Here is a 53,118-nt window from a genome sequence, read left to right as displayed (position 1 = left end):
GTATCATGTCAACAACTTTTTAGAGTGAATATTTATTCAATCCATTTCAATTGCGACTTCATCATACGAGTCGTTTATTTCATCCGTCAAGAATCGACGTCTTTGTTTTGACAACAACAAGTATCATACCAGCACTTCAACAATCTAGTCAACAAAAAATTAGCAGAAATTCAAAGAATTACCAATTCCGATAAATGGCGAACGTTTTAATCCGATTTGTATAAATATTCGCATTTATCGCGAACAATATGCAGTAAAATGCGTTTAAAGTTCATTTAACTCATGACGCTTACAGTCGGATATGTAGCTGTTTGCGCTGACTACTGTGGAAAACGGCCACTGAAAGTATTTTGCCACGTCAATTTCCAAATACCTAACATAATAAACGCCACTTCATTTAGCCGCCAAATCTCGGTAATCACCCTACTTAGCTAAGCGATCTAAGTTGTCGATATCAGGTCATCATTAAAATGTGCGGTACCTGCGTTTATATCAACTTTACAAATCATCAGTCAAACATTCTCGCACCATGACTCGTCATTGACATCCGACTAACTTCCTACAAAGCAACCGCACAAGTCAGTTTGCTTTCAACGGCCCTGCCCTTCCTCTCACTTACCGCGCCTTCACGCTTTTACAATTGCTTACCGCCTCAACGAAAGAAAGAGGCCACTCATTTTTGAGTGGCCTCTTCGTTTAAATGTTCAAGTGCTTCAGCGACCCACCCATCTAAGTGGGCGGCAATCGGTGCAAAGCCGGTGTGAAATTTACGACTTGTCCAATAGTGCTTACGGCGACGCTTCTTACTTAATTTAGGCGGCGCCTGTAAAGCACGCAAAGATAAACTGATTTTATGGGTATATTCGTCGATGTCCAAAATCACAACTTCAACTCGCTGGCCGACGGTAAAAATATCGCTGGTGTCCTTGACGTAACCATGCTGGCATTCTGAGATGTGCACTAATCCTTGCGTGTGCTCATCCAGCATCACAAACGCCCCGTATGGTTGGACGCCGGTGACTTTGCCAGTCAAGATATCTCCTATGCGATATTCCATTCTGACACTTCATTTCATTGGATTTCTCTTTAAGTATACCCTAAAAATCACTTGCAACCAATATCAGTCTTGAATCGTCAGTGCATCAATCGTCACAGGCTCAACTGGCTTGTCGTTGGCACCCGTTTTGACTTTGCTGATCTTCTCGACCACTGACATTCCTGACAATACCTGTCCGAAAACGGTATGGCGATGATCAAGCCATGGCGTCCCGCCTTGTTGGTAAGCGTCAATAATCGGTTCCGGGAACCCGGCTTCGCTTAATTGAACCTTCATGCTTGGGTCCAAATGCGTATTGGTCACGATGAAAAATTGACTGCCGTTCGTATTGGGACCAGCGTTGGCCATTGACAGGGCACCTTTCAGGTTGAAAAGCTGATTCGAAAATTCATCCGCAAACGGCTTCCCCCAGAGGCTTTCTCCGCCCATGCCGGTACCAGTCGGATCACCGCCTTGAATCATGAAGTCTTCAATGACCCGGTGAAAAATGACGCCATCATAATAGTTCTTTTTAGCCAAGCCGACGAAGTTTTCAACGGTTTTGGGGGCTTGTTCTGGAAATAGTGCAATTTCAAATTGCCCTTCGCTGGTTTTAAAGATTGCTTTTGGGCCTTTGAAATCGGCCAGTTCTAATTGTGGATAGTCCATGTTCGTTCTCCTTCTTTAGTCAAATAACGTGCATCGTTCTAGGCGTAGTATACCAGCATCGGCAACTCGCGCCAATTAAATGAATAGACGGAACCCTTCTACAACCTTAACGTTGGCATTAAAAATCAGTTGCTACGCTTTCTACACTTTTCCCCCAATTATCGCAACGCACGCGCTTTATGGCACTTTAATCTCCCTAAATTGCCGGCACTCTCCGCCTTCGTCAACTTGGTAACTATTCGCAAAATATGGTAGGGTATGAACGTCATACTATATAGAAACGGAGCATTGCAAATGTCAGTGCAGCATGTATATGAAATCACTGTGATTGGTGGCGGGCCTGTTGGTATGTTCGCCGCCTTTTATGCTGGCTTGCGTCAGGCAGACGTCTTATTGCTTGAGAGTCTGGACGAACTTGGTGGCCAAACCGGTAATTTATACCCAGCCAAAATTCTTTACGATATTGGCGGCTTTCCCCACGTCAGCGGAAAAGATCTGGTTTCACAGCTGAAAAAGCAACTGATGCATTTTCACCCAGATGTCAAAACCGCTACGGAAGTGCAAACGATTGATGAAGCAGAAGACGGGACGTTTATTCTGCATACGAGTCAAGGCGACTTCCGCAGCAAAACCGTCATCGTTGCGACAGGTGGCGGGCCCTTTACGCCGCGTAAATTGGCCGTTGATTACGATCCGGCATTAGAAGGCAGGCAATTGTTTTACTTTGTTCAGGATCTGGAGACCTTTCGCGATCAGGACGTGGCGATTGCCGGCGGTGGCGATTCAGCCATTGACTGGGCTTTGGCGCTGGAGCCGGTGGCCAAGCATGTCAGTCTGATTCACCGGCGCGCTAAATTCAGGGGCCTCGAGGCAAGTGTGGCAGCACTTGAAAAAAGCAGCGTTGCCATTCATACGCCTTATTTGATTGAGGCGGTTAAACAGGAAAATGACAAGCTCGCCTTGCAGTTAAAGGAAGTTCGCGGTGACAATGAGCCGGTTTTAACAGTCGATAAGTTGCTGGTTAATTATGGTTTTGTCACCGACAAGCGCCATCTCCAGGCTTGGCAGTTTAAGACCGATCGTAACGGCATTCTGGTTGATTCCCAGATGCAAACCAGTCGCCCAGGAATTTTTGCTATTGGCGATGCCGTCAGTTATGCGGGAAAACTACCGCTGATTGCCAGTGGCTTCGGTGAGGCACCAACGGCCATTAACGAAGCACTTAGCCGGCTTTATCCGGAACGGCGGCAAGCGTTGCACAGTACCCAGCTTTATCGATAAAAATCAGCCTTACCCCCACCCAGCCTAAAGGAAAGCGTGAGATTATGACCAATGAAGAAAAGCTTTATGAACGGACGATCCAATTGTTGCATGAGCGCGGCGTTAACTTAAGCGACATCGGCGAACTTGTCATGTTTTTGCAGGAACGTTTCATCCCTAACTTAACCATTGAAGAAGCAACGCAAAACGTTCGAATCGTTTTGCGCAAACGCGAAGTGCAAAATGCGGTTATGACCGGTATTGCACTGGATAAGGCAGCCGAGGCCAACCAGCTTGAAGAGCCTTTGCAGAAAATTATTGCCGAAGACGAAGGACTTTACGGCGTCGATGAAGTCTTGGCCTTTTCTATTGTCAATGTTTATGGATCAATTGGTTTTACCAATTACGGCTACATCGATCGGATTAAGCCAGGCATACTGGCCAAGCTTAATGCCCACGAACCGGGGATTATCCACACCTTTCTTGATGACATCGTGGGGGCCATGGCGGCGGCCGCTGCAAGTCGACTGGCGCATTCGCATCCGGAAATCGAAGACGACATTTATTGACGTTTTTCTAAAATTTGCCTTTGTTTCATGAAATTTTCATATTATCCCGTATAATGAAATGTAAATTCATTAAAGGAGCTTACCCAATGACCCAACTGTTTGATTTCATCCTGCATATCGATGAGCATTTGATCACCATCGTTAATAGCTTCGGCCCTTGGACCTATGTCATCCTCTTTGCGATGGTCTTCATCGAAACAGGGGTCGTTGTTTTTCCCTTCTTACCAGGAGATTCACTGCTGTTTGCCGCCAGTGCTTTGGCCGCCAACGCTGCTTATAACTTAAACGTCTGGATCCTTTTCGCAGTCTTTTTGGCTGCCGCGGTTTTAGGCGATACGGTGAATTATGAAATTGGTAAACGCGTAGGGTCGGCCGCTTCTACCGGTAAAGGCTGGTTTGGCCGCCTGATCAACCGCGACAAGCTGCTGCAGGCCGAAGCGTTTTTTGACAAGCACGGCGGCAAAACCATTGCGATTGCCCGCTTCATGCCACTCATTCGGACATTTGCACCGTTTGTGTCAGGCGGTTCGCGGATGCATTATGGTAAGTTCATCCACTATAATTTATTAGGCGGCTTCCTCTGGGTTACCTTATGTGTACTCGGCGGCTTTTACTTCGGCAACGTAACGTTCGTCAAAGAGCATTTTTCGTTAGTAGCGCTTGGCATCGTTTTGATTTCACTCTTGCCAATGGTCATCGCTGCCGTTAAAACCCGCACTGCTAAAGTTGTGGATCGTTAAACCAATCATCAAATTTTCTAGGTATGCAAAAACGCATGCTCCCAATGTCACAACGATATTGGGAGCATGCGTTTTTGATTTTTAAAATGGTGACTGACGCTGGGCATCTTGACGACCGCGCCAGATGCCCCATACCATGATCGCCTCGAATAAGGCAAATGCCGTGAGAAAGCAAAGCATGAAGAAGCCTTCAGGTAAAACATTGATGATCGGATCTGTCCCCGGATCAAACAGCCAGTCACGATTGCGAAATAGAACCTCATGGAAAATGATGAAGAAACGATCAAAGTTAATGCTTAGCAATCCGGTTAAAATGATCGGCACCACCGCCCCGATCATAAACGGCCGGACCAGCAAATACCGCTTCTTGGCTGCTTTAAGCTGACGCACCCACTGAATGGCAAAAGGAATCGTCACAAGGGCAATCACAAGATCCAAAATAAACAAATGGCGCACATCGGCAAAATGAAGCGCGCCATGCAGGCTTGTGGGGAAATCCTGCATATGCAACGTACCAATCCACGGCAAGTCTAAGTATGCCATGAGTTGCAAATAATTATGGTACAACCGTCCCAGCGACATGGCAGCGATTTGCGGCAGGTTATCCATATGGGCATAAATCGGGAACGTCAGCAGCGTGCTCAAAATCGTCACGAAAATGACCCCACTAACAATCGCTAGCCAAAGCGTCAGCCAATGAACGATGCGTTTCATTTAGACCTCCCAGTCCGTCAAGGCATCAATCTGATGCGTGGGTTGTTGGACCTGCTTGGAAACATAATCACGGGTAGAAACGCCGGTATAGACTAAAATCGTATCGATCCCGGCATTCAACCCTGCCTTAATGTCGGTGTTGTAATTATCACCAACCATGGCGACAGCGTCTTTTGGCAACCCCATCTTCTTCAGCGCTTTTTCCATAATCGTCGGTTCGGGTTTGCCAATATAAAACGCCCGTTGCTGCGTACTGCGTTCCACTAAAGCAATCAGTGACCCTGCTCCAGGCACCAAGCCGCGTTCATTGGGCAGATTGGTATCCGCATTAGTCCCGATAAATTTAGCGCCGCGTTTGATTGCTAATGTGGCTAACTCAAATTTATGGTAAGTCACGTCATAATCCAGCCCGACTACCACATAATCCGGATCAACTTCATTCAACCGCAATCCCGTATCCAAAAGCGCCTGCTTCAGCCCCAGCTCACCGATGATATACACTGACTTTCCGGAAACATCGCCATGATTGAGATCAGTCAAATAAGCCGCGGTCGCAAGCGAAGGCGTGTAAATCTGCTCCGGTGCCACATGAATATCGTGATTCTGCGCCAGATTTTTGACCACATCTTCAGGACTTTTCGTCGTATTGTTCGTCAAAAATAAAAAAGGAAGCCGCGCCGCCTGTAGCCGTTCGACAAAGTCTTTAGCTGCCGGAATGCGTTCTTTGCCACGATAAATCGTCCCGTCAAGATCGATCATATAACCTTTATACTTCAAATCTGTCCCTACTTCTTGTTAGTCTCACGTTGACGGATCGTAAAATGCCGCTTGCGTGGTTGTGTTTGATTGACTGTTTTGGCCTGTTCGCCACGAAAATGCGTCGAACGGGTCGTTTTTTCCGTGTATGGCTTGTTTGCCTTGGCATAAGGCTTACGTTTGCCATGATGTTGTCGCTGTGTCGGCTTTGATTGTTGCCGGTGTGCGGTTTTGCCTGTCGCCGATTTTCGCTCCCGGTCGTGCCGCCGATCAGCTACCTTAGTTGCCGGTTTATCCAGACAGGCAAGCACAAAATAAGCACAGCCAAAATTACAATATTCATAGAGGTAATCCTCTAATGTACTAATCTGTTGATCCTTGCTGGCACCGCGGCGATCATCTTTATAAAAACCGCGCAACCGTAACTGGTCGTAACCCCAGTCGCCAACAATATAATCGTACTTATCGAGAATATCGTTGTATCGCTCATTCAACCGTTCAACGTCAAAAGCATCGCGGTGGTCTTTGACGATGCGATAACGGCGGCCATCAATCGTTACCAAGTCGTGGCCGACCTTAACGACGCGTAAATCTTTGGTTGTAGCCTGAGTCAAGGCAACATCAATTTGTTCAGACAATGCTTCGCGTTCAGCCAAGTCGCGTCCTCCTTTTTTCGTACTGGTAAACCAGATAATCCATAGTTCTAAAAGTATAGCATGAATTTATAAAGGAAAAACTTTTGCCATATAATCGCCAACAACCTGCCGGATTAGTTTCGGAAAAAGAAATTCATTGCTGCCCATAATTTCGATAGTTGGGAAGAACGGAATAAACAGAAAGTTATCGACGGTAGCGAAAGTATATTGCCGTTCCGGAACCAATGGATCGCCATGCCACAAAACTGTCCGCTTTTCTCGATCAACCGAAATGCCGCGATAACCGATGTCACCAAAAATTTTGCCGCGGAAGCTCATGCCGATCATGTGAAAGTGGCGGAGAAACATGCGGTTCTTTTCCATTTCCATGATCAGACGCCATAGCTCTTTGCCACTTAAAGTTACTTTTAACAGGTGCATGGGGTGGGGCAAACATGTCAGGAGATCAGCCTGGGTGACAATCCCGGGGCCGAGTGGGATCAGGAAAAGACCGGCATTCAGGATCGCCGCATCGGTTTTGGCAGCATCAGCGACGGCTGCCAGGCCAAAATCAAGTAATGGTGATGGTTGATCATACTGAATCGCCAGGTGTTTAGGCAAGCGGGCAACTTTTTGCTGTTTTAACAAGGCAATGCCTTTACTTTCATAACCTTGAATTTCCCGCGGATCTGCTGCGGCTGCTTGCAATAAAGCGGTTTGAAAGGTTTCGGCACGACGCGTCTGAATTTTGTGGTCATCATCCAGCGTTAACGTAATCTTGCCAACATAATGGCCATACTTTTCGGCGGCAGTTAACAACGTTGTCCCGTGTAATTCGCCTTCTGCAAGCAAGTGATGCGTATGCCCGCCAATCACAACATCAATCTGCGGATATTGCTGGGCTAAATGACGATCAGCCTCAATGCCTAAATGTGATAGCACAATCAAAACATCATAGGTGCCCTCAAGCTGTTTGAGAATCGCCGGAAAAACGTCTGCCACTGTCTTAACCTGCCACCCATTTGGCTGATATGTCAGGAAAAATGGTGCCGTAAAGCCGACAATGGCAATTCGCGTCCCTGCCGGTGTCTGCTTCATGACAATGGGCTTGGCCCAATGCGGACGCGTGCCATCCGGTTCAAACAAGTTGGCCAGTGCAACGGGAAAATTAGCGTGATCGTACAAATGCTCCAACACCTGATGCGGATTGCCGACGCCTTCATTGTTGCCAATGGTCACCGCATCATAGCCGATTTCATTCAACAGCTGAATATTAATCTGCCCGTCCGTTGCTTCGGTTAACGGTACCGAACGATCCATTGCGTCGCCATCGTCAAACGCTAAAACGCTCGCCCCTTCTGCCTGTTCTGCAGCGCGGGTTCCCAACATAAACCGGCGAATTTTCGGCCAGTTTTCAAAGTGGGAATGCAGATCATTCGTGTGCAGAATCACTAACTTTTCCACAAGGCACCTCCCTAATCGGTCTTTCAGGTGACATTTCTAAACTAGTACCCTAGTTTTATCCTATGCCCTGCAAGACAACGGGTCAAACATCACAATGCGCTCAGCGTTCCTTAGCCAACACTGCAGCTTTAAGCCGATAAATCTTGTGTACTTCAGCCGCCGTCAGTGGGGTGCCAAAAGGCAAATGCGGCACTAACAAATCCCGTTCCGGAGCGTCCACGCCTACATTGATATTCTCCGCAATATTGACGCTATTGTGGTGAATGTGGCCGTGTAAATTCAGCGTCTGCTTCACAATACCCATCATCAACGGATAATGCGTCATGATAAACTGCGTATGGTCATCCTTGATAATCGTGCCAACCGAATGGAAGGTGAACTTAGGCAAGCCGTTCACGCCCGGATCATGGCGATGAAGAAATTTAAACAGTGATTCGTAGTCGTGATTTCCTTTTATAAAAACAATCCGGCCGTGCAGCTGCAATAGGATCGCCAACACTTCCGGTGGTTGGGGAAAATGCTCCGGATTCATGGCAATGTCACCTAAATGATAAACGATATCGCGATCATCAACGCGCGCATTCCATGCCTGAATCATCGCCGCGTCCATTGCCTCAACGGTTGGAAACAGGCGCGGAGCAAAATCGTTGTTTCCTAAAAGATCCGCGTGGAAAAAATGCGTATCTGCAATAAAATATTGCATATTACTCCTTTCGGCGATGTGCATGTCTGGTCGTGACCACCCAAGTCGTCATCGGCACAGTCAAAATGACGGCAATAACCGAAATCAAGACCTGCAAGAGTTCGCCAACAAAAATCTTGTTATTAATCACTTGTGAAAATGGATAGCGCAGTGACGCAAACCAGATAAACAGCGAAGAAAAACCGCCAAAAAAACCAAAGAACAGCGTATTTAAAGCAGTCCCGATAATCTCGTGACCCATTTGTTTAATCCCGGTAGCGCTTGCCTGATCCTTAATCTCATCCATTCCGGCTGCAACAGCAATCGCTGCTTCGGCGATCGCTCCAAGCGTGCCTAGCAAGGTGGTCGCAATCAAAATGTGCGGGAAACTGACGCCGATATACACGGAAAAGCCTTCCAACGCCTCGGAATCTTCCGGTCCAAACCCAGCTGTCTGGCTTAACGTCATCGTCAAAAGAATCAGTCCGACTAACAATGTCATAATTAATAAAGACGAGACAAACGCCGGGCCGGCCACAGAAAGCTGACTGGTGCTTAAGAAAATGGTGCTGGCCAATATAATCAGCCCAAAAATAATGGCTACAATAATCGGATTAAACCCGCTGGCCATTAAAATGACGACCAGGATCATTAACAAGGCGTTGACGGCTAAAGCAAAGAAATTTGACAGGCCTTGCTTGCCGCCGACAATAAACATCATGACAAGCAGAACCAAGGCTAATGCAAGAATGGCGTTCATGCTGTCACCTTCTTAATTTTAGCCATCATCGCTGCTATTCCGCTCGTCACCGGCACCGCCAGTACAATGCCAAACGCGCTGATGAGGCTCTGGGCAAATCCCAGCCCCATCACCCAGATAACCGTTTGCGCAATCGAGTTATTATTGCGAATCCACAAAACCGATTCCATAAACGTATCGGCGATGAAAATCATAAACAGAACCGAAATCAGCGGTCCCATGACATTGCGGCCAATAGCCATCCCTGCCCGAAACCGCTCCTTGGCCGTGTCATGAAGCTGAAAGATCGCAACTGAAATATCACTCGCCTCGTCTAGCACAGCGCCCAAAGAGCCGATCACAATTTGACCGAAGAATAAAAGTTGCGGCGTCTGGGTGGCGTATTTGACCTCTTCAAAGTGAATACCGTTGTAATTGGTCAGGGCCATTATGCCATAGCCAAGTGCCACTGCAGCCGCGGTGGCTAACAACGTCCCCAGTGAAATAGTTGCCGCAATCGGCTTGAACCCGACAATGAACACTGCCGTCAAAACAGTGAAAATCACCGCCAAAATAACAAATAGCCACCACGCCTGCCACTGTTTACTACCGATCTCCCATTCAACTGCGACAAAGAAGATTACCGTGTTAAGTAAAATGCTAATGCTCGTTAACCACGCTCGCCGGCCCATGACCAAAAAGATCAAACCAAAAGTCAAGACCAGCAGTGCCGCCAGAATCGCATCCCGTTTCACATTGTTCAAGGTATAGGCGCCTTTATCAACATCCAGGAAAACCTGCTCGCCCACGCGAAGTTCATTATCCAGCGCACCGCTAAACGAGTATGTATTATGCATGGTAATGCGTTTGCCGCGTTTGGCGGTATTCAGGAGACGCACACGAACCTGCTGTTTGATCAGCCGGTCATGGTTTTGATCTTCGTCTTGGTGGTTGGTGGTTTTGACCACTTTAACTGCTTCAACCTGACCCACTGGCTTGGTATAAAAACCGCTGTCAAATTGCATGCCAATAAAAACCGCGATCGCCGCGACGAACGGGATAAGCCATTTACCTAAATACTTCACGCGGATCCCTCGCTTTCATATGCCTTACATTATATAAGTAGCGTCAATGTGACGCAAAGCGCGTGTCCGACCTATCCGCGAAAATTGTCACGCTGACAAGCCCGGTTATGCGATAATCACGGAAATTATTCAAAAAATTGAGGTTTTTATTAAAATCTATCTCTCGAGTGCCGAGCCGGCAGAAACCCTCATCGTCCTATTTTACCCGACATGATTTTGCCGGAGAATCTCATGGTAAGCATCGCGAATCGGGCCTTCCGGTTTGTCCCATTCTTCCCAACTGGTTAAATCAGCCGGCGGAAATTCATAATGCTCGTTGATATACTTTTCATAAGTTGCCACAGCGGTTGAGTGGGCAATGTTCAGCTGAACAATCCGCACCCGCTTAATAAAGCCCTTCATAGAAGCCTTTTCGGCACGGCCATTCAGCATGACGTTCCCCAGTTCAAAATAGCGACTCCCGTCCAGCCGGGTAATTTCCTGAATCAAATCAAAAACCTGATATTTTTCTGCCATCTTTGACGCTCCTTATTTGTTTGCTGATTTCGGTTTGAGTTTATCGTCACGCGGTTGGTGTCTGTCGCTCTGTCGGCAGCGAATGGTTTGTGGTTTGGCATTTCCTTCTATAACGCGCTCCCCGGCGCAGAAGCCTGCGTGTAAGGACCTTGGTCGCAATGACAAAGCCCGCCATTACGCCCAAGGCCACTTACACTCCGACTTCTGAACGCGCCGGTTCGCGCTCACTGTGCTATGTTTGTGGTATGATGTTTTTTTCTGGAAAGGAGCCGCCTGTATGGGCAAACGATTCACTGTGGCAGTTTTGCTGCTGCCATTATTTCTTCTGCTTTCAGGGTTTACGCTGGTTGGCCACCGTGGCGATCCGCTGAACTATCCGGAAGAAACTTTTCAAAGTTTCGATAGTGCTTTTAACAAGGGCGCTGATTATGTTGAACTCGATGTACATGAAAGTGCTGACGGCGTGGTCGTGATCCAGCACGATTCAACGATTCAACGCATGACCGGCGCCAATCTGACCATTGCCAAGAGCACTTTTGCGCAACTTCAGCAATATCATACCAAAAATGGCGAACCGGTTCACAGCCTCGAAGAGCTTTTCGCTCACGAGCAACAGACAAACCACAAATTCTTGATTGAAACCAAAATCGTTAAAGGCGAACCGCATCCCCACCTTGAAGACAAAATTACAGCTTTGATTAAACAGTATCACATGGAAAACCGCGTCATGTTCCATTCATTTTCGGCTGCCAGTCTCAAGCGCTTGCAGGCGGATTTGCCTTCTGTGCCGCGGATTTTAATTGTTGGTTCGCTTAAACGGATCAATTTTGATGTATTGACTTATGTAGACGGCATTAATTTAAGTTCGGATCTGGTGACGCCGCAGCTGGTCAATCAGCTGCATGACCTTGGCAAAAAAGTGTACGTCTGGGATGAGATGAACGAGGATCGTGATCGGTGGACTTGGCTGGTTAACCTCAACATTGATGGTGTCGTGACCAACTATACGAGTCTTGGACATGAATTTCAGGCGCTGAAAGCCGCTTCCGTTACCACCAGTATCAACGATCTTGGCGCTAACTCCAGTGTCTCGGCGCTTCCGGTTTACGAAAACCCTTATCAACCGCTGTTACGTCCTGAACAGTTAGCACCGCAAACCCCAATTGCGATTTCTGCAATGGTCACCATTGCCGGCAACACGTATTATCAAATCGGCGATAACGCGTTCGTGCCAGCTACAACGATCAACCTCGCACCCCAAGCTGGCTGGGCCAGCCTGTTTCTCCACCAAAAAATCGTCGTCACTAGTCGCGGCTTCCATGCCCCGATTTATGCCAACCCGCTGCATCAGCAAAATGTTACTGGGCATGTTGCTGACAACACGCGCGCCCGGGTTCTGGCCGCACGCTACGAAAATAGCCGGCTCTACTTAAAAACCAAAGCAGGCTGGTTAAAAGCCAAAGATGTGCAAGTGTTGCCATCTGCCGAAAACATGGCAACCTGGCTCATGCTCTATCGCAGCATTCCCTTAAAAGAAAAGCCGCTCATCCACTGGGCATTAGGCAATTCGGCATTTGACACCCCCTTGCTTAATGCTCGGGTCACTGAAATCGGTTGAGAAGGGTTACGACATGGGTGTGCTTACAATCGCGTCATGACAAGCTTTTCACCGGATCTTGACCACTTTTCCATTTTCTCCGAATGATTCAGTCGTTTCCGTGGAACAAACATGCTATTCTAAAGACAACGATAGAAAGAAAGTAGGTTAACCTCATGGCAATTAATTGGCAGCAGGAAGCAGAAAAATTAGAACCCCAGCTTCTTTCTGATCTCACGACACTGTTGAAGATCAACTCCGAGCGCGATACCGCGCACAAAACCGCAGAATATCCCCTTGGACCCGGTCCGGCAAAAGCGTTGGATGCCTTCTTGGCAATTGCCGAGCGGGATGGTTTTAAGACGCTCAATGTGGACCATGTTGCCGGTCGGATCGAGTTAGGCAGCGGTCCTGAAACTTTAGGACTATTTGGGCATGTCGATGTTGTTCCCGCCGGACCCGGTTGGCAAACCGATCCATTTGACCCGGTGATTCGCGATGGTAAGATTTACGGTCGTGGCACCAGCGATGACAAAGGACCGAGCATTGCTGCTTACTATGCATTGAAACTCGTCCGCGATCTGGGCCTGCCGATCAATAAAAAGATTCACTTTATCCTTGGAACCGATGAAGAATCCGATTGGGTTGGCATGCATCGGTATCTCGAAAGCGAACCGGCACCGGATTTTGGCTTTTCTCCTGATGCCGAATTTCCAATTATCAACGGTGAAAAAGGCATTGCCAGCTTCAAAATCGTGCAAAAACCGGTTGCTGCAGCAGAAGCCCAACTGACTTTGAATGAATTTTCGGCGGGTATTCGACCAAATATGGTTCCGCAAGAAGCAAAAGCAACCATTACCGGCGACTTGCCTGAAAGCTTTGCGACTCAAGTCAACGACTGGGCCGATCAGCAAGGTGTCAAACTCACCTTGACGTTGGGTAATCCTACAACGATTGAAATCGTAGGTAAAGGTGCACATGCCCAGGAACCAAAGGATGGCAAGAATGCCGCCACTTATCTGGCAAGCTTGCTAGCTGATCTGCCTTTTGATCCGGCGGGCAAAGCGTATCTGACCATGGTCGCCAAATACCTGCATTTAGATTCACGCGGCCACCACTTAGGTATCAACTACACGGACAAACTAATGGGCGAGCTAACTGCTAGCCCGGATATCTTCACGTTTACCCAGGATGGCGAACAAAGTGTGTTGGTTAATGTCCGTTATCCGCAAGGCACCGATGCTGATAAAATCCGTGATCAAATTGAAAGCGCGGTCGGTGCTGAACAATTCGACGTGACGCTGAGTGGTCATGCACAGGAGCCGCACTATGTTCCTGGTGACGATCCGCTGGTTAAAACCCTATTGCAAACTTTCACTGACCACACTGGTATTGCCGGTCACGAACAAGTCATCGGTGGCGGTACCTATGGCCGAATCATCAAACGGGGTGTCGCTTTCGGAGCCCAGATGCCGGGACAGGAAAATGTCATGCATCAGGCGAATGAGTACATGCCAATTAAAGATATCATCACAGCGGCTGATTACGCCGACGCAATCAGCCGCTTAGTCAAATAAGCTAAGTCTCTGTATTTTTAAAATGTAATCAGTGTTCACATTACTGATAACTGTTCTTGGCAAGTTTTAAAATTCATACTCATGCCTGTGCGCCAGAAGTCTGCCACCTGACTTCTGGCGCACTTGCGATTAATCCCAGAAAGGAAGCTTTCTTATGTTAACGCCTGATAGCTTAGATCCATGGTTAGATGATCCGCACCTGCGCGCAGCAGTGGCCACGCAAGCAACGGTAACCTCGACCAATACGGTTTTAAAACAAACGGTTCAAAACGGAGCAACGTTGCCGCAAATTCTAATTGCCGGTGAACAAACTGCCGGTGTCGGACGCCATGGCAAACCCTTTGCCAGTCCTGCCGATGCCGGTCTCTATCTGAGTTACGCCTTCCACCCGCAAATCAGCCGTGCCTTAATCACGCCGGCTGCAGGTGTCGCTTTGCAGCAAGCCATTGAAACCCAATTTGGTATTGCCACCGCCATTAAATGGGTCAACGACTTGCAAAAAAACGGCCAAAAGGTTGCCGGTATTTTGGCAGAAGCATTGCTCGAACAAAATGCTGTGGTGCTTGGCGTCGGCGTTGACATCTTCCCAACCCCGACAGCGCCTTTACCAACCGATCAGCCGATTACCACCCTTCTTGATGAAAAGCCTAGCACCGATCCGCGTCCGGAGCTTGCCGGCCGTTTCTTGACGAATCTCATGCGGTTGTTTGCAAATCCTGACACCATTATGCCGATTTATCGCACGAAGGCTGCCTGGATCGGTCGGCAAATCACGGTTAGCAGCACACAAAACCCGCTGACCGGAATCATCAGCGGGTTCGATGACAATGGTGCCTTGCTGTTAAAAACGGCCCAAGGAACAATGGTCGTCACAACTGGCACCATTCGCTTGGTCGATTAAGCCACACATCGTCTAGTTTGCCAGCAGTAATTTCGTCAAATCACTGAATTCATTCAGCTGATAAGTCGGCGTTATCTGCTCGCGATTAGGTTGAAAATGCGGATTGAACCAGATTGAATCAATCTTGCCGTTGATGCCGCCTTGAATGTCCGACGTCAACGAATCGCCCATAATCAATGTTTCATGTCGATTGAACCGGGGAATTCGCTTGGCAACATAATCAAAAAACGCCACGGTCGGCTTCGGACTCCCGACACTATCGGAAACAAAGATGTCCTCAAAATAATCAATTAAGCCGCTGGTTGCCAGACGCTCACGCTGGACCGGCTCAATGCCATTGCTGACGATAAACAGCCGATAGTCTTTTAAAGCATCCAGAGTTTCCGTCACGCGTGGCAGTAAAATCGCTTCCTGATCCAGAAAATGGTGATATGTCCGTTCAGCCAAATGGGGATCGGCGTTCAAATGATGATGGCGAAACAGCTTGGCAAATCGCACGTCAAACAATTCCGGTCGCGTAATCCGGCCTGCTTCGTAATCACGCCACAGATCAGCATTGATTTTCAAATAACTCGCCTCAATCCGCGGCGTATATGGTAATTTAAGCCTGGCAAACATCTTAGCCAGGCTTTTTAGTTCCCCTGCTTTAAAATCCAACAAGGTATCGTCTACATCAAACAAAATAACTCGGTACATAACTGACTCCTGTTCTCGCTCGCTTATTTTATATAGTTATCAGTCTTGCACAACACAACGCGGGTCGCAAGTGAAGCCGCTTGAACTTATGAATGGTGAGGACAAACAGACAAGTTGGTTTTGAAGTGCGTTCTCGCAAACAGAAACTGGCGCTTTCCACAAACGCATTCTCTGGCGCAGAAGTCTGCGTATAAGAATCTTGGTCGCAATGGTCAAAGACCGGCCCGTTTACCGATGCTCTCCGAAACACGTTCACCGGCGCAGAAGTCTGCGTATAAGGACCTTGGTCGCAATGGCCAAAGACCGGCCATCACGCCCAAGGCCACTTATGCTCCGCTTTCTAACCGGCCACGCTCACGCTCTTGCCAACAGTATTAGAATCCGCTTTATTTTTACGGTATACTAAGGAGTATTAGACCAAAATTTAAGGTGGGACAAGCACTTGAAAAAGTTCGTCGATCGGGTCAAGACGCTTGGGACTCGATTTCGCCGCTGGTTCACGGCATTCGTGACGCGGCGTCCTGATTCCAAAGCTGATTCCAAACATTTAACGGGTAAGACTGCCATTGTTTTTTACGGTAATGTCACGCTTCAAAGTATCAAAAGTATTGTCTATTACTTATTAGGCGTTTTAGGCATTGCGGCTGTTTTCGGGCTCGGCTTATTTGGCGGCTATTTTGTGTCGATTATCGATGCAACGCCGATTCCGACCGAAGCAGCAATGAAGGCAACGCTATCCAACACCAGCCGTACTTCAAGTATGTATTTTGCACATAACGTTAAGCTCAGTGACGTCAAAAGCGACTTGTATTCCACAAAAGTCAGCCTTAACGACATGTCGCCGTGGCTAACCAAGGCGATCATTGCCACTGAAGACGAGGACTTTTACCGTCATGACGGGGTTGTGCCCAAGGCGGTGATTCGGGCTTTCTTTTCCGATTTAACCGGCATGGGTAACCAAACTGGCGGCTCGACTTTAACGCAGCAGGTTGTCAAAATGATGTTTTTGAACTCAGAGACAACCTTCAAACGTAAAGCCGCGGAGATCATGTTGGCGCGGCGCCTAAAGAATCATTTCAGCAAGAACGAAATCCTGGAAACTTATCTGAATGTCGCCACGCTGGGTCGGAACAACAAGGGGCAAAACATTGCCGGCGTCGAAGCAGCTGCGCAAGGACTTTTTGGCGTCTCTGCCAGTCAAGTGAACCTGCCGTAAGCCGCCTTTATTGCTGGCTTGCCGCAGAGTCCGTTTGTTTACACGCCGTATACTGCCAACGGTCAACTAAAAGCCAGCCTTAAATCCGGCATTAATCGGCAACAGACCGTGCTGTTTCGGATGTATCGAGCTGGCGTCATCAGTCACAAGCAGTATGTTGCAGCCAAGTCATTCGATCTAAAAGGCGCGTTCCTCAAGCCGGAAAATGCCGAACAGGATGACAATGAGTATGGGTATGTCTACAACATGGTGCTCAGTGAAGCTAAATCATTATTAGCTGAGAAATTAGCCCAAAATGATGGTCACTCTGCTGCCGACCTTGCCAAAGACAATGCCTTAAACAACGACTATTTGAGGCAAGCAGGCGATCTTTTCGCTTCCAAAAATTACCAAATCAAAAGTACCATCAACAAGAACGTGTACGATCGGATGCAATTTGTGATGCGCGCCACGCGAAATACATTCGGTCAAACCTACACCAGCACTCAGATCAATCCTAAAACCGGCGAAACCGAAACCGTTAAGCATCCGGTTCAAAACGGCTCTGTCGTGTTGGACAACCAAACCGGCGCTGTTCTCGGTTTCGTTGGCGGGGTCTCAGGTGAACTCAATCACATTTACACCTTACGTTCTCCCGGCTCCACCATCAAACCGCTTTTGGTGTATGCACCGGCGATCGATCAAAAAGTCATCGGTTCCCAAACCGCTTTGGCTGACTCCAAGACCAACCTCGGCAACAATTACAGCGTTACCGATTACGGCGACCAGATTCAAAATCGGTTCATCCCTGCCACCGAAGCGCTTGCCCAATCCTACAACATTCCGGCAGTTAATCTGTATAAACACATCAAGCCGAACGTCAATGTCAAAAGCTACATGGAAAAAATGGGCATCGATACCCTCACGGATAACGATTACAGCCAGCTCGGTCTAGCCTTGGGCGGTACCGATTATGGCGTCGACGTCAAGGAACAAGCCAGCGCTTTTTCCACTTTTGCCAATCAAGGCGAACACGTACCAGCTTATGTCATCTCTGAAATCGTCGATCCTTCAGGCCATGCCATCTACCGCCATCAGGTTAAAAAGACCAAGGTTTTCTCCAAAGGTACGAACTACATCATGAATCAAATGTTGAAAAACGTGGTTGAATCAGGGACTGCCGAGAGCCTGAACTATCAGCTGCGCTTCAATACGGACAACCTGATCGGGAAAACCGGTACCAGCAACGATTTCCGCGATATTTGGTTTATCGGTTCAACGCCGGGTGTCACCATTGCCAGTTGGATGGGTCATGACAACAGCAACGGTACCAACTACACGCTTGATGAAAATAGCTCCATGACCAACGAAGCTTACTGGTCGAAGTTAGCCAATGCGGTTTATCACACCATCCCTAAGCAATTTAAAGTTGACAAAAAGCTAGCCCGACCAAGTACCGTCAAGTCCGTCATTGTCGATAAACAAACCGGACAACCGGCTGGCACCTTAACTTTTAACGGGCGGACTTACCATACAGGCGGATCAACCGTTACCAGCCTCTACAATGATTGGGAGCCAACTGCGAAAGCCGAATTTGGCATCGGTGGCAGCAAAGACAATTATCAATTGTTCTATGACCATCTCAACGGTAAAAGTAATGGCTATGGCCAGGTTTCTGACGCTAATGGTCGCTCGACCGAAGCCAAAAAAGAGCATCAGGAAACACCGATCACGCCTGAAACTACGACACCGGCCACAACTGAAAGCAGCCAAACGCCTAGCGTCACGGTGCCTTCCAGCCAGAAAAACCAGCAAGGAACCTCCGAAAACCAGCCAAGTGAACCGCAAACCACGGGTACTGGCGGGACGAACGGCGCAACTGGCACTGGCGGTGAAACAACCGGTACCGGCACGACAACGACTGGCGGTAACACGACTGGTGGCACAACGACCAATAATCAGCAAACCACACCTGCTACAACTGGCAGCGGTCAGTAGGTTCATGCGTTATCTTGCAGGCCAATCAATCTAGTAACGCAAAAATCGGTTCTAAAGACACACATCATCTGTCTTTAGAACCGATTTTTTTATTGCTCATGAGGTGCCAAAGCTGATTTCGCTCAACACCTTTATTTGGTTGAGCCGCGTTTCAAAATATCGAAACCTAACATCACGGTTTTTTCTTCGATCTCTTCTTTGTTCATCATCTTTGTCAGCAACCGCATTGCCACAGCACCAATATCATAAAGCGGCTGATCAATTGATGTCAGTTGTGGCCGGGTCATTTCGGTTAACTTAGTGTTGTTGCTGGTAATGATTTCAAAATCATCCGGCACCTTCACGCCCTTGTCCAGTGCGCCATCCAAAATGCCGACTGCCAGTTCATCATCGCCGGCAATGACAGCCGTTGCGCCGACTTTCTGCAGCTTACCAAACAATGCCAACCCTGCCTGATAACTTGGCTCATTTTCAAAAATCAGGCTTTCGTCATAGGCAACACCGGCTTTCTCAAGTGCCTGTTTATAGCCCTTGAGGCGGAACTGGCCGTTAATCGGGTGGGTGAGCGAGCCGGTCGCCAATGCCACCCGCTTATTACCGCTCTCCAGTAATTGGTGCGTCGCTTCTTCAACCGCGGCCACGTAGTCAATATTGACACTGCCAACCTGTTCATCTGGATCAATCGAACCTGCCAGTACAACCGGCGTTTTGCTCCGGGAAAATTCAGCGCGAATCGAATCGGTCAGTTCATGACCCATGAAAATCAACCCGTCAACCTGCTTGGCTAACAAGGTGTTAAGTACGGAAACTTCCTTTTGGTTATTTTCATCCGAGTTCGCCAAAATAATGTTGTATTTGTACATGGTTGCAACATCATCAATCCCGCGGGCCAGGCTTGAGAAGAACATGTTCGTGACGTCGGGAATAATCACGCCGACAGTTGTCGTTTTCTTGCTGGCCAAGCCGCGCGCCACCGCATTCGGCCGGTAGTCGAGGCGTTCGATAACCTCTAGAACTTTCTTGCGGGTAGCCGGCTTCACATTCGGGTTACCATTAACCACTCGGGACACCGTCGCCATCGATACATTTGCCTCGCGGGCAACATCATAAATTGTTATTGTTTGTTTTTCCACTTTATTTTCTCCTTAGTCGTGAGTATGAAAATCACGAAACATCTATTTACATTCCAAAATAGCAGAATGAGAAAGGCAATGCAAGCGTTTTACTGAATTTTCCATGAAATTTTCACAAACGGGCTTTTCAGAAAGTGTCCCTCAAGGCTCGTGATATACTGGTAAGGAAAGTTGCATCAGGCATTGAGATTGGTCCCTTATTGTGCGGGTCATTTTCAGTGCCTGAGCAATTGGCGCGTTAATATCACGGTGCATCACAAAATGCGGTAAAAGATTCGCTTTGCATGATATTTTGTGCTGTGCCCTTTTGAGGAGGACCACGATGAACGAGCATTTAGCAGCATTACAAACCTGGGTCGGCGAAGAAGGCCTTGACCTTGCCTATATCAGTGACCCAGTCAATATCAATTATTACACGGGCTTCTTCCAAGATCCCGAAGAACGGATCACCGCCTTAATCGTCACCCCGGACAAGGATCCTTTCCTGTTTACCCCGCAATTAACCATTGAGGAAGTTAAAAAAGCCGGCTGGCCTTATCAGGTGTTTGGCTATCTTGATCACGAGGATCCGTTTGCCGTTATGGCGACCCATATTAAGGCCGTGAACCCTAATCCAACCAAGTGGGCGATCGAAAAGGATAACCTCGCTGTCTTCAAATTTGAAGCCATCATGAAGCAGTTTCCTGATGCGACTTTTCCGATTGATGCTTCCCGTTTCATTGAAAAGCAACGGTTAATCAAAACACCAGCTGAAATTAAACAAATGGAAATCGCCGGTGCTCAAGCTGACCGCGCGTTCCAAGCCGGGTTTAAGGCGATTAAGGCAGGTGCCACTGAACAGGAAGTCGCTGCCGAGATTGACTATACCATGATGAAGGAAGGCGTCATGCACATGAGTTTCGGCACCATCGTCCAAGCTGGCGTAGATGCGGCCAATCCGCATGGCGAACCGATGGGGACGAAACTTGCGCTAAATGAACTGGTTTTGTTTGATCTTGGTACTGACAACCATGGGTACATGTCCGACGCCACCCGTACCGTCGCTTTTGGCCAGGTTACCGGTAAGCCGCGTGAAATTTTTGATATCTGTTTAGAAGCGAACCTGACTGCCATGGATGCCGTTAAGCCGGGATTAAAAGCATCCGAACTGGACAAAATTGCCCGCGACATTATTACCAAAGCGGGCTACGGCGAGTATTTTAATCACCGTTTGGGTCATGGTATCGGCATGTCCACCCATGAATTCCCATCCATCATGGAAGGCAACGATATGATTCTACAGCCAGGCATGTGCTTCTCGATTGAACCCGGTATTTACGTTCCTGGTGTCGCTGGTGTTCGGATCGAAGACTGTGTCCACGTCACGGAAACCGGCTGCGAACCTTTTACCCACACATCAAAAGAATTCACCGTCATCAATGGTTAACGACGCCGAGTTGCTCGTCGGTAAAAGATGACCAGTGCGCTAATATCGAAAATGGTCCCAAAGAGGTAGACGCTGCCTCCTCGGGACCATTTTTATGTTGTTGACTGCTGCTGTTTTTGTCTCTACCACCGAAATTGTCTAGTCTGCTTCCGACTGTTCATATAAAATACCGGCCTTGCGCAGTGCTTCTTTAATTTTGGCGATATTCCGTTCATTTTTAACGCTAATCGTGTGCAAATGAATGCCACCGGTTAACTCGGACAAGAGGCGGCCTTGATAACGCGCTAAACGACTCAAAAACAGCTTCATATCGGCAACGGTGCGAATATTCAGCTGACCGCGTAACTGACCATATAACGGATGCTCGACCAAAACATCTTCAATCCAGCCACCGTTGTCGAGGATCAGCTGCAGCTCCTGTTCCGTTTGCTCCGGCGTATGTTTGCAAGGAATCAAAAACTCATGGGCCGCTGGATGCGACAACGTATAACCACGCGGCGTCGCAATGATCGGTTCGCCTTGGGCCCGCAAAAGCGCAATATCGCCGACAATGGTCTGACGACTGACGGTAAACCGCCGTGCAAAACTCGACGCACTGAGTGGCTCAGCCGCAGTACTTAAAGTAGCTTTGATGTGTGCCTGACGTTCGCTATTTAGCATAGTATTCTCCCTCATTCATGATCAAAATGCTTCAAACAAATTCAGCTACGATGCTAAAAGCGACAAACGAAAGGCGCTCACGTCGGGGTGTCTTTCGTTTGTCGCCATTTTTAATATTCAAAATCTTGTGGTTACTAGTGCTGATTAGTCGGTGGCTTCAGATTCAGAACTTGCCGGTTTGGCCTCAGATGCGGCGGCCCCACTAACTGGCTTTGGTTCGGTCGGTTCCGGCACTTCATCGGTGCGGGTTTCACTGCCTTCATCGTCATCCTTGGCTTGGGCAAACGCACTCTTACCGTCCAGCACAATGTCATCAAAATCAGCTGAAGTATCCGTATCCGCTGCAGTATTCAATTGGTCGCGCAATTGCTCGGTCGCAGCATCGTAATTAGCCAACGCTTCTGACCCATCGGCATCATTACCACGCGCCTTCAAGTCATCGACAAAATCCGTCGCGCTTTGCTTCCAGTCAGCACTAGCCTCTTTGGCGTAATCATAGTAATCAACCGCACGATCGGCTAAATTCGCGGAAGCATGCTTAACCCGTCGCTTTAACTCGTCACTGGTTTGCGGAGTCAATAAATAAGTCGTTGCTAAGGCACTGGCAGCTCCGAATACAAATCCAAGCAAAAAATGTCCTTTTTTAGCCATGATGATTCCTCCTGCTATTCATTATGATGTTTCTTTTTGGTCAACATTGAAAATGCTTTGGCACCCATACGTGTCGCAACCGTCGCCTTGGCCCCGTTCTTGGCACCATGAGCAACGCGTTCGGTCAGATTGCGCGTTGACTGGTTCAGATCGGAAACACTTTCACCAAGTTCGCCAATTGCAGTAAAGACCGGATCAACTGCCGCCACCTTGCCATTTACATCTTCAAGAAGGGTATTGCTCTTCGCAAGAAGGCCTTCGACTTCCTTCGTCAAAATGCCAAGCTCCCCGTTGACCGTGTTCAACGTCTTATTCGTCTCGGCAACCGTTTCCTTAACTTCCTTGGTCACACCCGAAACCCGAATCGCAATGACGGCAATCGCCAAAGCAATAATCAAAAAAGCAACCGCAGCAATGATCCAAGCAATCTCTCCACCTGACATGCAACACCCTCCATTTCAAACCAGTTGGTTACATCAATCATAACATCGAGGGGAGAGCGGTGCAAAAGATTTAAAGAGCGTGAGCAGGCCCGGTTAGAAACCGGAACATAAGTGGCCTCGAACCTAAATGGCTGGGCTTGGGCCATTTAGGTTCGAGGTCCTTATGTGTAGGTTTCTGGGCCTGCGAGCGCGTTTCGGAGCCGGATTGCCTTCCAATCCTTATCCCCGCAATACCTAGGTTTTGGCCATTTAGGCTTGAGGTCCTTACACGTAGATTTCTGCGACTGCAAACGCGTTTCGGAACCGAATTGCCTTCCAATTCTTATCCTCTTTGGCCATCACGCCCAAGGTCCTTACACGCAGGCTTCTGCGCCGGGGATCGCGTTTCGGAACCGGATTGCCCTGCAAAATTTATTCCCCCAATACCTAGGCTTTGGCCATTTAGGTTCGAGATCCTTATGTGTAGGTTTCTGGGCCTGCGAGCGCGTTTCGGGCCGGATTGCCCCGCAAATCTTATTCCCCCAATGGCCCGGCTCTGCCCATTGCGATCAATGCCCTCACACGCCGCCCCCTGCGCTATTGAACACATCCGAAACCGAATTACCTTACCACACTTACTCCCTACCACCCTCACCCACCCCTTCTCCCACCAAAAGTAAAAACTTATCCGCATCATGACAAATCTCCAGCAGATCCGCCCCGGTTCTGGTAAAATAAAGCCAACACCAAGAGGAGGTCGTCACGTGACAGGCATGATGTTCACGGCAACGACCGTAACTGAACAACCCAATGTGTGGTTACGGTATTTTAAAACCATCAACTGGGATAAAATTGCCGGAACCCTGATTGATAAGGTTCTGTCGTTGCTATTCTTTTCGATTTTATTTCTTGCACTTTATCGTTTAGGCCAGTTCGCCATCAATCGGGCTTTTAAAAGCTATCAACGGCGCGCCCATTTATCAGGTACCCGCGTCAAAACCATCCATACCCTTTCGCGCAATCTCTTTTTCTATTTTGTGCTCTTCTTCTATTTTTACGCGATCCTATCAACGCTGGGAGTTCCGGTGGGGACATTACTTGCCGGTGCGGGCGTGGCCGGCTTGGCAATCGGCTTTGGTGCCCAAGGTTTCGTCAATGACGTTGTGACTGGTTTCTTTATTCTATTGGAAGCGCAGTTTGACGTTGGCGATATTGTCAAATTAGGCAAAATCTCCGGAACAGTCACAAGCCTTGGCCTACGCACCACGGTGGTCAAGAGTTATGACGGTACGGTTAACTTCATCCCTAATCGCAACATTACAATCGTCAGCAACCTTTCCCGCAGTAACATGCAGGTACTCATCAAGTTACCGCTTGAACCGACTGTCGATCTTAATTTGGTCCGCAAAACCATTGAACAGGTCAATACCGACCTGGTTCCAAAATTCTCGACCATCACCGAAGGCCCGGATATTCTGGGTCTGACGGAGGACCAAAATGGCACGTTTACTTACCAAGTCCTCTTCTACGCGGAAAATGGTGAACAACTCAGTTTACAACGGACCTTTCTCGCTGCTTACATTGCGGCGCTAAACTCTGCGGGCATTCATGTGACCACGCCGCCGATAAATTTACAGGCTGGCTCATAAACAGTACGCCTTTTTACCCATATTCATGCCAAAATCCATTTATAAGGAGATGTTATGCTAAATTTCATCAAAGGTGCCATTATCGGCATCGCGCTTGTCATTCCAGGTCTTTCCGGCAGTATTTTTGCCGTCGTGGTCGGGTTGTATGACCGCCTCTTACAAGCAGTGAATCACTTTCGCGCCAATCCCAAGAAGAATTTGCGTTTCTTGGCGCCAATTGGCTTAGGAGCCGTCGTTGGTATCCTGATTTCCACTAAGGCCGTCCTAGTCGTTACCACGCATTGGCCGCTGCCAAGTTATGGTTTCTTTATCGGGTTAGTGCTAGGCATCGGCCCGTTTATTTATCGCAAATTGGTGCTCAAGCCCTTCACTTGGTGGTATCTCTTACTGGTGGCTGGAGGATTTGCCGGTATTTATGGACTCGCCAAGCTTGGCGGGACCCAGCCGGAGAACCTCATTGCCATTCAGCGCCTGAGCAGTGTTAGCGATGCCGGTGTGATGGCCTTTGCTGGCATCTTCGCGGTATCGTTAATGGCCATCCCTGGTATTTCCGGCTCCGTCATGCTGATGGTTATTGATCAGTACGGAACCGTCTACAATGCCGTCAGTCAGCTAGGCGATGCAGCCCGGGCATTTGTTTCTGGTAACTGGTCGGCTTTTAAGGCGGCGATGGGCTCAGTGGCGCTGCTGCTGCCTTTCATGCTTGGCGCCATTGCCGGTCTGATTGCGGTTGCCAAATTGATGGCGTATTTGCTCGAACATTTTGAAACCCAGGTTTATTATGCTGTATGCGGTATTGTTGCCGCAGCAGTGGTCATTCTGATCGAAACTGGCATCGCACCTTATTGGCCGGCTACTGGTATGGTCGTACCCGTACTTTTTGTTGTTGTTAGCCTCATCATCGGCGTTTTAGCGACCATCTTCCTAGATAAACCGGAATCCAACGCAGACGCTGACTAGTGTCGACAACAAAAAAACCAGCATACAGATTTGTCCGCATGCCGGTTTTTAAGGGGTTAAGATTCTTTTTCAACGACTGACGCTAAAGGTTCCAATTGGAAATGCTTGTCGATGTTGTGACCAATATTGTTGATGCCTTTCATCACCTCACGCCGGGTCACGATGCCGGTGAAGTACCCGTCCTGAACGACCGGAATGAACGGGTTGTCGACGAGCAAATGTAAAACATTCTCCAAGTCATATGGGTCACTAATTGTCGCCACATCAGTTTCCATGACATCTTTCACGGTCATGGTATCTAGTGACTGAAAACTGATATGGTCCAGCCCCAACATCGTTTCGGTAATCATCGGCAGTGAAATGAGCCCTTTGAACTTCGAGTCGTGATCCAAAACCGGAATTTTCGCATAGCGCACCTTGGTAAGAACAAGAAACGCGTGACTCAATGGGTTATCTTCGGAGACCGTTGCAACCATATCTGCAGAAATCATAAAGTGATGACGATTTTCAATCAGCATATTGGCAATGGCTTGATTTAACATGTGGGTAGCTCCTTTTTAACATTCTTGGTTTAAGTACGTTAGTCAAAAAGTTAGATTAGTTAACTTTATTGCTTCAGTTTACCGCTTATCCATGCCGGTGCCATCCGTCAAAAGGCGGAAACACCATATGGTTATTTTACCATGAATGACATCAAGTAATTTCGATCGTCGTTATTCATAAGAAATACGACAACTTTTGGGTGAGCGTGAGCAGGAGCGTCTAGAAATCGGAGTGTAAGTGGCCTTGGGCGTGATGGCGCTCTTTGCCATTGCGACCGAGGTCCTTACACGCAGATTTCTGCGACTGCGAACGCGTTATGGAGCGTGAGCAGGAGCGCTTAGAAATCGGAGTGTAAGCGGCCTCGGACGTAATGGCCGGGCTTTGGCCATTGCGATCGAGGTCCTTACACGCAGGCTTCTGGGCTGGCGAACGCGTTATGGGTGAGCGAGCATGAGCCAGCCCGGTTAGAAGCCGGAAGAACACGTTATCGAAGCAACAAAGCAAATCAAAGTAAGCACCATGCACATGCTAGCAATGAATGAATCATTTGGAGGGGTAAAAATGACATATGATCTAGGCGTGCGTTTGGCCGCCGAATTTATTGGCACTGCCATTATGGTTTTGTTAGGAAATGGCTCCGTTGCCAACGTCGATTTGAAGGGTACCAAAGGAAATGGCTCGGACTGGCTGCTGATTGCGGTCGGCTACGGCGCCGGGGTCATGATTCCTGCCATGATGTTTGGCGCCATTTCCGGCAACCACATTAATCCTGCGTTTACGTTAGGTTTAGCTGCCTCTGGCATGTTCCCGTGGTCTGAAGTGTTGCCGTATATTGTGGTCCAGATGGCTGGGGCCATGGTTGGACAGTTGTTTGTCGTTGCGGCTTACAAACCACATTACGATCTCACGACCAATACCCAACACATTCTTGGGACATTTAGTACGATCAGTGCGACGAAGAGCAAACTAAACGGTTTCGTCAACGAATTTATTGGTTCGTATATTCTTTTCATCGGCGCCCTTGGTATCACCAAAGCACCGTTCTTCCAAGACAATCTTGGAACGGCACACATGGGCTTAGGCTTCCTTGTGGCGACATTAGTGGCATCACTGGGTGGCCCAACCGGACCGGCATTAAACCCGGCCCGTGATCTCGGCCCACGAATTCTGCACGCGCTTTTGCCATTAAAACACAAAGGCAGCTCCGACTGGGGATATGCCTGGGTGCCTGTGATTGCACCAATCGTCGCGGCCATTCTCGCGGTTTTCACCTACAAACAACTCTTTATGTAACAACGGTCTGATTCTTCAAAAAAATCGGCTCTAGCAATTACCGCTAGAACCGATTTTTAATTTTCTCAAACATAACGATCATGCCTGCAAAAAGTCGCGGCTTAATGGCGCAACGATGCTGCCGTCCCGCTTCAAAAAGTCAACGTGCACTTTGTCGTCTGTCCAGGAAACGGTGGCGTAAGTACCGCCTAAATTGGCGAACTGACCGCGGGGCTGACTAATCGAGCCCGGATTCAAAATCACCATACCGGCGCGCTCTTCCACGCCAAGTTGATGGGTATGCCCGAAAATAACCAGCTGAGCGTGGGCAGCTTCGCCGGCAGCCATGAGCTTATCCAACCCAAAGTTCACGCCAAATCGATGGCCATGCGTCATAAAAATCGTGATGCCTTTCACCGTCGTTGTCACACTCATGGGGAAATTAGGATCAAAGTCCATGTTTCCTTCAACCGCATGATACGTTTGAAAAAGCGAATCATCCGCAGGCAACTCCGAATCGCCAGCATAGAAATAACCATCCAGATCCGGCTGCTGTTTCAAAATTGTCGCGAGAATCGCACGATCGCCGTGCGTATCGCTTACTGCCAGAATTTTCATATCTCTTCCTCCAACCATGCCTGCCAGACTTTCTCCAGTGACCGCATGGCATTACCGCGATGACTAATCTGATTTTTTTCTTCGGCAGTCAGCTCTGCCAGTGTTTTACCTAGTGACGGCACCAAGAAAAATGGATCGTAGCCAAAGCCGTCAGTTCCGCGCGGGATGGCCGTGATTTGTCCAGAAAGATCACCATGAACCACCAGATCGGCTTCCGGATGATCCGGTTTTGCCAGCACCAAGGTTGTATGGAACGTGGCGGTTCGGGCATCGTCAGGAACATCGGCTAAATTCGCCAAAAGTTTGGCGTTGTTCGCCGCATCGTTATGCCCATCGCCGGCATAACGGGCTGAACGAATGCCCGGTTGACCATCCAGCGCATCAACCATTAAACCCGAATCATCGGCAATCACCGGTAGCTGGAGATCTTTGGCATACTGGTCGGCTTTTTGCCGCGCATTTTCTTCAAAAGTCGTGCCAGTCTCGTCGACAGTCGGGACGCTGGGAAAATCAGCCAGGCTTTTAACCGTGACGCCAGCAGGCTCAAACATCGCCTTAAATTCTTTTACTTTACCGGGATTTTTGCTGGCAACCACGATGGTTTTACCAGTTGGCATATCTGCCGCGTCAACAAAGTGGGTCGGCTCTGATTCAATATTAACATGCTGGGCGTGCATGGGAGCCTTCAATTCAAGCCATGCTTCACCTAACTCATCAAACATGGAAGGGGCACCTGTCGTATAATAATCGTGCGTGGGCGTTTCATGGCTGTCATTGGCCAAATCAAAATAATCAAGCAGCATCGAAACATCATTAACGGTTTCTGCGCCTGAGTCAATTAAAGTGACGCCGCTGCCCATCACGTTTTGAATAATCGGCCGTAAAATCGGGTAATGGGTGCACCCTAACACCAGCGTATCAATGTCGGTGTGCAACAGCGGCTGCAAAGTATCCGCCACCACCCGCTTGGCGATTGGCGAATGCGCCTCGTTACTTTCTACCAGTGACACAAACTTGGGCGCGGCCAGACTGGTTAGCCGAATGTCCGGCGCTTTCGTCCGCAAAGCCTGGGTATAGGCACCACTTTTAACCGTTCCTTCTGTCGCGATAATGCCGATATGGCCGGTGCGCGTTGCTTTTAAGGCCGCACGACTACCCGGCTTGATGACGCCGATCACCGGGATCGATAGCTTGGCTTTAATCAACGGTAAAGCCGCCGCTGTCGCCGTGTTGCACGCAATGACCAGCATTTTAATATGCTTGGTGAGTAGAAAATTAACCATCTGCCAAGTAAATGCCTGAACCTGTTCGGCGGGTCGCGGTCCATATGGCAGACGCGCTTGGTCACCTAAATAAACCGTATTTTCGGCCGGTAACTGATGCAAGGCTTCTTTCACAACGGTCAAGCCGCCGACACCTGAGTCAATAAATCCGATTGGTTGCTTGTTCATCATGATGAATCTGCTATATAAACTGTGGAAGGATGTCTCTTTGACACCAATAAAGGTTTTATATATTTCCTTTCTTGATTGACAATCCTACATTTCATTTAGTCCCGTCAACAACGGTATTCCCACTCTGAAATAATTCAGCATGACAGTGACCGTCTCCTGAACTTTAAGGGTATAGCCTACCCCGTAACTTTTGATTTCGCATAAGCAATTAGATTTTCAACGGCATTTTCGTCTCGCCGCAACTTCACCCCGCACTGGTAACAATGATAGTCATCATGACCAGTTCGATGTTTTAAGTTGCCGCGTAGTGTGACCCGTTCATCAGCGGTTTTTACATAACCACACCGGGAACAACGCTGGGTACTGGGGTAAAACCGATCCGCTAGCACCAACGTATTGCCATACCAGTCAGCCTTGTACTGCATGATCACCTTGAACTTACCAAACAGTGATCGATGCAGGTTCTTGGCGAGACGTTTATTCATGCGCATATGGCGATTATCCAGATCCTCAATCCCAATTAGGTCATAATCAGTGATAAGCTTCGTCGTAAACTTTTGCAACAAATCCGTTTGAATCCGTTCAACTCGTTGGTATTGGCGCTTCAACTTGGTTCTCGTTGTGCGATAAGCCGCGGAGTTAAAACGCTTGGGATTTACTTTCCGTTTGCGGGCTAATTGGCGCTGGTAATGAACAATGCGGGCGTAGAGTGGTGGCAGACGTTCAGGCAAGGTGGGTTGAGTGGCATAGCCAGTTGACGTTTGATAGTCAAACTTGCCGATGTTGGCATCAACCCCAGTGACCGTTAGAACCGGCCGCTTTTCAACAGAAGTTTGAACCTCAATTGAAAAGGAGGCATAGTAACCGTCAGCGTCTTGAACGACACAAACCTGTTTCAGTTCTCCTTGCCAACGCGGTTGCTCAGCTAGTTTGATGTCATACCAGGCACCAGCACCATGAGGTTTATCTAAACGTAACTTGCCTTTCACAAGTCGCGCGCGATCCGTTTTGAACGTTTTGCGGGATCGTTTCTTAGATTTCCAGTTGGGTTTATCGTGATCTGGCATCTTCGGATTGAAGTAGTTCTTCCAAGCCTTACTTAAATCGTTTACCGCGAGCTGCAAAACTCGGGCTGACTGTTCATACTGCCAATCGGCTTTGTTCCAAACCAGCTCATCGCGCACTTTGCGTTCATTAGGCCGCAACGTTTTATCCGCCATTACTAGGGATGCATCGTACATGCCATTCCAAGTTTCGAGGGCCTGATTCCAGCAAAACCGGCGATAGCTAAACAATCGCTCCAGTTCACGCCGCATGGTTGCATTGGGATAGAGCTTGATCTTATGCGTTTTAATCAAAAGTTGTCACCTCCTCTCAATTGGCTGGTTAAACGCTACTCGAGAGGAAGCTTAGAGTAGACGTTCAAACCAATGTTAGTTAGCGGAACTTTGGTAAGAACCATCATACAGTACCGATTCAGGCTATTGTCAATATATTTCGCAGATTAACTTGGTTTGAACACACGGACAGCTTCCACTTAATTATTCTATCCATGTTGTACCGCTTGATTCCATACTATTCGACATATTTGAGTGCTGTTAACATCCTCCTTTTGAAACTTCAATTTAAGGTATCGCCGTTGGTTAACATCGATTACCACGCTAGCCTGTTAATAAATCGCAAAAATCTAGCGTGACCCCCGACTGAAAACACGTGACGGCCCCTGATACTTATCTGTCGCGATAAAACTCTGAAACTTCATTGTGAGTTTAAATCTTAAAAAAAGCAAGCGTTCAGAAAAGCATGTTTTTAAACCCGTTTTTCGGCTATACTAGACGAATAGAAACAGGAGGCACAACATGGCAAAATCTGATTATACCACCCTGCTGAACCTTCCCGGCTCGGTCTCATTCTTTGCGGTAACGGCAATGCGCGATCTAATGTTGCCGAACATGCTGGGTGAAGAACAGCACCATATTCTCTATTGGTCAGGGCGTGATTTGGCAACCAAATTACCAGTCGATGAAACCGCCTTACCGCAACTCTTTACCCAGGTTGGTTTCGGTACATTAACGCCGCTCAAACAAAAGCGCCAGGAGCGCCAATATTTGCTGGCTGGAGACGTCGTGGCAACCCGTATTCGTACATACGATGACCCAGACTTTCAACTTGAAGCCGGGTTTTTAGCCCAATCATTGCAACAGGTCTTGGGCTTTGCCGTTGAAGGCGGCAGTGCGATTCAACGGCGCGACCAAAACGTTGTCCTAACCGTTGTCATGGACAATCAAGACTCGCAACCTACTGCCGATCATCTCATTGATCTGGCGCCCGATGATCAGTAACTCCCCTTCAGGTCGACCATCAACTTAAGGGATGACCGAACAACTTGAATTAGACGCAATCATGCAAAAGCGACCCCGCAGACGCCATTCGTCTTCGGGGCCGCTTTTTGTCAGGCACGAATATTAACTATCGCTATTTTCAGAACCTCAGTCTAGGCCATTGGCTGACCGCTGTTGCCAACTCTTCGTGTAAAACTGGTCGTTAAGTTTGTAATGAACTCCAGTTGCCTTATTCGTTTTAAGGAACGGCCGAACTGTCTGGTCCATTTTAAGCCAGCCGCGCCAGCCAATATGAATCGTATCTTCCATGAAGTACGGTTGCGCGCCATCTTGGCTTAAGTCCAGGACATGATTAAAGCCTTGTGTTTTCAGCTGATAATTCAACTTCGTCACGGTATCTTGGATCATGTTCATATCCAAGCCGGTATACGCTGCCCACTTGGCATTGATTGGCGGAATGACAAACAAAACTTCCATGTGCTTTTTCGCAAAGGTATTCAAAACCAGTTGCAGATCAGAATATTCCGGCGATTTCACATAACTCCAGTGCGCTTGTGACCCCTCCAGCTTAGGCAAATTCTTTTTAACTCTTTTCGAATAAAAATCATTCTTGAGTCCAAAAGGATTGTTCGTCGTCTCCTTCATGCCTATCTGTGTCGCCACACCGTCTAAGTCGTCAACATCATACTTAGCCGGCAACTGTTTGGCCGCCTTATTCAACTTAGGCTGGTTATTATTTAAAAACAGCTGCGAGAACAAAGCATCCTGATGATCGGCCATCGGACTTTTAACCTGCTTCAAGTACCAATACTGGGCATCCGACAACTTCTGTCCGGCAGCGATGTTCTTCAACGCACCATTGGATATCCGATCCGAGTTAGTCGAAGGAAATTGTAATAGTCGGCGCGCTGCATAGCGATCCGCTTCTGAATTCGGATTCGCATGCAGCAGGAAAGTTGTCAGTTGCGCCGGTGAAAAGAAGAAGTCAAACTGCGCCTTCCGCACGCCGCCAGGAACAAACCATTGCGGCGACAGCACCATCACGGCCTTTTTTCCATTCACATGTGTCAAGGCATTGACCGATAAGAAATGCGTCAGCGATTGAGTTCCGGCCATTCCCATAAGAAACGGACGATAGCTGCGATGATACTTTTGCGCCAACACGGAAGGATGAAAAGCGTCCATCCGCGACAATTCGGATGACCCAATGAACGGGACATAATTCTCGGCCATGGCTTCATTTTTAATATTTTCGCCTTTAAGCACGTTGGCCGACATTGAGCTGGCTGCCTGCCTGATCGTCGCTTGGCTGCTGCTGCCAAACTTAAATGGCACGAGCATCAAGGCGGCGACCAGGATCACAGCGATCAGCAGCGGGCCAAGTCCGCGCCAAAGGATCTTCCCGATCGGTTTTTTCATTGTGCTTGTTCGACCTTTGCAATGATTTTATTAGGGGTATCCCATTCCTTACGATCAAATTCCGAAACCGGTGCATTCACACCATATTGACTTTGCAGTTCCAACAGCAGCTGTACGGTCCCCATTGAATCCAACAGCCCGGTTTCAAACAAGTTCATATCCAAATCCTTTTTCACATCGTCAGAACCGGTTAAATCAGCCAAAATATCCAAAACACCATTTTTAATTGATTCGTCTGCCATTATCAACTACCTCTTTCTTTTCAACTCCAGTCGGTCATTGAGCGACCGGCCATTTACCACAACATTTTTAATGGAACCACAGTGTGTCCAAGAACCCGGAAAAAATCAAAAACGAAAGGCAGACTGCATTTGCTGTCATGAAAATAGCAAAGTAATGCGTCGCCTTATTGTGCGGGAAGAAGTCTTTGTGCTTCTTCTTGAAGCGCAGCCAGGCATCGGTCAAATTGATGAGCATGGCGTGGAACAACCCGTAAACGATGTAATACCAAGTTTCACCATGCCAGATACCCATAATCAGGAATAACACCAGATAACCGACAAACGCTGTCGAGACCCGTGATTTCAGCCATTTATGCTTCATCACGAAGAACACAAACCGCATGTAGATGTAGTCACGGAACCAGAAGCTCAGACTCATGTGCCAACGATTCCAGAAGTCCTTAATGTTATAAGACATCCATGGCTTGTTGAAGTTCATTGGCGTCTCGATGCCCATCAGATACGAAATGGCTACTGCGAACAAACTGTAACCGGCAAAGTCGAAGAACAAATACCCGGAATAAGCGTACATGACGCCGACAACTGGCCAACTGAGTCCCAAGAATGCCCCACCGCGGCTTGCCATCGCCATATGCTCGACGGAAGGTAGCCACAGCGTTCCAAAGATGTAACCCAAAATGAACTTGTAAAGGAACCCGAGCATCAAATAATGCATCGCTTTTGTGACTAGCTGGGCATAATGTTCAGGATCAGGGACCCGATCATAATCTTTAACGAAGCGGCGATAACGGTCAATCGGGCCGCTTGAGATCGTTGGGAAGAACAATAGAAATTGGACAAACTTCCACATATTCAGGTCTTTGATCGAGCCATCCCGGATTTCCATGATCGTTCCGACGACACGGAAGGTCAGATAACTAATTCCCAGAAAGCCCAGAATCGAGCCGTGATGTTGGAACAACGGGGTAAACTTGACAATCGCTAACTGGGCTATGCCTAGCGCAACGCTGAGATAGAACACCGCGGTCGAATTTTTCGACCCTTCTCGCGTGCGATACTTGAAGTAGGCATATACCAGCAATAGGTTAAAGACGACATAGCCCAACAGTGCCTTACCCTGTGGCCACTTGTCCGCGTCAAAAATCAGAACCAGGAACACCAGTGAAAAGATACTTTCATACCAATGCATCCTGAAGCCTTTAAACATCCCGATGATGACCGGCAGCAAGGCGATGATCAAATAGAGAAAATACTGTGGATTCTCATATGGTTGTAAATTCAGCATTAGTGATTTACCTCTGCAATCAGTGCTTTGCGATCAACCTTGCCATTCGCTGTCAATGGTAATTGATCCCGATAAATAATGCGTTGCGGAATCATATATTCCATCACCATCTTGCTTAACTCGGCTTTAACAGCCTGGGTCAACTTCATATCACTATCGAAGTCGTTAGGTTTGGCAACCGCAAAAGCGATTAATTGTGCTACTTTATGATCCTTATCGTACCGCGGCACCGTTGACGCCTGCTTGATGTACGAAACCTGATTCAGGTTATGGTCAACATCTTCCAGCTCAATGCGGTACCCGTGCAACTTGACCTGAAAATCGGTACGACCACGATAAAAGATCATGCCATCTGCCGTCATCGTTGCTAAGTCACCGGAACGATACCCCCGCTTACTGCCAACTTTGAAGAAAGCTTTCGCGGTTTTATCCGGATTATTGAGATAACCCTTAGAAACACTTGGCCCGACAATCATTAACTCGCCTTCCGTATCAGGAGGCACTTGATTGCCTTGCTCATCAACAATGAAAATGTCGGTGTCAGGCTTGGCATACCCAATTGGCAACCGCGGATATTGATCGACAATTTCCTGCGTGATCGCCATACCGGTCACGGCAACCGTTGCTTCTGTCGGACCATAAGTGTTATAGACCGTTGCTTTCGGGAAGCGGGTAATCAGCTCCTGTGCGGTCTTATTGACAAGTTCCTCACCGCAGAATAGAAAATGCGTCAGGTTCGGATAATTTTCCTGTTTAAAGTTCGGATCCAGCAAGGCAATTTCGACAAATGACGGCGTTGAAACCCATTCATTCAGACCGAGCTGTGGCAGCGTTGCAAATAAGTCTTTGAAGTTGTCAGTCACTTCTTTTGGCAAAGCTTTTAACGTGCCGCCGAGTACCAACGTTGGATATAGATCCATGACACTTAAGTCAAACGAATACGGCGGTTGGGACATCGAAACGACGCCTTCCTGGAGGCCAAAATCGGAGATATTCCAATTAACATAGCTCAACAGATTCTCGTGGCTGATCTGAACGCCTTTTGGTTTGCCGGTTGTGCCGCTCGTGAAAATGATGTAGTAGTTATCGTCTCCGGCGACGGCATGTTGCAAGGAACGAATCGGTTCATGCGTCTTTTCGGCGTCATGGAGTTCCGGTGCCTTAATAATCTGGACGTCTGGCACCGTAATCGGCAGCGGTGCGACTTCAATGACGGCCGGTGCATGGGCAACATCCTGGACCTGCGTGATCCGTTCATTCGGACTGTGCGTATCGATCGGAATGTAGGCATGCCCTGATTTTGAAAGCCCAAGGAAAACCTCAACCATATCAAAGGTTTGTCCGCCATACACAATGATCGGCTGACCATCTGGCAAGGTTTCCGCAAAGAAACCGGCCAAGCGATCACTGCCGTCTTTTAACTGCGCGTATGTGTACTGTTTACCTTCATAATCATAAGCCACGCGCGTTGGATGCTCTGCGGCGACCCGATCAATCGCTGTGATGACATTATCGATCATCTCGGTTTTCCCCCTTTTTAGAACTCGTTATAGATGAATTTACTGTTATTGATGCCACTGTATCCGTATAGATAAACCAGAACCAGCAGAATCACGAAATACGTGACGGTCCAAAAGATGAACCGAAATGTGGGACTTTCCCACACCGCTTTTAATTTTGCGAACATCTTGTCACCCCACGTTCTTAATTACACGTCTATTATAGTTTTACAGAAAACGCCTCGCCAACGAAAAGCGTAACAATCACCTAACAGTTTCGTAATGTGAACCAGACAACTATCTGCCGGGCTTCAACCCAAACAATTGTTTAACATCTCAAAGTTCCTGTTATACCAACGTCGGACGCGTTTATGCGTGTTCAATACAGGTCGTTTCCCAGGCTAAACCACCACGATGAAATAACCCTAATATAGCGATTACATCTGAAAAATCCCACTGATTTTCCTCGATTTGGATTAAGATTCGTCTTTTTATCATGTTTTTTATATCCACAGTGAACGGTATTTGCTTTAACCCCCCAATTTTTGAGTCTTACCAATCTGGTTATGAAAAAGAAAAGACGCGTAACTTTCGCACAAACCTGCTTGTGTGCTAAAAAGTTACGCGTCTTATTTGACACTTTTAAAAAAGGCCACAGCCTTATTCAGACTGCAGCCTCCGACCAGAATGTTGGTCCTTTTTGCGTCAATTAAGCGGTGTACTTGTTCAATGTTGCGTCGAGCTGGTCTTTGGTTTGATAGCCAACCAGCTTCTCGACAACCTTGCCATCCTTCTTGATAACAAGGGTCGGGATCGCCATAATGCCAAATGACTTTGGTGTCTCCGGGTTGGCGTCGACATCCATCTTAACAAATTTAACATCATCGCGACTCTCGGCTAATTTTTCAATCACCGGACTCTGCATGCGACAAGGGCCGCACCATGTCGCCCAAAAATCGGTTAGGGTGACGCCAGTGTCGGTCTCCGTCTTGTAGTTTGAATCTGTAACTGCTTGAACCATGAACGGATTCCTCCTCTTACTTTTTGTAACTAAATCATAGCACATTCACTGGTAAAATACTACCAGCTACTTGAAATTAACAATCGTTGCCCCGGATCCACCAGCATTCTGCGGGGCAAACCCAAAGCTTTTCACTTGCCGATGACGCTTCAGATATTGGGTCACACCATTGCGAATCGCGCCAGTGCCCAAACCATGAATGATCGTCACTGACGGATAGCCTGCCAACAACGCCGCATCAATATATTGATCCAAATCAGCCATTGCCTGCTCATAACGTTCGCCGCGCAAATCCAGCGTGGTGGACGGGCCGCTCATGCCACCACCACTAACTTTAACCACTGGCCGTTGGGCGGAAGCCTGTTTGGTCGGTTTGACTTTTTCCAGTTCTGACGTTGGCACTTTCATTTTTAAAATACCCATCTGAACCTGCCAATGATCCTTGTCGAATTGTTCTAATAAAGTGCCGGTCTGGTCATAACTGGCAACCTTCACCTCATCGCCAACATGCAAGGCCTGTTTTTCCCGTTCACGCCGAAGCACCCGATTTTTTTGCAGTGGCTCATCCTGATGCAGGCGCTTGAGTGCGGTTTTGGCCGCAATCAATTGATTTTCTTTGACGGATCCCGGATTGGTCAGCTGCATTTGCCGCAGCTGCTTAATAATTTTATCCGCTTTTACCTGCGCCTTGTCAACCATTGCATTGGCTTTTTCTTTTGCCTGTTGCAACTGAGCGTCCCGTTCGGTGGTAAATGTCTTGTACGCGTCAGCCAATTCGTCGTGAAGCGCTTGGGCATCTGCCAGTTGCCGTTGCGCAGCTGCCCGGGCATTTTCTGCTGCCTTACGTTGCCTTTCTAAATCGCTGATCATATTGTTGAGTTCGTGACTGTCAGAGCTAATCATCGACTTAGCCCGATCGACAATCGGCTGCGGTAGGCCTAATCGCATCGAAATATCGAAGGCGTTTGATCGACCGGGAACGCCGACCAGCAAGCGGTACGTTGGCTGAAGCGTTTTGCTGTCAAACTCCATCGAGGCGTTGATAGTTTTGGGCGTGTTGTAGCCGTACAATTTCAGTTCCGGATAATGCGTCGTGGCCACCACGTACGCACCAATTTCGCCGACCGCATCCAAAATCGCAATCGCCAGCGCCGCCCCTTCCTGTGGATCCGTGCCCGCTCCCAATTCATCAAACAGCACTAGACTGTTGCGGGAAAGCTGTTTAAGAATGTGCACGATATTATCCATATGGGCAGAAAAAGTAGACAGATTCTGTTCGATCGACTGCTCATCGCCAATGTCGGCAAAAACCTCATCAAAAATGCCGATGCGGCTTTCATCGTCAGCCGGAATAAACAAACCGGATTGCCCCATGAGCTGCAACAATCCTAACGTTTTTAAGGTGATCGTTTTCCCACCTGTGTTAGGGCCTGTGATCACCATTGCCTGATAATCTGCGCCCAGTGGGATATCATTACCGACAACCTGATGCGGGTCAATTAGCGGATGACGCGCCTGCCGCAACAGGACATCATTATCGGATGAAACAAGCGGTTCGGTTGCCTTTTGGTTCTTGGCCAACTTGGCTTTAGCGTTAATAAAATCAAAATGGCCCAAAACCGCTGCATTGGCCTTGATTTGCCCTGTATAGGGTGCCAACTCATTTGATAGCTCAGCCAACACCCGATTTACTTCAGCTGTTTCTGCCATCTGCGCCTCACGCAGACGGTTATTCAACGCGACGATGGCCTGTGGTTCAACAAAAAGGGTTTGCCCCGTGGCACTTTGATCGTGCACAACGCCACCGAATTTGCTGCGATACGCTGCTTTCACCGGGATGACATAGCGATCGTCACGAATCGTTACAATTGGATCACTCAAATATTTTGACTGGGCGCCACGCGTATATTCAGACATTTTGTTACGAATATCGCTTTCAATGCGTTTAATTTGCTCACGAATCCCGTGCAGCTCGGGACTGGCTTCATCAGTTAAAGTGCCATCAGGATCAACGGCAGTCTTCAAACGCCGAGATAATTGCGGCAGTGCTGTCAGTTCCTCTTGCAACGTATATAACTGCCGAAAGTCAATTTGATCCTGTAAGTCGGTCAAAAATTTATCGATGGCACTCACTGTTTGCAGTACCCGACTGATGCTGGCCAACTCCTGGCCATTCAAAACGGCCCCGATATCGACGCGCTTTAATGCCGGATCAATATTTTCCAGCTGGGGTACCGGAATGCCGCCTTTGAGCCGCAATGCTGAGGCTCCATCAGCAGTTTCATCGAGAGCCCGTTGTACGGCCACCGGATCCGTTAACGGCACCATATCCTGAACCAGCTGTCGTCCTTTCGCCGTTACGACTTGACGCAACAGTGCTTGCTGAATCTTGTCGTATTCAAGTGTTTTTAAAATCTTTTTATTCATATTCTGCTCCTATAACCACGAAGCGCCCAAAGACATCGGTTCTCCGTCCTTGAGCGTCACTGTGTTCACAACCAAAGGGCATTCACAAATTGTGTTAACCCTGGTGAATATTTAATCATGACTTTGGCAACAATTGAATGGTCGAGGCCCTGCTGAATCCCGGCAATCGGAATCAACGCCAGCAACGCCAAAATGAGAAACAAAAAAATATACCCGATCACCAGATTGGCACAACCGCCAATCACCGCGCTGTGCCGATGCGCCATTGCCGCATAAGTCAAGTCATGGAACCACAAAGCCACAATCCGCGTGATGAGCCACCCGATTGTCAGCACCAATAGAAACGCAAATCCACGATAGAACGCTGTGTCTAACGTTAAGCCGATCTTATCGGAATAAAACGCAAATTGACCGGCATCGGTTGCCGATGGATAGGGAATTAACAAGGTAAAGTGTTCCCCGAGCGGTTGCGCCAATGCAGTGGCCGCCAAAAAACTCAGGGTATAACCGCCAACATGCAGCCATTGTAAAGCTGCTCCGCGGCGTGCTCCGCTATAATAAAAAAATACTAATGCTAAGATAATCGTAATCGAAATCAAGTTGTTCCCCCACTACGCTTTCTGATCTGAGTCATCCTGTTGAGCTGCTAACAGTTTAACCTGGTCAGAAACGGCATTGAAGGCAACTAAAATCGCCTGCTCTTCGGCGGTCAGATCCGGTGCGAGCGTTTTAACCTGATCCAGCCGTTCATTCAGCAGCTTCGTCACGGTCAAAAAGTGCTGCTCGGATCCGGGTCCGATAATCGTATACGCTTTACCGCCAATAACGGCTTTAAAGCGGCGCTTCTCCTCAGTCATGACGCGAATGCCTCCACTCTTTTAAGGTGTATTTTACCATAGTTAACCGGTCGCGAGCAGGTGCTGCTAAACGCGACTAAAATTTGGAAGCTACCGGCTCGAAATGTGTCCGATTGCCATAACGCGCTCCCCGGCGCAGGAGCCTGCATGTAAGAACCTCGGCCGCAATGGCAAAGACCGCCTCGAAAACATACGTCCTCACTCCATAACGCGCTCCCCGGCGCAGAAACCTGCACATAAGGACCTTGAGATTAAATGGCCAAAGCCCAGCCATTTAATCTCAAGGCCACTTATGCTCCGGTTTCTAACCGCGCCGGCTCGCGCTCACACAAAAAGCAGACCACCAATTCCGGTGGCCTGCTAGGGGGATGACTTGGTTAATCTTGTAGATTTGAATCGTCATCGGCCAAGAAGGTGTTTAGGACTTCTTCGACCATATCCCATTCCTCATCGTCTTCGATAGGAAAAAGATCTCCCGAGCTGGCATCCCCGTTTGCATCCGGCGTAAATGAGAAAGCCTGGATTTCAACTTCCTGATTATCGCTTTCGCTGGCAGGGTATAAAAGCACGTAACTCTTGCCGTAATCTTCGGAATCAAACGTGAATAAAACCTGATAGAGCTCTTCATTGCCCTTTTCATCGATCAGCGTAATCTGCTGATTGTCATCGCCGGGCGTTACATGTTCGTTATTCGCCATCTTGCTTCTGCTATATAAAACGTGGAAGAATGTCTCTTCGACACCAATAAAGGTTTTATATATTTCCTTTCTTGATTGACATCCTACATTTCATTTAGTCCCGTCAACAACGGTATTCCCACTCTGAAATAATTCATCATGACAGTGACCGCCTCCTGAACTTTAAGGGTATAGCCTACCCCGTAATCTTTGATTTTGCATCAGCCATCAGATTCTCAACGGTACCTTCTCTCGATTAGCTGGTTAAAGGCTACTTGAGAGAAAGCTTGAGATAGACGTTCAAACCAATACTAGCGCTTGGTAAGAACCACAGTACCGTAAGACTTTGGCCCTTATCAAGACATTTCGCCAGTTAACTCGGTTTGAACACACGGACATCTTCCACTTAATTATTCTGTCCATGTTGTGCAACTTGATTCCATATGGTCCGACATGTTTGAGCGGTGTTAACATCCTCCTTAAACAGGCGGAACCTGTGTTGCCACCTGCCATGATTATTGCTTCGTCAAGGGACCTTTTGCATCCAGATAATTTTGTAGAATCATCTGAGCAGCCACTTTATCAATGACCTGCTTTTGCCGCTTACGGCTGGCGTCTGCTTCTTCAATCAGCATCCGCGAAGCCTCAACGGTTGTAAGCCGCTCATCAATAAAGTCAACTGGCAAACCAAACGTCTCTTTAAGTAAATCACCATAAGCCTGTGACTTTTCTGCGCGTGGTCCAATTGAATTGTTCATATTTTTGGGTAAACCCAAAACAAAGGCGGTCACCTCATATTGCTTGACCAACTCTTTGAGGCGTGCAATCCCAAACTGTTGTTTATCTTCATTGATCCGAATAATCTCCAGACCTTGTGCCGTCCAGCCTAAAGGATCGCTGATCGCTACCCCGACAGTCCGAGAACCGACGTCCAACCCCATTAAGCGCATTAAGCTTGCTCCTTGCCAAGATAGTTTCGAACAAGCTCTTCAATGATCTCGTCGCGCTCATGTTTCCGGATCAGGTTACGCGCATCATTGTACCGAGGAATATAGGCTGGATCCCCAGAAATCAGATACCCCACTATCTGGTTGATCGGGTTATAGCCTTTTTCCTCAAGCGCCTTATACACAGTTTCCAACGTTTCGTGAACATTTTTCGGATTGTTATCTCGAAAATCAAAGTGAACGGTTTGATCTAATGTGCTCATTCTTACACCTCTATTCTATCCGCTTCACAGACCATTTTACTTGAAAGCCAGGCAAATGTACAATTCCTGAGCAAAAGTAAGTAAAAAGTCAATGAAAGCGGCTGTTACACCCAATCATCATCCTCGTCATCCCAATCAGCCAAGCCGATCACCTGTTTAATCTTATCAGGATGCACTGGAAAATGAATCGGCGGCATAACCTGCGCATCGACAACCTCACCATGCAGCGTACGCCCTTCATTTCCCACCGGAACGATGACCACGTCGCCTTCCTGCAGTCCAGGCAAATCGGTTTTATACAAATAATCCTTGGACCCTTGCCGGAAGTTGACTTTAATGTAATGCATCAACTGCGGACCGAGTTGATTAGCTTCCTGCAGATCACGCCGTTCACCGATCCGCCGAAAATTCTGAATGGCCGCAGTGACTGTCTGCCATAACTTCTTCATCTTCAAGTCGGTTTCAGCATTCACTTGAAGTTGCGTTGGCTCGCCGTGCGGATACTTTACCGTCAATACCAAAATCGCTCGCGGCCGCTGAGCAGGATCGACAGTGATGGCGGTTAAATCGCCTAAACCAGCCACAGCATCGGTCACCTTTTTAGCTAAGGATGCTACCAGCTCAGGGTCATGATAGACAACATCATGATCGGAAAGCGGCTCGGCGTAGGCAGTTTTCAGAACCACTTGATTATGTTCCGCATCAATCAAGTAGGTTCGCCGATAGCGTAATTGCCGATTTAAAAAGCGGCCCGGCCCATCGAACTTCGGCAACTGGATGGTGCCAAAGCGGACATAATCCAACTGCCATGCTGTGGCTGGCAAAAAATGACCGCCGGGAACGGTAACGGCATACTTCAATAAACTAAGCAAGGTTTCAAAATTTTCAGGAAGTGGCTGACCGCCTTCGTAGCGATCCTTCTGACCACCATCGTCAGTGATCGTCAATTCCCAGCGCGTGTCAGCCAGCATCGGTGGCTTTTCAGCTGACGGTTTGCGCCAGGCATTGAAGTCGAGCGCGGATAGTTTGGCAATAAACGCCGCAGCATCCGCTCCTGTCAATTCATTCTCGGCCGCTCCTTCCAGCGTTGTCGGATCAACAATATAATCTATGTTAATCAGGTTATCGCGACAGACAACTTGATAAACCTCCCGCGTCCCCAAGAAATCGGTTAAGGCCAACCGCAACGCTCTCATGCTACTCACCCCCAATGGAATCGTTTTCTTCATTCTACCATGAATCATCGCGCTCATAACGCCAAAAATAAAATGCGTCAGGATTCGACTAACAAAATAACTGTTAGCGAATTCTGACGCACGGTACAACTATTTAAATGGCATTCAAAAGAATCAATTCCGCACTGAAGCTGACCATGGTTACCAGTAAAACGGCTTCAGTTTACTAAGCTTGTTGGCCAATAACCTGCTTGGCTTCGTTTAAGGCTGCCCCGATGCCAGCCGGATTCTTGCCGCCTGCTTGAGCCATATCCGGACGGCCACCACCGCCACCGCCAACTTTTGGCGCGATGGCTTTGATCAGGTCACCTGCTTTGATGCCGGCTTTATTCGCGGTTGCATTGGCTGCTACCAGCAAGTTTGCCTTGCCATTGGCTTCCGTTCCCAGCACAAGTACATCCGATGCGTTTTTGGTTTTCCATTCATCAGCCAATTGTCGCAGCTCGTTCATCCCGGCAACCTGAACCTGTTTGGCAATGATCTTGAAGTCGCCAACCGTTTCGGCATGATCAAAAATACCAGCCGCAGCCTGGGCAGCAAGTTTTGCCTGCAACCCATCCACTGTTTTCTGCTCGGTTTTAAGATCAGCCTGCAGTTGGGCAACCTTGCTTGGTACGTTCTTCACCTGATGATCAATTTTCAGATGATCTGCGGTTTCTCTTAGCCAATCCTGTTGTTGCGTCAGATATTCGTAAGCTTCTTTAGATGTCACAGCTTCAACCCGGCGAATACCGGCACCGATACCGGATTCACTGGTGATCTTGAATAATCCTAATGCGTTGGTATTGGTTGGGTGCGTGCCGCCGTCAAATTCCTTGTTATAATCGCCAATCGACACAATCCGCACGACATCGCCGTATTTATCCCCAAACATAGCAATCGCGCCAAGTTTCTTGGCCTCTTCAATCGGCATCTCTTTCCAGGTAATCGGCAAAGCATCCCAGATTTTCTGGTTAACAATCGTTTCGACTTCGCGGAGTTGTTTCGGCGTTACCTGTCCAAAGTTCGTAAAATCAAATCGCAAGTAGTCCGGTTCGACTAATGAACCTGCTTGGTGAGTGTGCTCGCCCAAAACGTCGCGCAGTGCCTGATCAAGCAAATGAGTCGCCGTATGGTTAAGCGATACTTTCTTCCGCCGCAGCCGATCAACACTCAGCCAGTAAGCTTTACCTTTTTCCAACTTGCCCTTAACAGTCACCGTATGCAGATTCTGGCCATTAGGTGCATGCTGCACATCGGTCACTTCTGCCAATACCGTTCCGTCTTGCGCCTTAATTTGTCCGTGATCGGCTACCTGGCCGCCCATTTCCGCATAAAACGGGGTTTCATCAAAAATCAATTGTGCCGTGCCATCACTGACATCCTCTTGCAGCTGATCGTCAACGATAATGTCCTGCAAGGTCGCATGCTTATGATCCAGCTCGGTCCAGCCGGTAAACTTGCTCGGGGTTGTGATGTTCATTAAAACCGTATCCTGGCTGCCCATCGACTGGCGATCGCCGCGTGCTTTACGTGCCCGATCACGTTGCGCGGCCATGTTCTTTTTGAAGCCGGCCATGTCGACTTGCAAGCCTTCATCCTGTGCATACTCGTTTGTCATTTCAACCGGGAAGCCATACGTATCGAACAACTTAAAGGCATCAGCGCCGGAAATTTCTTTCTTGCCGGTTTTCTTTAATTCGGCAATGATCTGGTTCAACAGATTGACGCCAGCATCCAACGTCTGACGGAATCGCGTTTCCTCGGATTTGATCACCTTTTGGATAAATGGTTGGTTGGCCAGAATCTGTGGGTAATAGCTCTTCATAATTTCGCCAACAACCGGTACCAATTGATACAGGAAATCGTGATCGATGCCTAGCTTTTTACCATTCAGAACCGCCCGCCGGATCAGTCGCCGCAACACGTAACCGCGACCTTCGTTGCTTGGTAAGGCGCCATCGCCAATCGCAAATGTCACCGTCCGCGCGTGGTCCGCGATGATTTTGAATGAAACATCATCCTGCGCATTGGCACCGTACTTCTTACCGGCGCTCATCTTTTCGGTTGCCTTGATAATCGGCATAAACAGGTCGGTTTCAAAAATCGTTGGCGTTCCCTGAATCACGGCAACCAAACGTTCCAGCCCCATGCCGGTATCAATATTTTTATGTGGTTGCTCGACAAAGCGCCCGTCTGGTAAATGATTCAGTTCTGAAAAGACAATATTCCAGATTTCAACATATCGCGAATTTTCACCACCGGGATAGTTCTCCGGATCATCTTCAGCAACATTGTTGAATGATTGGCCGCGGTCGTAAAAAATTTCGGAATCGGGACCGGATGGGCCTTCACCAATGTCCCAGAAATTATCTTCCGCTTCAACAATGTGATCGTCAGGAACGCCGACTTTTCGCCATAATTCCTTGGTTACCTTATCTTTTGGATAAACCGTGACATACAGACGCTTAGGATCAAATCCAAACCATTTAGGACTCGTCAGTAATTCCCACGCCCACGGAATCACTTCTTTTTTGAAATAATCACCAACGGAAAAATTGCCTAGCATTTCAAAAAAGGTTAAATGCCGCGCGGTTTTCCCGACATTTTCAATATCGTTGGTCCGAATCGACTTTTGGGCATTGGTGATCCGCGGATTGTCCGGTACGACCGAGCCATCAAAATACTTCTTCAGCGTCGCAACACCAGAATTGATCCATAACAAAGTCGGATCGTCGACCGGGATCAACGAAGCACTTGGTTCAACGGCATGACCTTTACTCTTAAAAAAATCCAGAAACATTTGGCGAATCTCGCCACTTGACATCTTCTTCACTAATTTTTTCCTCCTCTGAGCGTGAACCAGCCTGTTTAGAAACCGGAGTGTAAGTGGCCTTGGGCGTGATGGCGGTCCTTGCCATTGCGACCAAGGTCCTTACACGCAGGTTTCTGGGCTGGTGAACGCGTTAAATGTGACTGACTAGTAAGCCCGTTAACACAAAAAGCACCATTGCTGCCAAGGGCGCTTACACGCGGTACCACCTTGGTTGCAATGATGCGACTCATTACCACTTCATTAATATTCGTTCAACTGATATCAGGGAGCACATCTTAGCCTGGCGCAACCGTTCTCAACTAATGCGGTTGTTTCTGTCTCACACAGGGGTCGACGCATGTCCTAACGAGTCCTCATTATAGCTTTTCTGAAAAGTTGGGTCAACTCACTTTGTTAAGGGGCATGAAGGCTTGGCGGCTAATTCACCGTAATCGTCGCAACCCGGCGATAAACGGCGGATGACATATCGACCTCTCCAGACACCTGATAAAATGGCGACAGTGCCAACGCTTCTTTTGCTGTCGGCTGAGCCGTTAACGCCGTGCTTTTTTGCAAGTCTTCGACAATCAGCTCACTACCGGTTCGTTTAACCGGAATGGTCAGGCCAAAGCGGTTAGGCAAATACCGCGGCATTTCCAGTGGCAGCGTATTGCCGAATGAAAACAGGCTGGAATTGCCGCCACTTTGCAGATATTCATATTGATCCTGAGTCGGCAGCCGAAAACCAAAATAGCTCAGCGACTTGGTCAAATCAGCCTTGTGCCACGACTTGACGATACTAACCTGATAATGATGCGCACTGGCCAATCGCAATTTGACGGTGCCGCTTGTCAGGGTCGCGGGCCAACCGGTTTGCGAAAATGGATCAAGGCTGCCATGGCGATCTAGTAATGCCAGTACCTGCGAACGAATTGCCGCATATGCCATATGATTGCCCTTGAAAATCCGGGTAGTCAAACTAACCCGTCCCAAAATCTCCTCATTGGCTGGCGTTGCCCTTGTTGCGACCAACATAGGAGGCACATCGGTTTTTCTAACCGGCGAAAGCATCTGTTGAATGTCAGCCAGGGTCAAATCGCTTTGCGCCAGGTAAGGTGCCAACTCTTCTTGATGATTCGTGGCGAATCCCAGACTGACATTCGTCATCCCCGGAACCAACCGCACCCATTCGCCACCGATCATCGCTTCAAAAGTGTGAAGTGTCTGACCGTAAAACGTGGCGGTCACCGGACGAATTGCGTCAACTGTCAGCAATGGACTTAAGAAATAGCGGGTCAGCTGTTGAAAAATAAAGCGCTGCCGTTTTTCATTCAGGGTATTCCATGTCGGCAGCGTCAACTCGTTTACGGCCATATTTTTATCCTCGTTTGCGGTTTTTACGTTTTTCGGCTAATAAGGCTTGGCGACGGGCAACTTTGGCATTCCGTTTGCGTTCCAATAAGGCAGCAGTGCGAATCTTCTTACGATAGTTTGGCATATGCTTTTGCTTGGCTTTTTTGACTAAGCCGCGCATCGCCAGACTCGTTTCTTCCTGCTTAGGCTTACGGTGAACGCGCCGATTTCGGTCATACGTGTCGACCAGTTCGCCCTTGTGCAGTGTCTTAGGCGCAAACTTGATGCCCATATGCTCTAACTCGGCAACCTGATCTTCTTGTCCCGGTTCGTAAAGCGTGATCGCTGTCCCGGCCATGCCGTTTCGTCCAGTCCGCCCTACTCGATGAATAAAGAACTCCAGGTCTCGCGGAATCTCGGCGTTAATTACCATCGAAACCCCTTTGATATCAATGCCACGCGCGGCCAAATCAGTCGCAACCACGTACTGATATTTAAGATCGGCCACTTCTTTCATGATGCGCCGACGTTCACGCGGTTGGATGCCACCATGAATCTTGGCAACTTTCAACCCTTGATGTTTCAGGCAATCATGAATCGCATCCACACTGGTTTTGGTATTGGCAAAAATTAACACCAGAAACGGATGGCCCATCGTGACAAGCTGATAAATCAGTTCGTTTTTATCCTGTCCTTTAGCAGCAATCAGAATATTTTCAACAGTATCGGCGATGACGGACTGCGGTTTGAGTTCAATCATCGTGGGATGATGCATGTATTTACGCAAGAATGGTTCGAGCTTTTGGGGAATGGTGGCAGAAAAAACAGCCATCTGCAATTTTTCCGGAAAGCTGGACGCAATCGCATCGACAGTCTCAAGAAAACCCATGTCCAACGTCATATCGGCTTCATCAACGACAAAATGCCGAACCGAAGCTGGCACTAAATCATAGCGTTTTATCATGTCGAGGATTCGTCCCGGTGTGCCAATGGCAACATGTGGTTGATGATGCTGCAGTTTGTCGATCTGCTTTTGCTTGTCCATCCCGCCGACTAACCGACTGACTCGAATCGCCGGCTCCGTTTGGGTCAGTTGTTGGGCAACCGCATAAATCTGATTGGCCAGCTCGCGGGACGGTGCCGTGATGACGACCTGAGTTGCATCCTGTTCAGGATCGACCATGCTAAGCAACGGTACCAAAAAGGCATGGGTTTTCCCGCTGCCTGTCTGACTCTGACCCACAAGATTCTCCCCGCGCAATAAGGCCGGAATCACCTTTTTTTGAATCGGCGTCGGTTGCGTGATCCCCATAGCATCAAGGCCGGCGATCACGAACGGCTTGATTTGGTATTGTTTAAATTGATTCTCCATAATGCCTACTTTCCTGAAGTTGAATAGTCTTTGACCAATTGATCAAGTTGCGTTTCGATTTGAATCACTTCGTCAAAATTAGCGGCTTTTGCACCGCTGGCCAAGGGATGTCCTCCGCCATTGTGCGCTTTTGCGAGTGTATTGATAATGGGCCCTTTAGAACGTAAATGAACTCGGTACCCGCCTTCTGCCTGTTCGATAAATTCGGCCCAGGCGACAACAATGTCGAGTCGGCCAGGTGTTCCGACCACGGCACTTACCTGATCGTCTGCTAATTTCAGATCCTCAATGGCAGTACGTGGCACGGTAACGCTCGCTGCCCCGGCAGGACTGATCTTCAAATGGTCAATCACATACCCTTGCAATCGGGCTTGGGCCAACGTGACCGTGTTCATCCGATTGTTAATCGCAGTCGGATCAAAATCTTTTTTAATAAGCTCGGCGGCTACCTGCAACGTATGCGGCGTCGTGTTGTTAAAAAGGAATCGGCCGGTATCACCGACAATGCCGGCATAAAGCATCCTTGCCGCTTGATCCGATAATTTTAACGTGCCATCACTGGCCGCAATAAGATCGTAAATCAGCTCGGATGCCGAACTAGCATCGTTATCGACCCAGGTAAGATCGCCGTATGCATCATCATTAGGGTGATGGTCGATTTTAATCAGCATTTTTCCTTGATTAAAGCGCGTATCCGAAATCCGCGGGGTGTCAGCTGTGTCGGTCACAATCACTAGCGCGTCTTTATAAACCTCATCGCTGATGGTTTGTTCCTGCGCCAACCAGCTTAAGTTTCCGGTATCGCTGCCGACTTGATAAACCTGTTTGTCCGGAAAACCCGCGCGAATGGCTTCGGCCAAGCCAACTTGGGATCCCAACGCATCCGGATCCGGATTAACGTGCCGGTGAATAATAATGGGATTATTGGCCTTAATGGCGTTGATAATATCGGTTTGAATCATGTTTGATCAATTCCTTTCTAGTAACTGACAGGTGACGACCGCTTTTGCGACCTGCACCCCATCGCTGAGGACGTCGACATCGACGGTGGCATCATGGCGCGTCAGTTCAAGTACCCGCAACAAAACGGTCACAATGCTTTCCAGTTGTACAGGGCGGAAAGTGGTCAGATTCACACCTTCAACCAACACATTTCGCCGCCCGCTAGCGTGGAGATACCTTGTGGTGCAGCTATTGATGGCTTCAGCAAGGACCCCAAAACTCATCGTCCCCAACGCATTGGTCATCGCTGGCACCGTTTTGAGTTCAAACCCGCCACCGTACGGCTTTTGCGGTGTAATCGCCGTCAATTGGGCACTGACTTGATCCGCAATGGTATTGGACAATTCCCGACTATGCGCAATCCCGGTCAAACTGGAAAAGACGGCATTGCGCGTCACAATTCCGAGTAGATTCCAACTGTCATCAACCACCGGCATCGCATTCATACCGTTATCCTGCATTGTGTGCCCGACGGTGGTGACACTCAGATATGGCTTCACGGTTTGCGGGTCTTTTTGCATTAACCGCTCGATCGGCACGGTTGGTTTTTTATCAGCTGCCAATGCCGGACGCATTAATCCAACTAAGCGACCGTTGCGGGTGATGACCGGTAACGGATAATGCGGATCCGTCATGGCCAAGTAATCGCCCACTGTTGCTTCGACGCCGATTGTTTCGATCTGGGAAAGCGGCGTATAAATCGCGGCAACCGTTAAAATATCCTGCTTAATCGCTTGATCGGACAAAGCCCGATTAATCATTGTCGCCACGGTAAACGTGTCATAAGCGGTCTGCAGCACTGGCAGCTGTTGATTATCCGCTAAAGCAATAATCGCCGGACTGGTTTCAAAACCACCGGTGATTAACACCGCAGCACCGTCTTCAAGTGCCAGGCGCTGAACGTCTTCACGATTTCCGACAATCAGCAATGAATTACGCGTAATATATGGCCGCATGGCAGCCGGCGTCATCGCGCCAATCACGAACTTATCGAGCTTCTTATCCATGCCGGCGTGTCCGCCTAAAACGTTAGCATCAATCAAATCAACTAACGTCTTAAACGTGACGGATTCAATTGGATTTAACGGCTTTTGTTCGATTCGGATCGTTCCGACTCGGGCAATTGTGGAAACGAAACCGGTATTCTCGGCTTCCTTAATCGCCCGATAGGCAGTACCTTCGCTTACCTTCAAATGTTTAGCAATTGATCGAACCGAGATTTTCTTGCCGACCGCTAAATTCGCAATATAATCCAGAATCTGCTCATGCTTTGTTGCCATACCATCACCTCATTGCAATCTATCGTTAGTATACCATAGCTTTGGCTGTACTATGACAGCATGGAAACAGTACCATTCGTCCGCCTGCAGCATGATCGTGAAAGCCATTCCATTCCTTATCCCAATGGCAAGTCAATATTTTCATACTGTTTAGGATCCAGGCCAGTCACAGTAATGCCCAGCAAGCGAATCGCTAACTTCGGTAACTTGACGCTTTGCCAAAGTTGCCATGCAGCCGCAAAAATATCCTGTTCATTTTCAAAATAATGATCTTGAGTTAAGCGCTTTGTCTGGGTGATAAAATCGACATCCCGGACTTTAAGGACAACGGTCTTGCCATGCATGCCTTTTTGATTCAAGGATGTGACCACCATCGCTGCCAATTTACGCAGCTGGGTCTGGACACTCGTGCTGTCAGTCAGTGGTGTGCCATACGTTCGTTCCTTGCCAATTGACTTGGCCGTCCGCACAGCCACCGGGCGATTATCGACGCCACGGGCATGTTGGTACAGCACAAAACCCATTTTGCCAAACATTCCCAGTAGCTGATCCTGCGATAACGCACGCAACGTTTTGCCATCAGTCACGCCTAAATCCGTTAATTTCGGCAGCGTCTTTTTCCCGACGCCGCGAAACTGTTTAATCGGTAAGCGATCCAAAAACAGTAATGCCTGTTCCGGTAGCACCACGGTCCGACCGTTGGGTTTGTTATAGTCAGACGCCTGTTTGGCAATGAATTTGTTGTAAGAAATACCGATGGAGCTGGTCAGTTGCGTGGCCTGACTGATTTGATCCTGCAACCATAAGGCCAATGCAATGGTGTTGGGAAAAGCGTGATTAGCCGTCACATCCAGATATGCCTCGTCAAACGCAACTGGTTCTATCAAATCAGTGACTCGATGAAACAAGGCATGAATTTGGGCTGAGACAGCTTTATATTTAGGAAAGTCCGGTGTTTTAAACACCAGTTCCGATCGCGGCACCAGTTGCAAGGCTTCATTAGCAGGCATGGCCGAGTGTACGCCATAGCGCCGAGCCACATAATTAGCCGTCGTCACGACGCCTTTTCCGCCGGTCGTGCGCGGATCACGGGCAATCACCAAGGCCTTGCGTCGCAGTCGCGGGTCATCGCGCATTTCAATCGAGGCGTAAAAAGCATCCATATCGAGATGGATAATCTTTCGGGACGTATCATTTTGTAAAGGTAATTCGAATAGTGCCATATGCCCCTCCTTACGGTGATTGAAAAGTGGTTGTGCTTACTTGGCCAAGATTGAAAAATCCAAAGCTTTCTATGTCGGGCAATAAGGCTGGCCGAATTTCGCTTTCGATAATGCACTCGCCAGCCCAGAAACCGGGCTGGCTCACGCTCACTCAAAAAGGAACCATAACCTTTCCGGCCACAGTCCCTTCTCACTGTATATTAGTCTTAATCAGCCATTTGAACACGGTGCGGCTGCCAGAACCATTCGCGGCCGTCACGCGA

The 53,118-nt window shown here is 48.3% G+C and carries 49 protein-coding genes and 1 pseudogene; 12 read left to right on the top strand and 38 right to left on the bottom strand.

Features of this window, described 5'->3' with window-relative positions:
- Positions 1–673: 673 nt before the first annotated feature.
- Positions 674–1,057 carry a CvfD/Ygs/GSP13 family RNA-binding post-transcriptional regulator gene (locus GSO_RS15015; protein WP_010493829.1) on the bottom strand — a complete coding sequence of 128 codons (384 nt, stop codon included), beginning with the start codon at positions 1,055–1,057 and terminating at the stop codon, positions 674–676.
- Between the two features lie 63 nt (positions 1,058–1,120).
- Positions 1,121–1,705 (bottom strand): peptidylprolyl isomerase, encoded by a 585-nt coding sequence (locus tag GSO_RS15010; protein WP_010493827.1) that lies wholly within the window; start codon positions 1,703–1,705, stop codon positions 1,121–1,123.
- A 294-nt stretch (positions 1,706–1,999) separates the two neighbouring features.
- Here GSO_RS15010 and GSO_RS15005 point away from each other — a divergent pair, with 294 nt between their 5' ends.
- The 3 genes from GSO_RS15005 to GSO_RS14995 all read left to right on the top strand — a co-directional run bounded on the left by GSO_RS15005 (position 2,000) and on the right by GSO_RS14995 (position 4,274).
- A complete protein-coding gene (locus GSO_RS15005; protein ID WP_010493826.1) occupies positions 2,000–2,986 on the top strand; it encodes an NAD(P)/FAD-dependent oxidoreductase in 987 nt (328 codons plus the stop codon).
- Between the two features lie 44 nt (positions 2,987–3,030).
- Complete coding sequence (locus tag GSO_RS15000) at positions 3,031–3,534, top strand: phosphatidylglycerophosphatase A family protein (protein WP_010493824.1); 504 nt, start codon at positions 3,031–3,033, stop codon at positions 3,532–3,534.
- 86 nt (positions 3,535–3,620) lie between these two features.
- On the top strand, positions 3,621–4,274 hold the full coding sequence (locus GSO_RS14995) for a VTT domain-containing protein (protein ID WP_010493822.1): 654 nt from the start codon (positions 3,621–3,623) through the stop codon (positions 4,272–4,274).
- 81 nt (positions 4,275–4,355) lie between these two features.
- Here GSO_RS14995 and GSO_RS14990 read toward each other — a convergent pair whose 3' ends face one another.
- The 8 genes from GSO_RS14990 to GSO_RS14955 all read right to left on the bottom strand — a co-directional run bounded on the left by GSO_RS14990 (position 4,356) and on the right by GSO_RS14955 (position 10,865).
- The gene (locus GSO_RS14990) at positions 4,356–4,988 is read right to left on the bottom strand and encodes a TIGR01906 family membrane protein (RefSeq protein WP_010493820.1); all 633 of its coding nucleotides are present in this window, start codon (positions 4,986–4,988) and stop codon (positions 4,356–4,358) included.
- Positions 4,989–5,765, bottom strand: a complete 777-nt coding sequence (locus GSO_RS14985; protein WP_010493818.1) for a TIGR01457 family HAD-type hydrolase — start codon at positions 5,763–5,765, stop codon at positions 4,989–4,991.
- Between the two features lie 8 nt (positions 5,766–5,773).
- Positions 5,774–6,400 (bottom strand): YutD family protein, encoded by a 627-nt coding sequence (locus GSO_RS14980; protein ID WP_010493817.1) that lies wholly within the window; start codon positions 6,398–6,400, stop codon positions 5,774–5,776.
- 66 nt (positions 6,401–6,466) lie between these two features.
- Positions 6,467–7,843: a bifunctional metallophosphatase/5'-nucleotidase gene (locus GSO_RS14975; RefSeq protein ID WP_010493815.1), complete on the bottom strand. Its 1,377-nt coding sequence runs from the start codon at positions 7,841–7,843 to the stop codon at positions 6,467–6,469.
- A gap of 100 nt (positions 7,844–7,943) precedes the next feature.
- Positions 7,944–8,546 (bottom strand): metallophosphoesterase, encoded by a 603-nt coding sequence (locus tag GSO_RS14970; protein WP_010493813.1) that lies wholly within the window; start codon positions 8,544–8,546, stop codon positions 7,944–7,946.
- 1 nt (position 8,547) lies between these two features.
- A complete protein-coding gene (locus GSO_RS14965; RefSeq protein ID WP_010493811.1) occupies positions 8,548–9,285 on the bottom strand; it encodes a YibE/F family protein in 738 nt (245 codons plus the stop codon).
- Entirely contained in the window at positions 9,282–10,349 is a 1,068-nt protein-coding gene (locus GSO_RS14960) for a YibE/F family protein (protein WP_010493808.1), read from the bottom strand. Before GSO_RS14960 ends, GSO_RS14965 begins: the two co-directional genes overlap by 4 nt.
- A 201-nt stretch (positions 10,350–10,550) precedes the next feature.
- On the bottom strand, positions 10,551–10,865 hold the full coding sequence (locus GSO_RS14955) for a hypothetical protein (RefSeq protein ID WP_010493806.1): 315 nt from the start codon (positions 10,863–10,865) through the stop codon (positions 10,551–10,553).
- Positions 10,866–11,142: 277 nt separating this feature from the next.
- Between GSO_RS14955 and GSO_RS14950 the strand changes: the two genes are divergently transcribed.
- The 3 genes from GSO_RS14950 to GSO_RS14940 all read left to right on the top strand — a co-directional run bounded on the left by GSO_RS14950 (position 11,143) and on the right by GSO_RS14940 (position 14,940).
- Positions 11,143–12,483 (top strand): glycerophosphodiester phosphodiesterase, encoded by a 1,341-nt coding sequence (locus GSO_RS14950; protein ID WP_010493804.1) that lies wholly within the window; start codon positions 11,143–11,145, stop codon positions 12,481–12,483.
- A gap of 155 nt (positions 12,484–12,638) precedes the next feature.
- A complete protein-coding gene (gene pepV / locus GSO_RS14945; protein ID WP_010493803.1) occupies positions 12,639–14,039 on the top strand; it encodes a dipeptidase PepV in 1,401 nt (466 codons plus the stop codon).
- A gap of 154 nt (positions 14,040–14,193) precedes the next feature.
- Entirely contained in the window at positions 14,194–14,940 is a 747-nt protein-coding gene (locus GSO_RS14940) for a biotin--[acetyl-CoA-carboxylase] ligase (protein ID WP_010493801.1), read from the top strand.
- A 12-nt stretch (positions 14,941–14,952) separates the two neighbouring features.
- Here GSO_RS14940 and GSO_RS14935 read toward each other — a convergent pair whose 3' ends face one another.
- Positions 14,953–15,636: a YjjG family noncanonical pyrimidine nucleotidase gene (locus tag GSO_RS14935; protein ID WP_010493799.1), complete on the bottom strand. Its 684-nt coding sequence runs from the start codon at positions 15,634–15,636 to the stop codon at positions 14,953–14,955.
- A 442-nt stretch (positions 15,637–16,078) separates the two neighbouring features.
- On the opposite strand from GSO_RS14935, the pseudogene GSO_RS16140 reads away from it, so the two are divergent.
- A pseudogene (locus GSO_RS16140) lies at positions 16,079–18,829 on the top strand (transglycosylase domain-containing protein).
- Between the two features lie 131 nt (positions 18,830–18,960).
- Here GSO_RS16140 and ccpA read toward each other — a convergent pair.
- On the bottom strand, positions 18,961–19,962 hold the full coding sequence (gene ccpA / locus GSO_RS14925) for a catabolite control protein A (protein WP_010493797.1): 1,002 nt from the start codon (positions 19,960–19,962) through the stop codon (positions 18,961–18,963).
- 322 nt (positions 19,963–20,284) lie between these two features.
- Here ccpA and GSO_RS14920 point away from each other — a divergent pair, with 322 nt between their 5' ends.
- The gene (locus GSO_RS14920; protein WP_010493795.1) at positions 20,285–21,388 is read left to right on the top strand and encodes a M24 family metallopeptidase; all 1,104 of its coding nucleotides are present in this window, start codon (positions 20,285–20,287) and stop codon (positions 21,386–21,388) included.
- Between the two features lie 138 nt (positions 21,389–21,526).
- Here the strand turns inward: GSO_RS14920 and GSO_RS14915 are convergent, their stop codons facing one another.
- The 3 genes from GSO_RS14915 to GSO_RS14905 all read right to left on the bottom strand — a co-directional run bounded on the left by GSO_RS14915 (position 21,527) and on the right by GSO_RS14905 (position 23,142).
- Positions 21,527–22,048, bottom strand: a complete 522-nt coding sequence (locus GSO_RS14915) for a transcription repressor NadR (RefSeq protein WP_010493793.1) — start codon at positions 22,046–22,048, stop codon at positions 21,527–21,529.
- A gap of 144 nt (positions 22,049–22,192) precedes the next feature.
- Positions 22,193–22,699: a YtxH domain-containing protein gene (locus tag GSO_RS14910; protein ID WP_010493791.1), complete on the bottom strand. Its 507-nt coding sequence runs from the start codon at positions 22,697–22,699 to the stop codon at positions 22,193–22,195.
- A gap of 14 nt (positions 22,700–22,713) precedes the next feature.
- The gene (locus GSO_RS14905) at positions 22,714–23,142 is read right to left on the bottom strand and encodes a DUF948 domain-containing protein (RefSeq protein ID WP_010493789.1); all 429 of its coding nucleotides are present in this window, start codon (positions 23,140–23,142) and stop codon (positions 22,714–22,716) included.
- A gap of 752 nt (positions 23,143–23,894) precedes the next feature.
- On the opposite strand from GSO_RS14905, the gene GSO_RS14890 reads away from it, so the two are divergent.
- Together GSO_RS14890 and GSO_RS14885 are read left to right on the top strand one after the other, a co-directional pair.
- Positions 23,895–24,770, top strand: a complete 876-nt coding sequence (locus GSO_RS14890; RefSeq protein WP_029345629.1) for a mechanosensitive ion channel family protein — start codon at positions 23,895–23,897, stop codon at positions 24,768–24,770.
- A gap of 54 nt (positions 24,771–24,824) precedes the next feature.
- Positions 24,825–25,730 carry a DUF368 domain-containing protein gene (locus GSO_RS14885; protein ID WP_010493783.1) on the top strand — a complete coding sequence of 302 codons (906 nt, stop codon included), beginning with the start codon at positions 24,825–24,827 and terminating at the stop codon, positions 25,728–25,730.
- 56 nt (positions 25,731–25,786) lie between these two features.
- Here GSO_RS14885 and cbpB read toward each other — a convergent pair whose 3' ends face one another.
- Positions 25,787–26,272: a cyclic-di-AMP-binding protein CbpB gene (gene cbpB / locus GSO_RS14880; protein ID WP_010493780.1), complete on the bottom strand. Its 486-nt coding sequence runs from the start codon at positions 26,270–26,272 to the stop codon at positions 25,787–25,789.
- A gap of 562 nt (positions 26,273–26,834) precedes the next feature.
- Here cbpB and GSO_RS14870 point away from each other — a divergent pair.
- Positions 26,835–27,566: an MIP/aquaporin family protein gene (locus GSO_RS14870; RefSeq protein ID WP_010493778.1), complete on the top strand. Its 732-nt coding sequence runs from the start codon at positions 26,835–26,837 to the stop codon at positions 27,564–27,566.
- Positions 27,567–27,644: 78 nt separating this feature from the next.
- Here GSO_RS14870 and GSO_RS14865 read toward each other — a convergent pair whose 3' ends face one another.
- From GSO_RS14865 to GSO_RS14855, 3 genes are all read right to left on the bottom strand, one after another.
- Positions 27,645–28,163 carry a metallophosphoesterase gene (locus GSO_RS14865; RefSeq protein WP_010493776.1) on the bottom strand — a complete coding sequence of 173 codons (519 nt, stop codon included), beginning with the start codon at positions 28,161–28,163 and terminating at the stop codon, positions 27,645–27,647.
- Entirely contained in the window at positions 28,160–29,614 is a 1,455-nt protein-coding gene (racE, locus tag GSO_RS14860; RefSeq protein ID WP_010493773.1) for a glutamate racemase, read from the bottom strand. The genes GSO_RS14865 and racE overlap by 4 nt, the downstream gene beginning before the upstream one ends.
- A 179-nt stretch (positions 29,615–29,793) precedes the next feature.
- Positions 29,794–30,975, bottom strand: coding sequence for an RNA-guided endonuclease InsQ/TnpB family protein (locus GSO_RS14855; RefSeq protein ID WP_010493772.1), 1,182 nt, complete (start codon positions 30,973–30,975; stop codon positions 29,794–29,796).
- A 501-nt stretch (positions 30,976–31,476) separates the two neighbouring features.
- Between GSO_RS14855 and GSO_RS14850 the strand changes: the two genes are divergently transcribed.
- Complete coding sequence (locus GSO_RS14850; RefSeq protein ID WP_010493769.1) at positions 31,477–31,959, top strand: DUF2507 domain-containing protein; 483 nt, start codon at positions 31,477–31,479, stop codon at positions 31,957–31,959.
- A gap of 147 nt (positions 31,960–32,106) precedes the next feature.
- On the opposite strand, the gene dltD is transcribed toward GSO_RS14850, so the two are convergent.
- From dltD to dinB, 19 genes are all read right to left on the bottom strand, one after another.
- Complete coding sequence (dltD, locus tag GSO_RS14845) at positions 32,107–33,378, bottom strand: D-alanyl-lipoteichoic acid biosynthesis protein DltD (RefSeq protein ID WP_010493767.1); 1,272 nt, start codon at positions 33,376–33,378, stop codon at positions 32,107–32,109.
- Positions 33,375–33,620 carry a D-alanine--poly(phosphoribitol) ligase subunit 2 gene (gene dltC, locus GSO_RS14840; protein ID WP_010493765.1) on the bottom strand — a complete coding sequence of 82 codons (246 nt, stop codon included), beginning with the start codon at positions 33,618–33,620 and terminating at the stop codon, positions 33,375–33,377. The genes dltD and dltC overlap by 4 nt, the downstream gene beginning before the upstream one ends.
- A 67-nt stretch (positions 33,621–33,687) precedes the next feature.
- Positions 33,688–34,905 (bottom strand): D-alanyl-lipoteichoic acid biosynthesis protein DltB, encoded by a 1,218-nt coding sequence (dltB, locus tag GSO_RS14835; protein WP_010493763.1) that lies wholly within the window; start codon positions 34,903–34,905, stop codon positions 33,688–33,690.
- Positions 34,905–36,425 (bottom strand): D-alanine--poly(phosphoribitol) ligase subunit DltA, encoded by a 1,521-nt coding sequence (dltA, locus tag GSO_RS14830; protein ID WP_010493761.1) that lies wholly within the window; start codon positions 36,423–36,425, stop codon positions 34,905–34,907. Before dltA ends, dltB begins: the two co-directional genes overlap by 1 nt.
- A gap of 17 nt (positions 36,426–36,442) precedes the next feature.
- Positions 36,443–36,592 (bottom strand): teichoic acid D-Ala incorporation-associated protein DltX, encoded by a 150-nt coding sequence (locus tag GSO_RS14825; RefSeq protein WP_010493759.1) that lies wholly within the window; start codon positions 36,590–36,592, stop codon positions 36,443–36,445.
- A gap of 521 nt (positions 36,593–37,113) precedes the next feature.
- Positions 37,114–37,425 carry a thioredoxin gene (gene trxA / locus GSO_RS14820; RefSeq protein WP_010493758.1) on the bottom strand — a complete coding sequence of 104 codons (312 nt, stop codon included), beginning with the start codon at positions 37,423–37,425 and terminating at the stop codon, positions 37,114–37,116.
- A 66-nt stretch (positions 37,426–37,491) separates the two neighbouring features.
- Entirely contained in the window at positions 37,492–39,852 is a 2,361-nt protein-coding gene (locus GSO_RS14815; RefSeq protein WP_010493756.1) for an endonuclease MutS2, read from the bottom strand.
- Between the two features lie 65 nt (positions 39,853–39,917).
- Entirely contained in the window at positions 39,918–40,451 is a 534-nt protein-coding gene (locus tag GSO_RS14810) for a CvpA family protein (RefSeq protein ID WP_010493754.1), read from the bottom strand.
- A 12-nt stretch (positions 40,452–40,463) separates the two neighbouring features.
- The gene (locus tag GSO_RS14805) at positions 40,464–40,709 is read right to left on the bottom strand and encodes a cell division protein ZapA (RefSeq protein ID WP_010493752.1); all 246 of its coding nucleotides are present in this window, start codon (positions 40,707–40,709) and stop codon (positions 40,464–40,466) included.
- A gap of 377 nt (positions 40,710–41,086) precedes the next feature.
- A complete protein-coding gene (locus tag GSO_RS14795) occupies positions 41,087–41,407 on the bottom strand; it encodes a DUF1292 domain-containing protein (RefSeq protein ID WP_010493750.1) in 321 nt (106 codons plus the stop codon).
- Between the two features lie 494 nt (positions 41,408–41,901).
- Positions 41,902–42,336, bottom strand: a complete 435-nt coding sequence (gene ruvX / locus GSO_RS14790) for a Holliday junction resolvase RuvX (RefSeq protein ID WP_010493748.1) — start codon at positions 42,334–42,336, stop codon at positions 41,902–41,904.
- On the bottom strand, positions 42,336–42,596 hold the full coding sequence (locus GSO_RS14785; RefSeq protein WP_003564007.1) for an IreB family regulatory phosphoprotein: 261 nt from the start codon (positions 42,594–42,596) through the stop codon (positions 42,336–42,338). Before GSO_RS14785 ends, ruvX begins: the two co-directional genes overlap by 1 nt.
- Before the next feature lie 104 nt (positions 42,597–42,700).
- Complete coding sequence (locus tag GSO_RS14780; RefSeq protein ID WP_010493723.1) at positions 42,701–43,792, bottom strand: hypothetical protein; 1,092 nt, start codon at positions 43,790–43,792, stop codon at positions 42,701–42,703.
- Positions 43,793–43,997: 205 nt separating this feature from the next.
- On the bottom strand, positions 43,998–46,646 hold the full coding sequence (gene alaS, locus GSO_RS14775) for an alanine--tRNA ligase (protein ID WP_010493721.1): 2,649 nt from the start codon (positions 46,644–46,646) through the stop codon (positions 43,998–44,000).
- A 417-nt stretch (positions 46,647–47,063) separates the two neighbouring features.
- Positions 47,064–47,999, bottom strand: coding sequence for a hypothetical protein (locus tag GSO_RS14770; protein WP_010493719.1), 936 nt, complete (start codon positions 47,997–47,999; stop codon positions 47,064–47,066).
- 4 nt (positions 48,000–48,003) lie between these two features.
- Entirely contained in the window at positions 48,004–49,350 is a 1,347-nt protein-coding gene (locus GSO_RS14765) for a DEAD/DEAH box helicase (protein ID WP_010493717.1), read from the bottom strand.
- A gap of 5 nt (positions 49,351–49,355) precedes the next feature.
- Complete coding sequence (locus GSO_RS14760) at positions 49,356–50,312, bottom strand: DHH family phosphoesterase (protein WP_010493715.1); 957 nt, start codon at positions 50,310–50,312, stop codon at positions 49,356–49,358.
- A gap of 6 nt (positions 50,313–50,318) precedes the next feature.
- A complete protein-coding gene (locus GSO_RS14755) occupies positions 50,319–51,632 on the bottom strand; it encodes a DRTGG domain-containing protein (RefSeq protein WP_010493713.1) in 1,314 nt (437 codons plus the stop codon).
- Positions 51,633–51,748: 116 nt separating this feature from the next.
- Entirely contained in the window at positions 51,749–52,855 is a 1,107-nt protein-coding gene (dinB, locus tag GSO_RS14750; RefSeq protein ID WP_010493711.1) for a DNA polymerase IV, read from the bottom strand.
- Between the last annotated feature and the right edge of the window lie 263 nt (positions 52,856–53,118).

The organism is Lacticaseibacillus zeae DSM 20178 = KCTC 3804, from assembly GCF_000260435.1.
Lineage (GTDB): Bacteria > Bacillota > Bacilli > Lactobacillales > Lactobacillaceae > Lacticaseibacillus > Lacticaseibacillus zeae.
This window is presented reverse-complemented; position numbering and strand designations above follow the sequence as displayed.

Excerpts from the sequence above, each read along its gene's own strand:
- GSO_RS15015 (WP_010493829.1), bottom strand. The coding sequence starts at position 1,057 with ATGGAATATCGCATAGGAGATATCTTGACTGGCAAAGTCACCGGCGTC.
- GSO_RS15010 (WP_010493827.1), bottom strand. The coding sequence starts at position 1,705 with ATGGACTATCCACAATTAGAACTGGCCGATTTCAAAGGCCCAAAAGCA.
- GSO_RS15005 (WP_010493826.1), top strand. The coding sequence starts at position 2,000 with ATGTCAGTGCAGCATGTATATGAAATCACTGTGATTGGTGGCGGGCCT.
- GSO_RS15000 (WP_010493824.1), top strand. The coding sequence starts at position 3,031 with ATGACCAATGAAGAAAAGCTTTATGAACGGACGATCCAATTGTTGCAT.
- GSO_RS14995 (WP_010493822.1), top strand. The coding sequence starts at position 3,621 with ATGACCCAACTGTTTGATTTCATCCTGCATATCGATGAGCATTTGATC.
- GSO_RS14990 (WP_010493820.1), bottom strand. The coding sequence starts at position 4,988 with ATGAAACGCATCGTTCATTGGCTGACGCTTTGGCTAGCGATTGTTAGT.
- GSO_RS14970 (WP_010493813.1), bottom strand. The coding sequence starts at position 8,546 with ATGCAATATTTTATTGCAGATACGCATTTTTTCCACGCGGATCTTTTA.
- GSO_RS14965 (WP_010493811.1), bottom strand. The coding sequence starts at position 9,285 with ATGAACGCCATTCTTGCATTAGCCTTGGTTCTGCTTGTCATGATGTTT.
- GSO_RS14955 (WP_010493806.1), bottom strand. The coding sequence starts at position 10,865 with ATGGCAGAAAAATATCAGGTTTTTGATTTGATTCAGGAAATTACCCGG.
- GSO_RS14950 (WP_010493804.1), top strand. The coding sequence starts at position 11,143 with ATGGGCAAACGATTCACTGTGGCAGTTTTGCTGCTGCCATTATTTCTT.
- pepV (WP_010493803.1), top strand. The coding sequence starts at position 12,639 with ATGGCAATTAATTGGCAGCAGGAAGCAGAAAAATTAGAACCCCAGCTT.
- GSO_RS14940 (WP_010493801.1), top strand. The coding sequence starts at position 14,194 with ATGTTAACGCCTGATAGCTTAGATCCATGGTTAGATGATCCGCACCTG.
- GSO_RS14935 (WP_010493799.1), bottom strand. The coding sequence starts at position 15,636 with ATGTACCGAGTTATTTTGTTTGATGTAGACGATACCTTGTTGGATTTT.
- GSO_RS14920 (WP_010493795.1), top strand. The coding sequence starts at position 20,285 with ATGAACGAGCATTTAGCAGCATTACAAACCTGGGTCGGCGAAGAAGGC.
- GSO_RS14915 (WP_010493793.1), bottom strand. The coding sequence starts at position 22,048 with ATGCTAAATAGCGAACGTCAGGCACACATCAAAGCTACTTTAAGTACT.
- GSO_RS14910 (WP_010493791.1), bottom strand. The coding sequence starts at position 22,699 with ATGGCTAAAAAAGGACATTTTTTGCTTGGATTTGTATTCGGAGCTGCC.
- GSO_RS14905 (WP_010493789.1), bottom strand. The coding sequence starts at position 23,142 with ATGTCAGGTGGAGAGATTGCTTGGATCATTGCTGCGGTTGCTTTTTTG.
- GSO_RS14890 (WP_029345629.1), top strand. The coding sequence starts at position 23,895 with ATGATGTTCACGGCAACGACCGTAACTGAACAACCCAATGTGTGGTTA.
- GSO_RS14885 (WP_010493783.1), top strand. The coding sequence starts at position 24,825 with ATGCTAAATTTCATCAAAGGTGCCATTATCGGCATCGCGCTTGTCATT.
- cbpB (WP_010493780.1), bottom strand. The coding sequence starts at position 26,272 with ATGTTAAATCAAGCCATTGCCAATATGCTGATTGAAAATCGTCATCAC.
- GSO_RS14870 (WP_010493778.1), top strand. The coding sequence starts at position 26,835 with ATGACATATGATCTAGGCGTGCGTTTGGCCGCCGAATTTATTGGCACT.
- GSO_RS14865 (WP_010493776.1), bottom strand. The coding sequence starts at position 28,163 with ATGAAAATTCTGGCAGTAAGCGATACGCACGGCGATCGTGCGATTCTC.
- racE (WP_010493773.1), bottom strand. The coding sequence starts at position 29,614 with ATGAACAAGCAACCAATCGGATTTATTGACTCAGGTGTCGGCGGCTTG.
- GSO_RS14850 (WP_010493769.1), top strand. The coding sequence starts at position 31,477 with ATGGCAAAATCTGATTATACCACCCTGCTGAACCTTCCCGGCTCGGTC.
- dltD (WP_010493767.1), bottom strand. The coding sequence starts at position 33,378 with ATGAAAAAACCGATCGGGAAGATCCTTTGGCGCGGACTTGGCCCGCTG.
- dltC (WP_010493765.1), bottom strand. The coding sequence starts at position 33,620 with ATGGCAGACGAATCAATTAAAAATGGTGTTTTGGATATTTTGGCTGAT.
- dltB (WP_010493763.1), bottom strand. The coding sequence starts at position 34,905 with ATGCTGAATTTACAACCATATGAGAATCCACAGTATTTTCTCTATTTG.
- dltA (WP_010493761.1), bottom strand. The coding sequence starts at position 36,425 with ATGATCGATAATGTCATCACAGCGATTGATCGGGTCGCCGCAGAGCAT.
- GSO_RS14825 (WP_010493759.1), bottom strand. The coding sequence starts at position 36,592 with ATGTTCGCAAAATTAAAAGCGGTGTGGGAAAGTCCCACATTTCGGTTC.
- trxA (WP_010493758.1), bottom strand. The coding sequence starts at position 37,425 with ATGGTTCAAGCAGTTACAGATTCAAACTACAAGACGGAGACCGACACT.
- GSO_RS14815 (WP_010493756.1), bottom strand. The coding sequence starts at position 39,852 with ATGAATAAAAAGATTTTAAAAACACTTGAATACGACAAGATTCAGCAA.
- GSO_RS14805 (WP_010493752.1), bottom strand. The coding sequence starts at position 40,709 with ATGACTGAGGAGAAGCGCCGCTTTAAAGCCGTTATTGGCGGTAAAGCG.
- GSO_RS14795 (WP_010493750.1), bottom strand. The coding sequence starts at position 41,407 with ATGGCGAATAACGAACATGTAACGCCCGGCGATGACAATCAGCAGATT.
- ruvX (WP_010493748.1), bottom strand. The coding sequence starts at position 42,336 with ATGCGCTTAATGGGGTTGGACGTCGGTTCTCGGACTGTCGGGGTAGCG.
- GSO_RS14785 (WP_003564007.1), bottom strand. The coding sequence starts at position 42,596 with ATGAGCACATTAGATCAAACCGTTCACTTTGATTTTCGAGATAACAAT.
- GSO_RS14780 (WP_010493723.1), bottom strand. The coding sequence starts at position 43,792 with ATGAGAGCGTTGCGGTTGGCCTTAACCGATTTCTTGGGGACGCGGGAG.
- GSO_RS14770 (WP_010493719.1), bottom strand. The coding sequence starts at position 47,999 with ATGGCCGTAAACGAGTTGACGCTGCCGACATGGAATACCCTGAATGAA.
- GSO_RS14765 (WP_010493717.1), bottom strand. The coding sequence starts at position 49,350 with ATGGAGAATCAATTTAAACAATACCAAATCAAGCCGTTCGTGATCGCC.
- GSO_RS14760 (WP_010493715.1), bottom strand. The coding sequence starts at position 50,312 with ATGATTCAAACCGATATTATCAACGCCATTAAGGCCAATAATCCCATT.
- GSO_RS14755 (WP_010493713.1), bottom strand. The coding sequence starts at position 51,632 with ATGGCAACAAAGCATGAGCAGATTCTGGATTATATTGCGAATTTAGCG.
- dinB (WP_010493711.1), bottom strand. The coding sequence starts at position 52,855 with ATGGCACTATTCGAATTACCTTTACAAAATGATACGTCCCGAAAGATT.